Raw genomic sequence first — 55,396 nt, 5'->3', positions numbered from 1 at the left:
GCCCCGCGATCGAGACGGTCGCCTTCAAGACGGTCGCCATGAAGACGGTGGCCCTGAAGACGGCCGCCACGAAGACGTACGCCAACAACCTCGACGGCTGGATCCGCCAGTCGCTCGACATCATGAAGCGCAGGGGCATACCGGGTTCGTACAACGGGCTGCACCGCAACATCATGCGCGAGTCCTCGGGCAACCCGATGGCCATCAACGGCTGGGACATCAACGCCATCAACGGCATCCCGTCGAAGGGCCTGCTGCAGGTCATCCCGCCGACGTTCAAGGCGTACCACGTGCCCGGCACCTCGTGGAACATCTACGACCCGGTCGCCAACATCACTGCCGCCGCCAACTACGCGGCCGACAAGTACGGCTCGATGGACAACGTCAACAGCGCGTACTGAGGCCTGCGCGGACCTCTGACGAGTATGCCGAAGGGCGGCACCCCGGTGTTGGGGTGCCGCCCTTCGGCGTACGTACGCGCGGGACTACTTGCGCATGACCTCCGGCTCGTGGCGGCGCAGGAAGCGCGCCACGAAGAAGCCGCAGACGGCGGCGAGGACGAGCAGCGCGACGATGTCCATGCCGTAGGCGGACGCCGTGTGGTTCCACAGCGGGTCCGTGCTGGACGGGTCGTCCGTGTTCGGACTGATGTTGTTGAAGTCCAGCGTGGCGCCGGCGGCGGCGACCGCCCAGCGCGAGGGCATCAGGTACGAGAACTCGTTGACGCCGATCTTGCCGTTCAGGATGAACAGACAGCCGGTGAACACGACCTGGATGATCGCGAACATGACCAGCAGCGGCATGGTCTTCTCGGCCGTCTTCACCAGCGAGGAGATGACCAGGCCGAACATCATCGAGGCGAAGCCCAGCGCCATGATCGGGATGGAGAGTTCCAGCAGCACCGAATGGCCGAAGACCACGCCCTCGGTGGGCTTGGTGCGGCTGGTGAAACCGATCGCGCCGACCATGGCGCCCTGCAGCACGGTGACCACGCCGAGCACGACCACCTTGGACATCAGGTACGCCGAGCGTGACAGGCCGGTGGCGCGCTCCCGCTCGTAGATCACCCGTTCCTTGATCAGCTCACGGACGGAGTTCGCCGCGCCCGCGAAACAGGCGCCGACCGCGAGGATCAGCAGCACCGTGGTGGCCGTGCCGTTCGGCACGTGCGCGCCCGTCTTCGGGTTCACCTGCGGGTTCACCAGCAGGGTCTTGTTCGGGTCGATGAGCAGGCTCACCGCGCCGAGCACGGCCGGCAGGATCACCGTCAGCGCCAGGAAGCCCTTGTCGGACACGATCACCGACACATAGCGCCGTACCAGCGTGCTGAGCTGGGAGAACCAGCCCTGCGGCTTCGGCGGCTTCATCGCCTGCGGCGGCGTCACATTGGCCGACTGCGGAGCGACGGCGTCGATGTCCGCGGCATACATCTGGTAGTGCTGCGAGCCCTTCCAGCGGCCCGCCCAGTCGTAGTCGCGGTAGTTCTCGAAGGCGGAGAAGACGTCGGCCCAGGTCTCGTAGCCGAAGAAGTTGAGGGCCTCCTCCGGCGGACCGAAGTACGCGACCGAACCGCCCGGTGCCATCACCAGCAGCTTGTCGCAGATCGCCAGCTCGGCCACGGAGTGCGTGACGACGAGGACGGTACGGCCGTCGTCGGCGAGGCCGCGCAGCAGCTGCATGACGTCCCGGTCCATGCCCGGGTCGAGACCTGAGGTCGGCTCGTCCAGGAAGATCAGCGACGGCTTCGTCAGCAGCTCCAGGGCCACCGAGACGCGCTTGCGCTGGCCGCCGGAGAGGGAGGTGACCTTCTTCTCCTTGTGGATGTCCAGCTTCAGCTCGCGCAGCACCTCGTCTATGCGGGCCTCACGCTCGGCCGTCGTGGTGTCGGCGGGGAAGCGCAGCTTGGCCGCGTACTTGAGGGCCTTCTTGACGGTGAGTTCCTTGTGCAGGATGTCGTCCTGCGGGACCAGACCGATGCGCTGACGCAGCTCGGCGAACTGCTTGTACAGGTTCCGGTTGTCGTAGAGGACGTCACCCTGGTTGGCGGGGCGGTAGCCCGTGAGCGCCTTCAGGAGCGTCGACTTGCCGGAGCCCGAGGGGCCGATGACCGCGATGAGCGACTTCTCGGGGACGCCGAAGGAGACGTCCTTGAGGATCTGCTTGCCGCCGTCGACCGTCACCGTCAGATGGCGGGCCGAGAAGGAGACCTCACCGGTGTCGACGAACTCCTCGAGCCGGTCGCCGACCAGGCGGAACGTCGAGTGGCCGACGCCGACGATGTCGTTCGGGCCGAGCAGCGCGGAGCCGCCCTTGGCGATCGGCTGGCCGTTGACGTAGGTGCCGTTGTGCGAGCCGAGGTCGCGGATCTCGAAGCGGCCGTCGGGCGTCGCGTGGAACTCGGCGTGGTGGCGCGAGACCTGGAGGTCGGAGACGACCAGCTCGTTCTCCAGCGCACGACCGATGCGCATCACCCGGCCGAGGTCGAGCTGGTGGAAGGTGGTCGGGCTGCGGTCGCCGTAGACCGGCGGCGCCCCCGCGCCACCACCGGGTCCCTGCTGCTGCGGCACTCGCGCCGCGGGCTGCTGCGGCTGCTGGTGACTCTGTTCCGGCGTCTGCTGCTGCGGTGCCTGCTGGGCCCAGCCGGGGCTCGCGCCCTGCGCGGCGTAGGGCTGCTGCTGAGGCTGCGCGACGGCGGCCGCGGCGCCGGAGAGGTTCAGGCGCGGGCCGTCGGTCGCGTTGCCGAGGTGCACGGCCGAACCGGGGCCGATCTCCATCCGATGGATCCGCTGCCCCTGCACAAAGGTGCCGTTGGTGCTGCCGTGGTCCTCGATGACCCAACTCCGGCCGTCCCAGCTCATCGTGGCGTGACGCCAGGAGACCCTGGCGTCGTCAAGCACGACGTCTCCCTGCGGATCACGTCCGAGGGTGTATGGCCTGGACGCATCGAGCGTCCAGGTCCGTCCATTCAATTCCAGTACGAGTTCCGGCACTCCATGCCCCACTGAGTTGTCCCCCGAAGTTCCCCCATCACAGGGAGTCTAGGGATGTCGAACATCGGGGGGAACTATTTCAGGAGCAGGCCCCTGACCGAAAGTCGGGCCATGTGAAGAGCGCGTACGGGCGGGTTGCCCGTTTCCGTTGACGGGGTTGAAACCGGCCCGGAGAGTGGTAATCCCACGCGAGGGGGACATCCGCGGTGATGACACCGCGGCGCGGATCGGGGGGTCTGACGATGAGCATCGACACCGCGGGACACGGCAGGCGACTGCCCTGGGGGGATGTGCTGTTGTCCGCGATCGCCTCGGTGAGCTGGGCGTTGATCGCGATGGCGGGCACGGCCGCGCTCGGTCTGCATCTGGTCGGCGCGGACGCGGCGGGCTCGCTCGGGCCGATGACCGCGGCGGTGGTGGCCCTTGGGGCCAATGGTGCGGTCAAACCGTCCGGCGATGTGTCGGCCTTCGGTCTCAAGGGGGCGGAGGCGCACACGGCCATACAGATCACGCCACTGGGCGTGGGACTGGTGGGCGCGCTGCTGCTCTCCTTCTTCTTCCTGCGCTCCCTGCGCGGGGCGGGAGTTGTGATCGCGCCGTCCGAACTCCTCGCGCGCGCGGGCGCGGTGGTCGTGCTGTTCGTGGCGACGCTGGGCGGGCTCGCCTGGGCCGGGCACGACATCATCACGATCGACGGGAGCAAGCTCGGCCTCGACCGGGTGACGGGCGGCGGCGGCCTCGGGAACATCACCGACAAGCTCCCCGGCGGGCTCGGGGATCTCGGCGGACTGCTGCCCGGCAAGATCGGCGACCTGGTGCACGCACAGGCGGCCGTGGGCTTCACCGTCGACACGGTGCCCACGCTGCTCGGCGGCGCGGCCTGGGCGGCCGGAATCCTGGCGATCTCCCTGCTCGCCTCCCGGCGCACCCCGCTGCCGCGCGGCTGGGAGGGCGTGCACCGGATGGTGCGCCCGGCCGCGTCCGCGCTGGTCACGGTGTTCCTGGTGGCGGTCCTCGCGGGCCTCGCGGCGGCGGCGTACGCGGCGATCGGTGATCCCCATCCCAAGCTGATCGCGGGCGCCGCGCTGCTCGGCGCGCCCAACGGGGTGTGGCTCGGCATCCCGATCGGCCTCTTCGTGCCCTGGGACGGCAAGGCCACCGGCGAACTCGCCAAGCTGCTCCCCCACCCGCTGGACCGGTTGCTGAGCGTCGACTCCGATCAGCCCGTCACCCTGGGCAGGCTCGCCGAACTCGACGGACGGGTGTGGCTGTTGGGGGTCGCGACCGCGGTCATGATGCTGTTCGCGGGCGTCCTCGCCGCTTCGCGTACGCCTTTTGTACGGGGGCAGGGTGCGGCTTCGGTGGGAACACCGGCTGCTCCCGATGTACGAGGAGGGGGCGCCCTCGGTTTCGCCGGGCGCTGCGCTCTTCGGCTCGGCATCGTGACGGCGCTGGCGCTGCCGCTGCTGGCGTGGCTGACGGACGTGTCCGTGGACGCCTCGCTGTCGGTGTTCGGCATCGACGCGTTCGGTGCCGGAATCCGGTTGCACGGGCATCTGGGCATGGCGCTGCTGCTCGGCGCCGCCTGGGGTGCGGGCGCGGGGGCGGCGGGGGCGCTGCTGGCCTACGCGAGCGGGGCCGCGGGGCGGCGGGCGGCGCCGCTGGCACTGGGTGACGCGGGCCCCCCGGTCACCGCGCCCGCCCCTGACCTCCCCGGGCAGAGCGGACCGTACGCTCCGAGCGCGCCGTACCGGCCGGCGAACCCCGACACCAATCCCTATCTGCGACTGCCCGACGCACTGCGGGAACCCGCCGACGGTCGGCCGTCGGAGCGGCCGCGCCCGCCCGACGACGTGTACGGCGCGCCGACGGTCGTCCGGCCGATGGCGCCGCCACCCGGACCACAGAAGCGGCGGCCACGGGGGCGCAATGTGCCGCCTCCGCCGCAGCCGCCGCCCGACCAGGGACCCTCCGCGCCGCCGAGTCCGGGGCGGCAGAACTGATCGCCGTTGCCGGGCAACGCGCTCGACACCGCACCGACACCCAGTGTTCCCCGTCCGCTGGACGGACCTCAGGGGCGGAAGGCACTGGGTGCCGGATACGGTGGAGTCACCATGAGCGCTTTGCAGACCCCCGAGGTCCCCACTCTCCTCGTCAAGATCTTCGGCAAGGACCGGCCGGGTATCACGGCCGGACTCTTCGACACCCTCGCCGCCTACTCCGTCGAGGTGGTCGACATCGAGCAGGTCGTCACCCGTGGCCGGATCGTGCTCTGCGCGCTCGTGACCGAGCCGCCGGCCGGCCTGGAGGGCGATCTGCGGGCCACCGTCCACAGCTGGGCGGAGTCGATGAAGATGCAGGCGGAGATCATCTCCGGCCTCGGCGACAACCGGCCGCGTGGCCTCGGGCGGTCCCTCGTCACCGTGCTCGGGCATCCGCTCACCGCCGAGTCGACGGCCGCGATCGCCGCCCGGATCACCAAGACCGGCGGCAATATCGACCGTATCTTCCGGCTCGCCAAGTACCCGGTGACGGCGGTCGAGTTCGCCGTGTCCGGTACGGGGACCGAGGCGCTGCGCACCGCGCTGGTGACCGAGGCCGCGGCGCTCGGGGTGGACATCGCGGTGGTGGCGGCGGGGCTGCACCGCAGGGCACAGCGCCTGGTCGTCATGGATGTGGACTCGACGCTCATCCAGGACGAGGTGATCGAGCTCTTCGCCGCGCACGCCGGGTGCGAGGAGCAGGTCGCCGAGGTGACGGCGGCGGCGATGCGCGGGGAGCTGGACTTCGAGCAGTCGCTGCACGCGCGTGTGGCGCTGCTCAAGGGGCTGGACGAGTCGGTGGTGACCAAGGTGCGCGAGGAGGTGCGGCTGACACCGGGCGCGCGCACGCTGATCCGTACGCTGAAGCGGCTCGGTTTCCAAGTTGGTGTCGTCTCGGGTGGATTCACGCAGGTCACGGACGATCTGAAGGAGCGGCTCGGGCTCGACTTCGCGCAGGCCAACACGCTGGAGATCGTCGACGGGAAGCTGACGGGCAGGGTCACCGGCGAGATCGTGGACCGCGCGGGCAAGGCACGGCTGCTGCGCCGCTTCGCCGCCGAGGCGGGGGTGCCGCTCGCCCAGACCGTGGCGATCGGCGACGGGGCCAATGACCTCGACATGCTCAACGCGGCCGGTCTCGGCGTCGCCTTCAACGCCAAGCCCGTCGTCCGCCAGGCCGCGCACACCGCGGTGAATTTCCCCTTCCTGGACACCGTGCTCTATCTGCTGGGTGTCACCCGCGAAGAGGTCGAGGCGGCGGACATGCACCTCGGCGACCACTGAGGGCAGGACATACGTCGGCGGGGGCCCGGCACCGTGCTGGTGCCGGGCCCCCGTCCCTGTCGGGGTGGGTTACTCGGTCGGCGCCCAGTAGTCGGTCAGCGTGCACACTCCGGGCTCCAGGGATTTCCAGGAGCCCTCGACCGAGAGCACGGCGTAGGCGCCCGTGTGGAAGCCGTGGGCGGCCATCCGGGCGCGGGTGTCGCCCTCGGCCTGTCCGGCCAGAACGTCGGCGAGGCCCTGGATGCCGGGGTTGTGGCCGATCAGGACCACGTTGTGCGCGTCGTCCGGGGTCTCGTTGAGTACGGCGATCAGCTCGCCGGGCGAGGCCTCGTAGAGCCGCTCCTCATAGACGGTTTTCGGCCGGTGCGGGAGCTCGTGGACGGCGAGTTTCCAGGTTTCCCGGGTGCGGGTCGCCGTGGAGCAGAGGGCCATATCGAAAGGGATCCCGGTGTCGGCCAGCTTGCGTCCGGCGAGGACGGCGTCCTTATGGCCCCGGTCAGCGAGCGGCCGCTCGTGGTCGGACACCTGTGGCCAGTCGGCTTTCGCATGCCGGAAGAGGACAATCCTGCGGGGTTCTGCGACGCTCATGGGTCCCAGCTTCGCATGAAACACGCCATGCGGCGCTGAGAGTTGACCTGCTCCCCCAGGGGTGCTCAGGGGGTCTGGCGCAGCACCGTCTGCTGGACGCGCTCGAAGAGGTGGGTGATCGCGGGGTCGCCGCCCGCGGCGTGCGCGTCCGCCGGGTTCAGTATCAGGAGCAGCAGGGCGACGAAGGCGAGAGCAGGCAGGGCGAGGGCCCACCAGGGCAGCCGGATGTCCACGCCGCCCGGGGTCGGCGGGTGGGGCCGGGTGTGCGTACGGGCCGACATGCCGCCTCCGTGGGGCTTCGAGTGCTCCGTGGCCCGCGTCCTCGCGGCCACAACTCAAAGTTACGGATTCCTGGGCCGTCAACCCATCCGGTGATCCACCCACTTGACCCTGACACTCACCCCCTAGGGGACAGGGGGGCTAGCCCCACCATCGGCGTCCCAGGGGGTCCGCGGCGGCGGTCAGGGTGAGGCGATCGACGCGATGATGCCGATGATCACGGTGATGGCCAGCATCGCGCCGAGCACGAGCAGCAGCTTCTTCTGGCCGTTCTGGGGGTTCGGGTCGAGCGCCATACGGCCAGTCTCGCACCCTTCGTCCCTACCTCCGCCCTCGGGGGGTCTCAGGCGCGGCGGCCGGGCGCGGCCTCGTCCTCCACCGTGCGGTCCCGGCCGGCCAGGACGCCCACCGCGATCTGCGGGATCATCAGGGCGGCCATGAGCGCGATCGGCAGCCCCCAGCCGCCGCTGTGCTGGTAGAGCACGCCCACGAGGAGGGGTCCGGGGATCGAGATCAGATACCCGGTGCTCTGCGCGAACGCCGACAGCTGGGCGACACCCGCACCGGTCCTGGCCCGCATGCCGACCATGGTGAGGGCCAGTGGGAAGGCGCAGTTGGAGACACCGAGCAGGAGGGCCCAGGCCCAGGCTCCGCCCGCCGGGGCGAGGTAGAGGCCCGCGTATCCCGCGAGGCCGCAGACACCGAGCGCGACCACGATCGGCCCCTGGTGGGGCATGCGGGTGGCGAGGCGAGGGATGACGAAGGCCAGGGGCACGCCCATCACCATCGTGACGGCGAGAAGCAGCCCCGCGGTGCCCGCGGAGACACCCGCGTCGCGGAAGATCTGCGCCATCCAGCCCATCGTGATGTACGCGGCGGTGGCCTGGAGTCCGAAGAAGACGGCGAGCGCCCAGGCGGTCCGGCTGCGGGTGATGCGCAGTGCGCCGGGTTCCCGCGGGGCGGGGTGTGCCGCCCGCGCCGGCTCGCCGTCGCGGGAATCGGCGCCCCGCGCGCGTCCCAGCGCGATCCACGGCAGTACGGCGGCCGCCGCCAGGCCTGCCCACACCGCGAGGCCCGACTGCCAGCCGCCGCCCAGGGCGTCGGTCACGGGCACGGTCACCGCCGCCGCGGCCGAGGTGCCCAGGGCGAGCGCCATCGAGTAGAGGCCGGTCATGGAGCCGACCCGGTCCGGGAACCAGCGTTTGACGATCACCGGCATCAGGACGTTGCTGACGGCGATACCCATCAGTGCGAGGGCGCTGGCGGCCAGGAAGCCGACCGCGCTCCCGGTGTACGGCCGGATCGCGAGCCCCGCCGTGATGGCGACCATTCCGGCGCAGACGACCGCGCCGGGTCCGAAGCGGCGGGCGAGGCGCGGCGCCATGACGCCGAAGACGGCGAAGCAGAGCGGGGGTACGGAGGTGAGCAGTCCGGCGACGCTTCCGCTCATGCCGAGCCCGTCGCGCACGTCTTCCAGGAGTGCGCCGAAGCTGGTGATGGCGGGGCGCAGGTTGAGGGCCGTGAGGACGATGCCGACCGTCACCAGCCGCGTCGTCCACGCGCGCGTGGGCTGCGATCGGGGCTCCGTGCCCTCGGGGGAACTGCGTATGGGTGTGGACGTCGTCGTCCGGGTCTCCTCGCTCACCATGAGGCCCATCATAGAATCATGGGATGATTGGCTGTCCAATCCCGTTGCGTTAATCTCCGGATTCTCCGGCCCCGCGCGAACGATCACACCGGGCCCGTACGAAGGACCGCCATGCCGCTGAGCCACCCCCGCCGTTCGGCGCTGTCCGAGCAGGTCATCGCCGAGCTGCGGAACCAGATCACCTCGGGCGAGTGGCCGGTCGGCTCCCGCATCCCCACCGAGCCGGAGCTCGTCGACCAGCTGGGCGTCGCTCGCAACACCGTCCGTGAGGCCGTCCGCGCGCTGGCCCACAACGGTCTGCTCGACATCCGCCAGGGCTCGGGCACCTACGTCGTGGCGACCAGCGAACTCGCGGGCGTGATGCATCGGCGCTTCGCCGACGCCGATCCGCGGCACATCGCGGAGCTGCGCGCCACGCTGGAGTCGAGCGCGGCGAAGCTGGCCGCCGAGCGGCGCACCGAGCGCGATCTGAAGCAGCTCGACGCGCTGCTCGTACGGCGGGAGGAGGCCTGGGAGTCGGGCGACGCGGAGGCCTTCGTGGCCGCCGACGCGACCTTCCACCTGGCGGTGGTGGCCGCGTCCCACAACGACGTCATGACGGCGATGTACGCGGACCTGGGCGAGGTACTGCGCGACTGGCTGCGCGAGGACGTCGGCGGGAAGCTGACGCCGGAGACGTACATGGACCACGCGCGGCTCGTCGACGCGATCCGCGCGGGGGACACGGAGACGGCAGGCGCGGAAGCCGGGGGCTATCCGTTCCAGTGCCGTCCGGGACGGCTCAGGCCCTCGGCCTCCGACCGCTGACGAACACGGTCACTTCTGGTGGCTGACCCACGCCGACCGGACCTCCTCCCAGCACCGGCCGGCCAGCCGGACCGTCATCGCGGGGCCCGCGTCGACCGGGTCGGTGTCGGTGTCGATGTCCCACCAGCGGTCGCACTCGATGTGCAGGGCGACCCGGTCGGTCTCCGGGTAGGGGTTGTGGCAGTACGCGGTCACGTGCGAACCCTGGACCGTGGTGCGGCACTCAGCGCCGAAAGGCTGGGGGACGGGGAGATTTCCGTGCACTACACGCGTGTGGGGCACGGCGTCGTACGGCAGAACCATCATGAAGGCGACAGCGGCGAACACCGGGGCAAAACGGCGGGACAGGCGCACAAGGGGGACCTCCTCGGCCGTACGGCTGCGGGGCGGTGCGTAGTTCCAGCGTGCGCGTTGCGATGCCCGGGACGCCCGGCCGACTAGGCCGAACGGGCGACGCCCCGCTCCCCGCGTTGCGGGAATCGGGGCGTCGGCCAGATGGGGGAAATCAGGCGCCGATGGCGTGCAGTCCGCCGTCCACGTGGATGATCTCGCCGGTGGTCTTCGGGAACCAGTCGCTCAGCAGCGCGACAACACCGCGGCCGGCCGGCTCCGGGTCCTTGAGGTCCCACTCGAGGGGCGCCCGGGTGTCCCAGACGGAGGCGAGCTCGCCGAAGCCCGGGATGGACTTGGCGGCCATGGAGCCGATCGGGCCCGCCGAGATCAGGTTGGAGCGCACGTTCTGCTTGCCCAGGTCGCGGGCGAGGTAGCGGTTCACGGACTCCAGGGCGGCCTTGGCCGGGCCCATCCAGTCGTACTGCGGCCAGGCGTACTGCGCGTCGAAGGTGAGGCCGACGACCGAGCCGCCGTTCTGCATCAGCGGCAGGCAGGCCATGGTCAGCGACTTCAGGGAGAACGCCGAGACGTGCATGGCCGTGGCGACCGACTCGAAGGGGGTGTTGAGGAAGTTGCCGCCGAGGGCGTCCTGCGGCGCGAAGCCGATGGAGTGCACGACGCCGTCGAGGCCGCCCAGCTCCTCACCGACGACGTCGGCGAGACGCGCCAGGTGCTCGTCGTTGGTCACGTCGAGCTCGATGACCTTGGTGGGCTTGGGGAGCTTCCTGGCGATGCGCTCGGTCAGCGTGGGCCGCGGGAACGCGGTCAGGATGATCTCGGCGCCCTGCTCCTGGGCCAGCTTGGCGGTGTGGAAGGCGATGGAGGACTCCATCAGCACACCGGTGATCAGGACGCGCTTGCCCTCGAGGATTCCGCTCATGGTGATCAGTGACCCATTCCCAGTCCGCCGTCAACCGGAATGACGGCTCCAGTGATGTACGAGGCGTCGTCCGAGGCGAGGAACCGCACCGTCGCGGCGATCTCCTCGGGCTGAGCGTACCGGCCGAGCGGCACCTGGGCGACGATGCCCGCACGCTGCTCGTCGGTGAGCGCCTTGGTCATGTCGGTGTCGACGAAACCGGGCGCGACGACGTTGAAGGTGATGTTGCGCGAGCCGAGTTCGCGGGCGAGTGAACGCGCGAAGCCGACAAGGGCGGCCTTGGAGGCGGCGTAGTTCGACTGCCCCGCGGAGCCGAGCAGCCCCACGACCGACGAAATGAGGACGACCCGCCCCTTCTTGGCACGGAGCATCCCACGGTTGGCACGCTTGACGACCCGGAAGGCGCCGGTCAGGTTGGTGTCGAGGACGGAGGTGAAGTCCTCCTCGGACATCCGCATCAGAAGCTGGTCCTTGGTGACGCCCGCGTTGGCGACCAGGATCTCGACGGGGCCGTGCTCGGCCTCGATCTCCTTGTAGGCCTGCTCCACCTGCTCGGTGTCGGTGATGTCGCACTTGACGGCGAGGCAGCCCAATGCGGTGAGGGCAGCCGGCGGCTCACCCGAGCGGTATGTGATCGCGACCTTGTCGCCGGCATCGGCGAACGCGCGGGCGATGGCGAGGCCGATGCCCCGGTTGCCTCCGGTGACGAGAACCGAGCGGCTCAACGGATCACCCTTTCGATAGCTGTCTGAAACCCCTGCAAGACAGGCGCCTTCCTTGGAAACCTATCGGTCCCCCACGCCTCCCGGAGAATCCGGCACCGACAGTGGCGCGGGGGACTCACTGTCGGATCCCTACAGAAAGCCTCGATGCGCGAACGGAAAAATGTGGCCCCCGCACCCGCCCGCGCGACATGATCGGACCCGACAGGCCACGACAGCAGGGAGACCTCCGTGCCTCATTCCATCGACGAAGCCTTCACGGCACTGCCACTGCGGGCCCTGGCCGACGCCGCGCTCGCACGGGCGCGCGCGCTCGGGGCCGAGCACGCGGACTTCCGGTTCGAGCGGGTGCGCAGCGCGTCCTGGCGGCTGCGGGACGCCAAGCCCGCCGGATCGTCGGACACCACGGACCTGGGGTACGCGGTGCGGGTGGTGCACGGCGGGACCTGGGGGTTCGCGTCAGGTGTGGATCTGACGATGGACGCGGCCGCGAAGGTCGCGTCGCAGGCCGTGGCGATGGCGAAGCTCTCGGCCCAGGTGATCAGGGCGGCGGGTTCCGACGAACGCGTGGAGCTGGCGGACGAGCCGGTGCACGCCGAGAAGACGTGGATCTCGTCGTACGACATCGACCCCTTCTCCGTGCCGGACGAGGAGAAGGCCGGGCTGCTCGCGGACTGGAGCGCGCGGCTGCTCGCGGCCGACGGCGTCAACCATGTCGACGCCTCGCTGCTGACCGTCCACGAGAACAAGTTCTACGCCGACACCGCCGGGACCGTGACCACCCAGCAGCGCGTGCGGCTGCACCCGCAGCTCACCGCCGTCGCCGTCGACGAGTCCAGCGGCGAGTTCGACTCCATGCGCACCATCGCGCCGCCGGTCGGACGCGGCTGGGAGTACCTGAGGGGCACCGGCTGGGACTGGGAGTCCGAGCTCGCGCGGATCCCGGAGCTGCTCGCCGAGAAGATGCGGGCGCCGAGCGTCGAGGCGGGGCTGTACGACCTCGTCGTCGACCCCTCCAACCTGTGGCTGACGATCCACGAGTCCATCGGCCACGCGACCGAGCTGGACCGCGCGCTGGGCTACGAGGCGGCGTACGCCGGCACCTCCTTCGCCACCTTCGACCAGCTCGGCAAGCTGAGGTACGGCTCCGAGCGGATGAACGTCACCGGTGACCGCACCGCCGAGCACGGCCTCGCGACCATCGGGTACGACGACGAGGGCGTCGAGGGGCAGTCCTGGGACCTCGTGAAGGACGGCACCCTCGTCGGCTACCAGCTGGACCGGCGGATCGCGAAGCTCACCGGCTTCGACCGGTCCAACGGGTGCGCCTACGCCGACTCCCCCGGGCATGTGCCCGTACAGCGCATGGCCAACGTCTCCCTCCAGCCGGACCCCGCGGGGCACTCGACCGAGGACCTGATCGGGGGTGTGGACCGAGGCATCTACGTCGTCGGTGACCGGTCCTGGTCCATCGACATGCAGAGGTACAACTTCCAGTTCACCGGCCAGCGGTTCTTCAAGATCGAGAACGGCCGGATCACCGGGCAGCTGCGGGATGTCGCGTACCAGGCCACGACCACCGACTTCTGGGGTTCGATGGCTGCAGTGGGTGGTCCGGGGACGTACGTCCTGGGCGGTGCCTTCAACTGCGGCAAGGCCCAGCCGGGTCAGGTCGCGGCGGTCTCGCACGGCTGCCCGTCGGCTCTCTTCCAGGGGGTCAATATCCTCAACACGACTCAGGAGGCCGGTCGATGAGCGCCCGTACGAACAAGCCGCACGAGGTCGTCGAGCGCGCCCTCGAACTCTCCCGCGCCGACGGCTGCGTCGTGATCGCCGACGAGCACTCGACCGCCAACCTGCGCTGGGCCGGCAACGCGCTGACCACGAACGGGGTCACGCGCGGGCGCACCCTGACCGTCATCGCGACCGTCGACGGCCGTGAGGGCACGGCCTCCGGGGTCGTCTCGCGCTCGGCCGTGACCGCGGACGAGCTGGAACCCCTGGTGCGGGCCGCGGAGGCGGCGGCACGCGGCGCGGGGCCCGCCGAGGACGCCCAGCCGCTGGTCACCGGCGTGCCGGAGTCCCCCGACTTCACCGACGCGCCCACCGAGACCTCCTCCGCCGTCTTCGCCGACTTCGCCCCGGCGCTCGGCGAGTCCTTCGCCCGCGCCCGTGCCGGCGGACGCGAGCTGTACGGCTTCGCCAACCACGAGCTCGTCTCCAGCTATGTCGGTACGTCGACGGGGCTGCGCCTTCGCCACGACCAGCCGAACGGGACGCTGGAACTCAACGCCAAGTCGCCCGACCGGACGCGCTCGGCATGGGCGGGGCGGTCCACGCGGGACTTCAAGGACGTCGACCCGGCCGCCCTGGACGCCGAGCTGGCGACCCGGCTCGGATGGGCCGAGCGGCGCGTCGACCTGCCCGCAGGCCGCTACGAGACGCTGCTGCCGCCGACCGCCGTCGCGGATCTGCTGATCTACCAGATGTGGTCGGCGGCGGCCCGGGACGCGGCCGAGGGCCGGACCGTCTTCAGCAAGCCCGGCGGCGGCACCCGTGTCGGCGAGAAGCTCACCGAGCTGCCGCTGACCCTGCGCAGCGACCCGAACGAGCCGGGGCTCGAGTCCGCGCCCTTCGTGCTCACGCACTCCTCGGGCGACGACGCCTCCGTCTTCGACAACGGGCTGCCCCTGTCGGCGACGGACTGGGTGCGCGAGGGCACGCTGAACCGTCTCTCCACCACCCGGCACAGCGCGGGCCTCACCGGGCTGCCCGTCGCCCCGATCATCGGCAACCTGATCCTGGACGGCGGCGAGGACCGCTCCCTGGAGGAGATGGTCGCCGCCACCGAGCGCGGTCTGCTGCTGACCTGCCTCTGGTACATCCGCGAGGTCGACCCGGCGACGCTGCTGCTCACGGGGCTCACCCGGGACGGCGTCTACCTCGTCGAGAACGGCCAGGTCGTCGGCGAGGTGAACAACTTCCGGTTCAACGAGTCGCCGGTGGACCTGCTGTCGCGGGCGACGGAGGCGGGGCGCACGGAAAAGACGCTGCCCCGTGAGTGGAGCGACTGGTTCACTAGGGCTGCGATGCCCGCGCTGAGGGTGCCCGACTTCAATATGAGCTCTGTCAGCCAGGGCGTATAACCTCGTACCTGATTCACGAGACCACTCAAGGAGATACGAGAACCGTGACGGACATCGTCGACGAGCTGAAGTGGCGGGGGCTGTTCGCCCTGTCCACCGACGAAGAGGCTTTGCGCAAGGCGCTCGCGGACGGTCCCGTCACGTTCTATTGCGGCTTCGACCCGACCGCGGCCAGTCTGCACGTGGGGCACCTGGTGCAGGTCCTCACCATGCGTCGCCTCCAGCAGGCGGGCCTGCGCCCGCTGGCCCTGGTCGGTGGCGCGACGGGCCAGATCGGCGACCCGCGCCCGACCGCCGAGCGCACGCTGAACGACCCGGAGACGGTCGCGAACTGGGTGACGCGCCTGCGCTCGCAGATCGAGCCGTTCCTGTCCTTCGAGGGCGAGAACGCCGCGGTCATGGTGAACAACCTGGACTGGACGGCCGGCCTGTCGGCCATCGAGTTCCTGCGGGACATCGGCAAGCACTTCCGCGTCAACAAGATGCTGACGAAGGACTCCGTGGCCCGGCGCCTGGAGTCCGAGGAAGGCATCAGCTACACGGAGTTCAGCTACCAGCTTTTGCAGGGCATGGACTTCCTGGAGCTGTACCGACGCCACGGCTGTACGTTGCAGCAGGGCGGCAGCGACCAGTGGGGCAACCTCACGGCGGGCCTGGACCTGATCCACCGCCTGGAGCCGCACGCCGACGTGCACGCGCTGGCGACACCGCTGATGACCAAGGCGGACGGCACCAAGTTCGGCAAGACCGAGGGCGGCGCCATCTGGCTCGACCCCGAGATGACGACGCCGTACGCGTTCTACCAGTTCTGGCTGAACGTGGATGACCGTGATGTCTCGACGTACCTGCGGATCCTGTCCTTCAAGTCCCGCGAGGAACTGGAAGAGCTGGAGAAGCAGACCGAGGAGCGCCCCCAGGCCCGCGCCGCCCAGCGCGCGCTGGCCGAGGAGCTGACGACGCTGGTGCACGGCGCCGACCAGACGGCCGCGGTGATCGCCGCGTCCAAGGCCCTCTTCGGCCAGGGCGAGCTGACCGAGCTCGACGGGAGGACGCTGGCCGCGGCGCTCTCCGAGGTGCCGCACGTCCAGGTCGCCGAGCTCGGCCCGGTGGTGGACCTCTTCGCGGAGGTCGGCCTGGTGGCCAGCAAGTCGGCCGCGCGCCGCACGGTCAAGGAGGGCGGTGCCTACGTGAACAACGTCAAGGTCACCACCGAGGACGCGGTCCCCGCCAAGGAAGACCTGCTGCACGGGCGCTGGCTGGTGCTGCGCCGGGGCAAGAAGAACCTGGCGGCGGTGGAGGTCACAGAGGCCTAGACACGAGTCGCTGAGGCCTGGACACGACGAGGGGGCGGTTTCCCGTGCGGGAGACCGCCCCCTCGTCGTACCTCGTCATCGGGCTTCGCGCTTGTTCGTCAGGCTCTTTGCTTGTTGCCCCGCAGCGCCATGTAGGCCATGTCGCCGAGGAAGACGATGATGATCGCGGCCACGAGCTGGAAGGCGTGGCGGCTCCAGTCGATGCCCCGGGTCTCGGCGACACCGAGCGCCCGGGCGATCGCGTTGCCGACGATGGCTCCGAGGATGCCGAAGATGGTGGTCAGCCAGAGTGGGCTGTGCTGCTTGCCCGGAAGGATCGCCTTGGCCAGCAGCCCCAGCACGAAGCCCACGATGATCGCCCACAACCAGCCCATGTCTGCCTCCTAGTACGGCTCTACGTGAGCATTACGCCCAGTCTCGGCGTGTGCGCCATACGGCGCATGTCGGGCGCGGCCGTACGCGGTACGGCGCATCATGTCCACCCAGGCCGAACCCGCCCCGGTCTCGAAGGCGACGGAGTCGCGGCGTAACGTGGGACGTGTTCGGGCCTGCTTCCCAGACCGGGTTCGGACCGGGTACGGGCCGGGGAGAGTCCGACACAGGGCAGGTGGTGGAACGTGATGCGGAAGCAGAGCAAAAGCCAGGTCTTCCGGATCACCGGGGCCAGGCAGGGGCTCGACGAGGACGTCCGCGGCAGGCAGCGTCGCTATGTCATCTCGATGTCCGTCCGCACGGTCTCCGTGATCCTCGCCGCGACCCTCTGGAACGTGGAGCGGCACGTCGCGATCGTCGCACTGGTGCTCGGCATAGTCCTCCCCTACGTAGCCGTGGTGATCGCCAACGCCGGACGGGAGAACGCCCCCTCGCTGCCGTCGACGTTCGTCACTCTGCCCGGCCCTGCGATGATCGCGCCGCCGCGCCCGGACGCCTCCGCGGAATCCGTCCCGGAGGACGTCGTGACCGACCCCGGGGCGCGTCCGGGAGGCGGGCAGCACGAGCGGGCCGAGCCCGACTCGACCCTCACCTGACCACGGGGGATCCGCCGAAAACGGAATCCGATCGCGCACCAAGCTCAAGAAAAGCTCAGATCAATCATGTTGTTCCGGTGCCGGGCAGCGGGCTACCCGTGACATACTTCGTACGCGCTCCGCATCCCCCGTCGGAGCGACAGACCGACGCCGGGCAGCTCCCCCCGTGGCTGCTCGGCGTCGCCTTTTCGGGGCCGTTTAGGGTTGAGGCGTGACTTTCCCGCTCCCCGACATGTCCCCGGCCCCCAGCACTCCGCAGTGCTCCGCCAAGGGCTGCCGCACCGATGCCGTGTGGGTGCTCGCCTGGAACAACCCGAAGCTGCACACGCCCGAGCGGCGCAAGACGTGGCTCGCCTGCGAGGAGCATCGCGAGCACCTGTCCAAGTTCCTCGGTGTGCGGGGCTTCTTGAAGGACGTGGTGCGGCTGGAGGACTGGGAGGAGCCGGAGGGCTGAGCGGTTCTGGAAGTTCGGGTCGTCCGTGGCTTGTCGCGCCCACGCGGCGGAGCAGCATGTGTCACAGCCCCGCGCCCCTGAGGGGGCGCTCTCAGCCGCCGATCGCGGACATCGGTCTGGCCGGCTGGAGGAACGACGGGTCGTCCAGGCCCGAGCCCGCCTTCTTGCCCCACATCGCGAGGCGCCAGACGCGGGCGATCTCCTCGTCGGGGGCGTCCGAGCGGAGGGCGGTGCGCAGGTCGGTCTCCTCGGTGGCGAACAGGCAGTTGCGTATCTGGCCGTCGGCCGTGAGGCGCGTACGGTCGCAGGCCGCGCAGAACGGGCGGGTGACCGAGGCGATCACGCCGACGCGGTGCGGGCCGCCGTCCACGAGCCAGCGCTCGGCCGGGGCGGAACCCCGCTCGTCGACGCCCTCCTCGGTGAGCGCGAAGCGCGTACGCAGCGAGGCGAGGATGTCGCCCGCGGTGACCATGCCCTCGCGCTTCCAGCCGTGCTGGGCGTCCAGGGGCATCTGCTCGATGAAGCGCAGTTCGTAGTCGTGCTCCACCGCCCAGGCCAGGAGGTCGGGGGCCTCGTCGTCATTGAGGCCCGGCATCAGGACGCAGTTGACCTTGACGGGGGTCAGGTCGGCGTCGCGGGCGGCTTCGAGGCCCGCGATGACGTCCTGGTGTCGGTCACGGCGGGTGAGGGCCTTGAAGACGTCGGGGCGCAGGGTGTCCAGCGAGACGTTCACCCGGTCCAGACCCGCGGCCTTCAGGGCGGCGGCGGTGCGCTTGAGGCCGATGCCGTTGGTCGTCAGGGACGTCTGGGGGCGGGGTTCGAGCGCGGCGACCCGCTCCACGATGCCCACGATGCCGGGGCGCAGCAGGGGTTCGCCGCCGGTGAAGCGGACCTCGGTGATACCGAGGCGGGTGACCGCTATCCCGATGAGACGGACGATCTCGTCGTCCGTGAGCAGGTCGGGCTTGGCCAGCCACTGCAGGCCCTCTTCGGGCATGCAGTACGTACACCGGAGATTGCACCTGTCCGTCAGTGAGACGCGCAGGTCGGTAGCCACTCGGCCATAGGTGTCGATGAGCACGTGGGCCCCCTCCCTCGTTGCGGATCACTTCTACTCGACACGATCGAGCCTACGTGACACGGCTGACATCAACCCCGGCCGGATCCCACGAGACGCGACGCGGCCGCGTCGTAGAGATCTACGACGCGGCCGTCGGCGAGGGCGATCAGTGTGCTCCGGTGCCCGTCAGGGACCGCACCTCCAGCTCGGCGTACTTGCCGGCGTCCGGCTCCTCCTTGGACAGGAGCGTGCCGAGCCAGCCCAGCAGGAAGCCGACCGGGATCGAAATGAGGCCCGGGTTCTCCAGCGGGAACCAGTGGAAGTCGACGTCGGGGAACATCGAGGTGGGCTTGCCCGAGACCACCGGCGAGAACAGCACCAGGCCGACCGCCGTGATCAGACCGCCGTAGATCGACCACAGTGCGCCCTGGGTGGTGAACCGCTTCCAGAAGAGGCTGTAGAGGATCGTCGGAAGGTTGGCGGAGGCGGCGACCGCGAAGGCGAGCGCGACCAGCCCCGCGACGTTCAGGTCGCGGGCGAGGGCGCCCAGCAGGATGGACACGGCTCCGATGCCCACCGTCGCGTAGCGGGCGGCGGCCATCTCCTGCTTCTCCGTGGCCTGCCCCCTCTTGATGACGTTCGCGTAGATGTCGTGCGCGAAGGAGGAGGACGAGGCCAGCGTCAGGCCGGCGACGACCGCGAGGATCGTGGCGAAGGCGACGGCCGAGATCGAGGCGAGCAGGATGGCGCCCCAGTTGGAATCGACGCCTCCCAGGTGCAGTGCCAGGAGTGGCGCGGCGGTGTTGCCCGCCTTGTTGGAGGCGATGATCTCGTCGGGTTTGATCAGCGCGGCGGCGCCGAAGCCGAGGGCGAGGGTCATCAGGTAGAAGGCGCCGATGAGGCCGATCGCCCAGTTCACCGACTTCCGCGCGGTCTTCGCCGTGGGCACGGTGTAGAAGCGGATGAGGATGTGCGGCAGGCCCGCGGTGCCCAGGACCAGCGCCATGCCCAGGGAGATGAAGTCCAGCTTGGTGGTGGACGTGGCGCCGTACTTGAGGCCGGGCTCCAGGAAGGGCGCGCCCTTGCCGCTGTTGTCGGCCGCCTTGCCGAGCAGGTCGGAGATGTTGAAGTTGAACTTCAGCAGCACCAGGAAGGTGAGCAGCAGGGCGCCGATGATCAGCAGGACGGCCTTGACCATCTGGACCCAGGTGGTGCCCTTCATGCCACCGATGGTGACGTACACGATCATCAGGACGCCGACGAGGGCGACGATGCCGATCTTGCCGCCGTCGCTGGTGATGCCGAGGAGCAGCGAGACCAGGACACCCGCGCCCGCCATCTGCGCCAGCAGGTAGAAGATCGACACGACGATGGTGGAGGTGCCCGCGGCCGTACGTACCGGGCGCTGGCGCATCCGGTACGCCAGTACGTCGCCCATGGTGTAGCGGCCGGAGTTGCGCAGCGGTTCGGCGACAAGGAGGAGGGCCACCAGCCAGGCGACCAGGAAGCCGATGGAGTAGAGGAAACCGTCGTACCCGAAGAGGGCGATCGCGCCCGCGATGCCGAGGAACGAGGCCGCGGACATGTAGTCGCCGGAGACGGCCAGGCCGTTCTGGAAGGCGGTGAACTGTCGGCCGCCCGCGTAGAAGTCGGCGGCGTCCTTGGTCTGGCGGCCCGCCCAGACGGTGATGACGAGCGTCGCGGCGACGAACACCGCGAAGAGGGTGATGATCAGCGGCCGGTGCTGGCCGGCCTCACCGGCGGCGAGCACGGTCGTCTGTACGGGGCTCATGCGTCGCCCTCCAGCCGGGACTTGATCGCCTCGCCCTTGGGGTCGAGCTTCGCGGCGGCGTACCGCGAGTACCACCAGGCGATGAGGAAGGTGGTGAGGAACTGGGCGAGCCCCAGGACCAGGGCGACGTTGATGTTGCCGACCACCTGGGTGCCCATGAAGTCGCCCGCGTAGTTCGAGAGCAGGACGTACAGCAGGTACCAGGCGATGAAGGCGACGGTCAGCGGGAAGGCGAAGGAGCGGTGCGCGCGCCGCAGTTCGGCGAACTCGGCGCTCTCCTGCACCTCGACGAACTGCTCGGTCGAGGGCAGCCGGGGATCGGCCTTCGAAGGGGGCGGTGCGTCGGTAGCCACGAAGTCTCCTCGCGTTGCGGGTGCGGTTACGACGGTGGACGGGGGCGAGTCGGGGCTCGCGGACGGGGACGGCTGGGGTGCGGACATACGGTTGCGACCTCACAGTGACCTGGATCACACAACCGGGAGCGACGGCATTGCTTCCGTACGTGATCCAACAGGGGGCTCGATCGTCCTCGGGCTCCCTGCTCAAGGTCACGGCGCCACGCGTGGACCGGTTCAACTCCCCCGACTTCTTTCGGAAGTCATCTCCGGAAGTCATTGCTGGCCAGCTGGGACGGGAGATAGCTTCGGCCTGCAGTACTCGTCATGCACCTGTCGAAGCGCCACCCGCACCAGCCTCAGCACCATCACGCACCTGCCCGAGCACCACCTGTGTTCGGGCGGCTTTCGTTTCCGGATGATGTGGAGATCCCATGGCTCATCTGCGTTCCAGACGTCGCCTCGCCCTCGCGGTGCCGGTCGTCCTGTCCCTCACCGCCTCGCTCGGCTTCCTGCCGGGCGCCGCGTCGGCCGCCCCGCTGACCGCGTCCGCCACGCCCAGCGCGGACGGCCCCAACCTCGCGTACGTGGTCAACACCAGGACGGACCACCGCACGATCGAGTCGGTGGAGAAGGCGATCACCGCGGCGGGCGGCACCGTCGTCATCGCCTACGAGAAGATCGGCGTGATCGTCGTCCATTCGGCCAACCCGGACTTCGGCAAGCAGATCCGCGCCGTGCGCGGGGTGCAGTCGGCGGGCGCGACCCGCACCGCGCCGCTGACGGCCGCGGGGACGACGGACGAGGGCGCGGCGCAGATGCTGTCCGCCGCCGAGGCCGCCAAGGTCTCCAGGACTGCCGCCTCGGGCGAGGAGCCCCTGGAAGCCGACCAGTGGGACCTGCGCGCGATCGGCGCCGACAAGGCCGCGAAGATCAACCCGGGCAGCAAGAGCGTGACGGTCGCCGTGATCGACGTCGGCGTCGACGACACCCACCCGGACATCGCCCCGAACTTCTCCCCCTCGCAGTCCGCGAACTGCGTGGGCGGCAAGCCGGACACCACGTACGGCGCGTGGCGCCCCGTGGACGCCGACCACTACCACGGCACCCATGTCGCGGGGGAGATCGCCGCCGCCCGCAACGGCATCGGTGTCGCGGGCGTCGCACCCGGTGTGAAGGTCTCGGGCATCACCGTGGCCGAGCCGGACGCGAGCCAGCTCTTCTATCCGGAGAGCGTCGTCTGCGCCTTCGTCTTCGCCGCCGACCACGGCGTGGAGATAACCAACAACAGCTACTACGTGGACCCGTGGCTCTACAACTGCCTCGACGACCCCGACCAGAGGGCCATCGTCGACGCCGTCAACCGGGCCCAGCTGTACGCCCAGAAGAAGGGCACCCTCAACGTCGCCGCGGCGGGCAACTCCAACGACGACCTCGACTCGAACGCCCTCGCCGACGCCTCCAGCCCCGACGACTCGACCGCCGTGACCCGCACGGTCGACCCGCACAAGTGCTTCGACGTACCGACCCAGCTGCCGGGCGTCGTCACGGTCGCCTCGACCGGCGTCACCGGTGCCAAGTCGTACTTCTCCAGTTACGGCAAGGGCGTCATCGATGTCGCCGCGCCGGGCGGCGACAAGTACCAGATCCCGGACACGCCGTCGAAGAACGGCCGCATCCTGTCGACGATGCCGAACAACCAGTACGGCTTCCTGCAGGGCACGTCGATGGCGACGCCGCACGTCGCGGGCGTGGCCGCGCTGCTGAAGTCCAAGTACCCCTGGGCCTCGCCGGCCCAGCTCCAGGCGCTCCTCAAGGCCGAGGCGGACAACCCGGGTTGCCCGACCGCCCCCTACGACGGGAACGGCGACGGCGTCGTGGACGCCACCTGCGTGGGCGGCAAGCACGTGAACGGCTTCTACGGAGCCGGGATCGTCAACGCGCTGCGCGCGGTCAAGTAAGTCCGGTCAAGCAAGTCCGGCCGGACGTCACATGAGCTTCCGCACGGCTCGTACCGCTCGCACCGCGAATGAACTGGAGACTCCATGACCGCGCCTCGCAAGCGCTCCCGTCGCGCCATAGCCCTTCCGCTCGGGATGGCCACGGCGACGGCCCTCGCCTTCCTGCCGAACGTCAGCGCCTCGGCGGCCGACACCGACGGCTCCGCCGCGCAGACCGCCACGGCGACGACGGCGGACGCGACCGCCCTCAGCTATGTCGTCAACGTCCGCCCCGGGTACGGCACTTCCGCCTCCGTGAAGAAGGCCGTCGCCGAGGCGGGCGGCACGATCGTGACGTCGTACGACCAGATCGGCGTGATCGTCGTGCACTCCTCGAACGCCGACTTCGCCAAGACGATCCGCGGCGTACGCGGCGTGCAGTCGGCCGGCAACACGCGCAACGCCCCGCTGCCCGCGCAGTCGACCACCGACATGGGCGCGCCCCAGGTGCTCACCGCGGCACAGGAGCGGGCCGCGAGCGCCACGGCCGCCGCCGGGCAGGACCCGCTGGAGTCCCTCCAGTGGGACCTGCCCGCCATCAAGGCGGACAAGGCGCACGAGAAGACCCTCGGCAGCAGCAAGGTGACGGTCGCCGTGATCGACACCGGTGTCGACGACACGCACCCCGACATCGCGCCGAACTTCAACCGCGACGCCTCGGTCAACTGTGTGACGGGCAAGCCGGACACCACCGACGGGGCCTGGCGGCCGACCGCCGCGGAGAGCCCGCACGGCACGCATGTCGCGGGCGAGATCGCGGGCGCCAAGAACGGCGTCGGCATCACCGGAGTCGCGCCCGGCGTGAAGGTCGCCGGCATCAAGGTGGCCACGACGGCCGGCTACTTCTACACCGAGGCCGTCGTCTGCGGCTTCGTGTGGGCCGCCGAGCACCACGTCGACGTGACCAACAACAGCTATTACACCGACCCCTGGTACTTCAACTGCAAGGACGACCCGGACCAGAAGGCCCTGGTCGACGCGATCACCCGCGCCTCGCGGTACGCGGAGCACAAGGGCACCGTCAACGTCGCCGCGGCGGGCAACGAGAACTACGACCTGGCCGCCGACTCGATCACCGACCCGGTCTCCCCGAACGACGGCACACCCTCGGACCGGGTGATCGACCCCTCCAAGTGCTACGACATCCCCACCCAGTTGCCGGGTGTGGTCACCGTGGCCGCGACGGGCGCCAAGGGCATCAAGTCGTCCTTCTCCAACCACGGTCTGGGCGTCATCGACGTCGCCGCGCCCGGCGGCGACTCGACGCGCTACCAGACCCCGGCCCCGCCCGCCACCAGCGGCCTGATCCTCGGCCCGCTGCCCGGCGGCACATGGGGTTACATGGCCGGCACGTCGATGGCGTCCCCGCACGTCGCCGGTGTCGCCGCCCTCATCAAGTCGACCCACCCGCACGCCTCCGCCGCCCTGGTGAAGGCGCTGCTGTACGCGGAGGCCGACGCCACGCCGTGCACCGACCCGTACGACATCGACGGCGACGGCAAGGTCGACGCGGTGTGCGAGGGCGCGAAGAACCACAACGGGTTCTATGGCTGGGGCACCGTCAACGCGTTGAAGGCGGTCACGAAGTAGCCCTGTGAGCGGGAGAGGCCGGGCGCGCACCCCGGTCCCTCCCGCCATGTTGATTCAGTACACCCGGCATAGTGCCGTCATGACTCATACGGACTTCGCGTGGGCGGCTCTGGGCGGCGACCCCGCACTCATCTCACGGATCTCGGCCGTCGCACGGGAGGGCGTGCTGCCCTCACGGCTGCCGGTGCGGGGGATGGCCCGGGCGTGTGTCGCGGTCTGCGCCCTCGCCGGGGCCGAGCTGACCGCCGGCCGCACCGGAGGGAAGGTGCCCGAGGTGCGGTTCGACGACGGGGCTGTCGCCACCGCCTTCCGCAGTGAGCGGCACCTGCGCGTCGACGGGGGTGAGCCGGTCAACTTCGCCCCGCTGTCCCGGTTCTGGCGGACGGCGGACGGCTGGGTCCGCACCCACGCGAACTATCCGCACCACCAGAAGCGGCTGCTGGGCGCGCTGGGTGTACCGGAGGACCGGGGCTCCCTCACCGAGGTACTCGCCGAGGTGTTCACCGAGCGACCGGCCATCGAGGTGGAGGAGACGGTGTACGCGGCCGGCGGCCTCGCGATCGCCCTGCGCACGCCCGGTCAGTGGGCGGCGCACCCACAGGGGCGGGCGATCGCCGCACACCCGCTGGTGGCCCGCGAGCGACTGGACACGGCACCCGTACGAGCGCTCGCCCCGCTCGCCGGGGACCCGCTGCTGCCCGCCGCGGGCGTACGCGTGCTGGACCTCACCCGGGTCATCGCGGGCCCGGTGGCCACCCGCACACTCGCCCTCCTCGGCGCGGACGTCCTGCGGATCGACAGCCCGCGTCTGCCCGAAATCGACGACCAGCACGCCGACATGGACTTCGGGAAGCGTTCCGCCACGCTCGACCTGGCGGCGCGCGGGGATCGCTCGGCCTTCGAGGAGCTGCTCGCCGAGGCCGATGTCGTCGTCACCGGGTACCGGCCCGGCGCACTGGACCGGTTCGGGCTCTCCCCGCAGGCACTGGCCGAGCGGCGGCCCGGTCTGGTGGTGGCGCAGTTGTCGGCGTGGGGCGACTACGGGCCGTGGTCCGGGCGGCGGGGCTTCGACAGCCTGGTGCAGGTCGCCACCGGGATCGCGGAGATCGAGGGGTCCGCCGAGCGGCCGGGCGCGCTGCCCGCGCAGGCCCTCGACCACGGCACGGGGTATCTGCTGGCCGCCGCGGTGCTCCGGTCGCTCATCGAACAGACCCGGGAGGGCGGGACGCGGCTCGTCCGGCTGGCGCTCGCACGGACGGCCGCGTGGCTGGTGGACGGGCCGGCGCACCGGGACGAGGAGCCCGCCGGCGCCTCGTACGAACCGGGCCCCTGGCTCGCCGAGACCGACAGCGACCTGGGCCGGCTCAGGTACGCAAAGTCGCCCGTATCCTTCGTCGGCGGACCGGCCGACTGGGCACGACCGCCGGGGCGTTGGGGGACGGACCCGGCCCGGTGGGCCTGAGCCCCCGGGTCACTTCGGGAGACGGCCGCGCCCGTCGGGCGTGAGCGAGGGGTCGGCCGGAAACGTATCTATGGGTGGAATGCCTAACCACCGCTTGTTTCCCTGCACTTGCCCGGTTCTGTGCCGACTGGTGAAGATCCTGGGGTGACCTTGATACGACCGACTGCCGAGACAGCGGGCGCGCGTGGTCCGGTGCGGCGCCCCGCCGCCGGACGCGCCGCCGCCCTGCTCGTCCTGGTGGCCGTGGCCGCCCTGATCCCGCTGCTCGGCCCACGCCCCGCGCTGGACGGCACCGGCGAGGCGGCCGCCCCCGGCGTCGGCGGCATCGCCCTGCTGCGCGCGGTCTTGTTCGTGGCGCTGTGCGTCCCCGCGGGCGAACTGTTCGCGGCCCGGCTGGCCCGCCGGGTGCCGGGCGCGCCACTGGAGTACGCACCCCGCAGCTGGGCGCCCTGCGCCGCGGCAGCCGGGTTCGTCGCCGCGCTGGGGCTCGCCTCGGTGGTGGCCACCGGCAATCTGCTGCCGCACCACCTCTCCGACATGGACGTCGGCGGGCTCTACCAGACCCGGGACGGAAAGCTCGCGCTCCTGGAGGTCAACGCGTTCCTGGCCGCCGGGCTCTGCGCCCTCTCACGAAGACCGGCCGCCCAGGCGTGGCCGCTGGCCGCGGTGGCCCTCGCGGAGGCAATGCGCGCCCACCCGGCACCGGAGCACGGCCCGCTCGTCGGCTCAGGTCTGACGCTCGTTCACGTGACCTGCGCGGCCCTGTGGACGGGCGGCCTGCTGCATGTGCTGCGGATGCTGCGCACCTGGCGCGCCTCTTCGAAGGCGGAGGCTGCGGAGACGACGGAGACGGCCGAGACGACGGTTTCGGCGGACGCGGCCGGCGCGGCGCTTCTGGGCCTCTACGCGCGCGTGGCCGCCGTCCTGTTCGCGGCGCTCACCGCGACGGGCGTGTGGAGCGCGCTGCGCCGGATGCCGCCCGGCACGGTCCTGGACCAGCTGACGGCGACGTCCTACGGGCGCACCCTGCTCGCCAAGCTGGTGCTGGTGGCCGCCGTCGCCGTCCTGGCGCTGCTCGCGCGGCTGCGGCTGCGCCGGGCCGCCGACCGGCTCAGTGCCTGTGTGCCCGCTCGCGCGGAGGTGGTGGCACTGGGCCTGGTCGTGGCGGTGTCGGGGCTGCTGACGGCGCTGCCGCTGCCGATCAGGTGGTCATGAGCCGTTGGTGACGAGCACCTTGAGGGCGGTGCGCTCGTCCATCGCCTTGTAGCCCTCGGGCACGCCTTCCAGACCGACGGTCATGTCGAAGACGGGCGACGGGTCGATGGTGCCGTCCAGGATGTCGGGCAGCAGCTCCGGGATGTACGCCCGCACCGGCGCCACACCGCCGCGCAGCGCGATGTTCCGGTCGAACATCACGCCCAGGTCGAGGCCCGTACCACTGCCGTGCGGCACGCCGACGAAGCCGATGGCGCCGCCGTCGCGGGTGATGTTCACGGCCGTCCGCATGGACTGCTCGGTGCCGACCGCCTCCACGACGGCGTGCGCGCCCTGGCCGCGGGTCAGCTCACGGACGGCCTCGACGGCCGCCTCGCCGCGTTCGGCGACGACATCCGTGGCGCCGAAGGCGCGCGCGATGTCCGTACGTGCCTGGTGGCGTCCGAGCGCGATGATGCGCTCGGCGCCGAGCCGCTTGGCGGCCAGCACGGCGCACAGCCCGACGGCGCCGTCCCCGACGACCGCGACGGTGGCGCCCTTGCGGGCTCCCGCGCCGAGGGCCGCGTGGTGCCCGGTGCCCATGACGTCGGAGAGCGTCAGCAGGGCCGACAGCAGGTGGTCGTCGGAGGCCGCCTCCTTGGGCAGCTGTACGAGGGTGCCGTCGGCGAAGGGGACGCGCACGGCCTCGCCCTGACCGCCGTCGTAGCCGACCGCGCCCCAGAAGCCGCCGTGCTCGCAGGAGGTGGTGAGGCCCTCGCGGCAGTAGTCGCAGACGCCGTCCGACCACATGAAGGGGGCGACGACCAGGTCGCCGCGGCGGACGCCGGTCACCTCGGAGCCGGTCTCCTCGACGATGCCGAGGAACTCGTGCCCGATCCGCTGCCCCGCCTGCCGTGCCGCCTCACCCCGGTAGGCCCACAGGTCGCTGCCGCAGATGCAGGATCGCAGCACCCGCACGACCGCGTCGGTGGGCAGTTGCACCAGGGGCTCGGGGACGTCCTCCACGCGCATGTCGTAGGGGGCGTGGATGGTGGTGGCGCGCATGACGAGGATCCTTCTCGGCCGATCGGCTGGGTGAGATGCGCTCAGGGGGTGGTTGAGCGCATCTCACCGTACGCCGCCCTCGCCGCGGTATGCGCGCCGAGGGTGCCCTGCACTCCGCTGACCAGCAGGAACTGGGCGGCGGCATAGGTCAGCATGATCCAGAAGTCCGGCCTCGGGAGCTGCGGCCAGTCGGCGACGCCGGTGGCGATGAGGGTGTCGGACAGCAGGAAGAGCGCCCCGCCCGCGCCCGCGACGGGCCCGAGCCGGGTGCTTGTGGCCGCCATCGCGGTCAGCAGCAGGCTGTAGCCGGCGACGGGGACACGGAGGCCGGCGGGCAGATCGGGCCACAGGAGGGTGACGGTGACGACGAGGGCGAGGACGTACGCGCCAAGGAGCCAGGCGGACGGCCCACGCACGTGTGGAGGGCGATGCGGCGAATCCGGTCTTCTGAAGAGCAGGAGGTAGCAGACGTGACCGGCCGCGAAGGAGGCCATCCCCACGAGGAAGGCCGGGCCGGCGTCGGACAGCAGCAGTACGTCGCCGCCCCAGCCGCAGAGCAGGGCGGCCACCAGGAGCCTCGGTCCGCCGCGTACGACCGCGTGGGCGGCGAGCAGGGGCATCAGAAGCGGCTTGGCGACCAGGTGCCCCGGGGTGAACCCGACGGCCAGCGAAACGAGGTCCACGGCAGCGGCCACGCCGAAGGAGACGAGCAGCACGCGCGCGTGCCGTGGGCTCACGCGACGGGCTCCGTGACCGGCTTGCTCCCTGCGGACTTCGGCGTCGGCTGCCAGCCGGGCCCGCAGAAGACCCGCCCCGCCCGCTCGCGCCAGCCGGTCGCCGCCTTCAGGTCCCTGGCGATGGCGGCGTACTCGTGGGTGGCGACGCGCAGGGGGTTGTACGTGGCGATGTTCTTGGTGAGCCCGTAGACGGGGCGCTCGGTCTCGGGGACGAAGGACCCGAAGAGCCGGTCCCAGACGATGAGGATCCCGCCGAAGTTGCGGTCCAGGTAGCCGCCCTGGGAGGCGTGGTGGACCCGGTGGTGGGAGGGCGTGTTGAACACGAACTCGAACCAACGGGGCATCTTGTCTATCCGCTCCGTGTGGATCCAGAACTGGTAGACGAGGTTCGCCGACGAACAGAACGCCAGCGCGGCGGGGTGCACACCGAGGGCGATCAGCGGCACGTAGAAGGGCCAGACCGTCCAGGTCGTCCAGGGCTGGCGCAGCGCGGTGGTGAGGTTGAAGTTCCGGCTGGAGTGGTGGACCACGTGGCAGGCCCACAGGACGCGGATGACGTGGTGGCCGCGGTGCGACCAGTAGTAGAAGAAGTCCTGCCCCAGCAGCATCAGCGGAACGGTCCACCACAGGACGGGCACCCGGAGCGGGGTCAGTTCATAGATCGCCGTATAGATCGCGACGATCGGGATCTTCCACAGAAAGTCGAAGACGAGACTCCCGAGCCCCATGCCGACGCTCGTCGCGGCGTCCTTCGCCTCGTACCCCGCGGCATCGTCGTCCGGATGGATCCGGACGCTCACCATCTCGATCACGGTGAGCAGCACAAAGGCGGGTATCGACCACAGCACGACATCGGGCAGGTTCGGCATGGGTGCACCGTAGAACCGCAGCTCGGCCACCGCTAGACGTTGTTACCCACAAGTATTACCGGGGGTACGCGCTTGCTTATTGGTGATCTCCGCCAAGGACGCCGACAGGTCCGGACCGATGCTCGTCGGATGTCCGCTCGGCGCTCGTCACACCCCCGCCGCCCCCAACAACACCCCCGCCGCATACGTGACCCCCATCGCCAGCGCACCCCCGCCCACGTTCCGCAGTACCGCGCGGGCCGGGTTCGCCGAGCCCAGGCGGGCGCTCAGCCAGCCGGTGAGGACCAGGGCGGCCAGTACCGAGACCACGGTGACGCCCAGGCGCCAGGCCGCCGGTGGCAGGACGATGGCGAGGAGGGGAAGGAGGGCGCCCACGGTGAAGGAGAGGAAGCTCGCCCAGGCCGCGTGCCAGGGGTTGGTGAGGTCGTCGGGGTCGATGCCGAGTTCCACGCGTGCGTGGGCCTTCAGGGCGTCGCGTTCCGTGAGCTGCTCCGCCGCCTCGCGGGCCACCTCGCGGGTCAGGCCTCGCTGCTCCAGGAGTGCGGTCAGCTCCTCGAGTTCGGCAGCCGGCTGTTCGCGCAGTTCGCGTCGCTCCAGCGCCAGGGCGGCCTTCTCGGAGTCCAGTTGGGTGGAGACCGAGACGTACTCGCCCGCCGCCATCGACATGGACCCGGCCAGCAGCCCGGCCAGGCCCGCCGTGAGCAGCGCGGAGCGGTCGTCCGTGGCGCCGGCCACGCCGACGACGAGGCCCGCGGTGGAAACGATGCCGTCGTTGGCGCCCAGCACCGCGGCCCGCAGCCAGTTCAGGCGGGAGCCGAGGGTGCCTTCGTGGGCCTCGTCGTGCGTGGGTACCGTCACACGGGGAGGATGCCACCTGGCGCGTCACCAGACCCGTACTGACGCTCCCCGCGCGAACACCGGGCTTGTCGCGTCCGCCGGGGGCCGCGTCAGCGGTTCGGCCAGTTCCGCCACGGTCGGTCCCACCTTCGCCGCGAGGGGATCCAGGGCGTCGAGGTCGAAGCCGTAGACCCGGGCGGCGTTCCCGCCGACCATCGCGGCGACCTCCTCGCGCGGCACGCCCGCGTACGCGCAGCGCAGGCCCTCCCGCGAGTAGGGGTAGGTGCCCTCGTCGTGCGGGTAGTCGCTGCCCCACATGATCTTGTCGACGCCGATCCGCGCCCGCAGCGGCACCTCGTGCGGGCGCATGAAGCTCGCGCCGACGAAGCAGTTGTCCCGCCAGACGTCCGAGGGGCCCTTGCCCATCGACTCGGCGAGTCCCGCGCCGAACTTCGACTCCGCCGTCGACCGCTTCGTCCTCTTCGCCGCCGCCGACAGCCTCCCGTGGTAGTAGTCCAGCATGTCGAGCACCCCGGGGATCCAGCCCGAGCCCTGCTCGGTCAGCACCAGTTTCAGGCCGGGGTGGCGGCGGAAGGCGCCGCCGAAGATGAGGTGCCAGAGCGCGCGGTGGGAGAACCAGGTCGTCTCGACCATGAAGACCGCGCGGGCCGCCGGTTCCTCGCCCAGTGGCGGGGACGCCGAGCCCGCGTGGTGGTTCACGGGGACGCCGAGCTCCTCGCAGACCGCCCAGATCGGGTCGTACGTCGACGAGTACAGCTCGGGCAGTCCCGAGCCCGGTGGGGTGCCGGGGAGCAGCAGGCCGCCCCTGAGGCCCGCCCGGGAGGCCCACCTGATCTCCTTCACCGCTTCCGCCACGTCGTTCAGGAGGATCTGGAAGACACCCGCGCGGCGGCCCGGCGCGGCCGCGCAGAAGTCCGCGAGCCAGCGGTTGTGGGCGCGCAGGCCCGCCCAGCGCCGTTCGAACTCCTCGGCGGTGGGGGCCGGCGCCATCAGGGCGGCCGACGGGAAGAAGGGCGGGATGGTGTTGGGGAACACCACCTCCGCGACGATGCCGTCCTCCTCCAGCTCCGCCAGGCGCCGTGCGGAGTTCCAGTTCTTGTCGGCGGTGTCGGCGAGCAGGTCCTCGTACGGATTGACGTAGCCGGCCGCCCACGCGTCGAACGCCTCGTGGTGTTCCTTCGCCAAGTAGGGCCGGTAGTCCAGGAGGTCCGCTCCGGCGTGGCAGTCCGCCGAGATCACGGTGTATCGGTCGGTCACGGAGTCGTTCGTGGGGCCGCTCACGGCGTCGCCCCCAGGACCGGGAAGTCATGGTCGGTCAGCCAGTGGCGGCCCACCTCGCGCGAGCGTGCCCAGGACGCCGCCACGGCCGCCTGGTCGTCGCTCTGGCCGAGGTCGGCCGGGGTCGGGCCGATGCGCCGGGCGAGCGGGGCCAGGTGCTCGACGTCGAAGCCGAAGACCTCGGCGGCCCCGAGGCCGAGCATGCGGCGGGTCTCCGCGACCGGGATGTCGTGGAAGGTGCGCCGCAGCCACGCGCGTGTGTCGGGCCAGGTTCCCTCGGGATGCGGGAAGTCGCTGCCCCAGAGGATGTTGTCGACGCCGATCTCGTAGCGCTGGGCGAGTTCGCGGCGCTTGGTGTTCGTCGCGCAGATGAAGAGCTGCCGGTCGAGGTACTCGTGCGGAGGCCGCTTGAGCTCGGCGAAGGGCGACAGCTTCTTGCCGCCGTGCGCGCCCAGGTAGAGGCGGTCCATGAACCACAGGAGGTTCGGCAGCCACCAGCAACCCGACTCGGCCACCCCGAACTTCAGCCCCGGGTGGCGTTCGAAGACGCCCGACCAGAGCAGGAACCACAGGGGGCGGGCGGGCCACCAGGTGACTTCGGAGACGTAGATCCCCAGGTGGTCGCCGTACTCATGGCGCGGCGCCGCGCCCGAGTGCGTGACCACCGGCATCCCGCACTCGGCGGCGGCCGCCCACACGGGGTCGTAACGGCGGTCGTGGTACGGCTCCTTGTCGACCCACATGGCGGGGATCATCAGGGCGCCGAGTCCCGACTCCTTGGCGCGGTACACCTCGGCGACGACCGCGTCGGGGGACGCCGTGATCGGCAACAGGGCGACCCCGCAGTGCCGTTCGGGGTTCTCCCCGACGAACTCCGCCAGCCAGCGGTTGTGGGCCTGCGCACCCGCCATCCCGAGCTGCGGGTCGTGGTCGCCGGAGAGGCCGAGGCCCACACCGAAGGGGGCCGCCGTCCGGCTGTCCACGGCATCGGCGTCCGGGAAGACCACCTCCCCGGCCACCCCGTCACCGTCCAGCTCCTTGAGGCGCTGCGCGGTGTCCCAGCCGCCGCGCAGACCCTCCTCGTTGTCCTGGAACCAGCGGTCCGCGAACGCCTCGTTGCGGATGCCGAGCCGGGTCATCTCCTCGCGGCGCCGGCCCTGGCCCGCGAGGAACTCGTCGAAGTCCCGGTGGAAACGGGAGTCCAGGTAGGGCCGGTACTCCTCGGTGGGGAGCCCGGCATGGCAGTCGGAGGAGATGATCAGATAGGGGTCCCGGTCGGTCATCGCCCGCCTCCTCAGTCCAGGATGAAGTGCTCTAGGTACGACGGGTCGGCCCGGTCGAGCATCGACTGCGACCTCGCCCGGATCTGCCGGTCGCTGTGCTCGCTGGCGGGCAGCAGCCAGAAGCGGTCCTCCCTGATGCCGTCCGCCACCAGGTCGGCGACCTCCTCCACCGGCGTGAACCGCACCTCCTGCCCCGCCTCCTTCATCGCGGCCTCCCACTGGTCGAGGCTGCGGTACGGGGTCTTTCTGGGGCGCTGTTTCGCGTAGCGCTCGGGCCGGTTGCGGTGCGACTCCCACAGGCCGGTACGGAGCATGTGGGGTCCGGGGAAGAGCACCGACGCCCCCACGCGCGCGTGCTCCGCCTTGAGATGCGCGTACAGGGACTCCGTCATCGTCACGACGGCCGCCTTGGTGACGGCGTACACGGAGGCGGTGGGCAGCGGGGCGATCCCGCCGTCGCCGGACGAGGTGTTGACGACGTGGCCCGGCTCTCCCCCGGCGATCATGCGCGGCACGAAGGCCTGGACGCCGTGGAAGACACCCCAGACGTTGACGGCGAAGGCCCACTTCCAGTCGTTCGGATCGTGCTCCCACATGCGGCCCTCGGCGCCGGAGCCGACCCCGGCGTTGTTGCACAGGACATGCACGGCGCCGTACTTCTCGTACGTCTCGGCGGCGAGCGCGTCGAGCTGTTCGCGCTCCGAGACGTCCACCACGCGCGCGTGCACCTCGGCTCCGTCCTCCCGCAGCCCGGAGGCGGCCTTCTCCAGGGCGCCCTCCTCGACGTCCGCGAGGACCACCTTCAGACCGTCCGCCGCGAACCGGCGCGCCATCGCGAGCCCGATGCCGCTCGCCGCGCCGGTGACCACGGCGACCTGCCCCGCTCCGAGCTCCATCAGGCGCTCCCTTCCGGCGGCCCGTCGAGGATCTGCCGCGGATCGTCGTAGCGCTGATGGATGTACGGCAACAGGGCCTGGGCGCTGACCCGTTCGGCGACCCTGCCCTTCTGGTCGGTGGTCTTCTCGCCGAGGGTGATCTCGACCAGCTCCCGTACGGGGAGGTCGGCGACCGGGTCGTACATCGACTCGCGCAGCACGACGTCCCCGGTGACACGCTCCAGCCTGCGCACCTTCTCGTTGCGCACGCAGTGCACGAGCACGGGGTCGATGTCGAAGCCCGAACCGTCCACCGCGGGAAGGAACTTGAAGTAGAAGTCGGTCTTCTGGGCGGGCTCGGGCAGCGGCAGGTCACCGCTCACCGCGCCGCGCACCTCGACGAAGGCGATGCCGTGCCGGGCGAGTGCGGCCCGAACGACGAGGCCGTCGCGTTCCACGGTCACCTCGCCGAGCTTCTTGGGCTCCCCGAAGACCTCGCGGCCGCCGACGAGCGCCCGCTCGTGGGTCATCGGCATGACCAGCGGATACCAGCCCTCGACGCCGTCGTGCGCCGCGGCGACGGCGAACGAACCCGCGCCGAGCGGATAGCCCGGCAGGTCGACCCTGCTGATGTTCACCCGGACCAGGGGCCGCCCGGTGGGTTTGAGCGGGGGTGGCAGGACCGCCGCGACCGCGTCCGGATCGCTCTCCCAGACGGCCACCACACCGGTGGACCAGATGTCGGGGAGCTTGACGCTCGCGGTGCGCGCGGCGGCGATCTCCGCCTCGGTCCGTGCGCCGTACCTCACTCGTGCCATGTCCGTACCGCCCTTCGTAGGCGCTACCTGCTGGGGCGCGGAGCACGCTTGCAGGACACCGTCGAAAGGTCCATAGCCATGCGTCAGCCATGCGCCCGGGGGCGTGCGTCGGGCCGGACCAACCGGTGACCCGCGCCACACGAAGCACCCCCGCCACCCGCCGACCGCGTCAACTCCGGGGACCGGACCGTCCGTCGGTTTCCGGGAAGGTGGGGGCCGGACTGTCAGTCAGGGCCCGTATCCTCAGTGACCATGCTCGAAGACCTGACGACCGCAGCGTCCCCAGCCCCCTGGCCGGCCGCGTATCCGCAGGGGTACGCGGTCGTCGACGTGGAGACCACCGGCCTTGCCCGCGACGACCGGATAATCTCGGCCGCCGTCTACCGGCTGGACGCGCGCGGCGAGGTCGAGGACCACTGGTACACGATGGTCAACCCGGAGCGGGACCCGGGCCCGGTCTGGATCCACGGTCTGACGACCGAGGTGCTCGAAGGCGCGCCGCTCTTCCAGGACATCGCCGCGGAGTTCGCCGACCGGCTCGCCGACCGGGTGCTCGTGGCGCACAACGCGGTCTTCGACTGGTCGATGATCGCGCGGGAGTACGCGCGCGCGGAGCGTGAGGCGCCGGTGCGTCAGCGGCTGTGCACCATCGCGCTCTCCAAGGAGCTGGGCCTGCCGCTGCCCAACCACAAGCTGGAGTCGCTGGCCGCGCACTTCGGCGTCGTACAGCAGCGGGCGCACCACGCGCTGGACGACGCGCGCGTACTGGCCGAGGCGTTCCGGCCGAGCCTGCGGGCCGCCGCGCGGGACGGGATCCGGCTGCCGCTCCTGGAGTGCCGGCCGCTCAAGGAGTGGTCCGAGAGCCCCGCGGCGCCGCACATCGGACGGCAGTCCGGTTCCGGCGGTTACTCCTCCGGCGGCTACTCGTCCGGTGGCTACCCGTCCGGGAGTTGGCGGCCTTCACGCAAACGCCCCGCATGCCCCTATCCCAACCCAGGACGCTATGAAGCGGACAAACCGCTCAAGCAGGGTATGCGGGTCGCGTTCTCCGGGGACACGTCCGTCGACCGCGAGCTGCTGGAGGACCGTGCCGTCGAGGCCGGCCTGCATGTCGCGACGAGCCTGTCCCGGCTGACCAGCCTGCTCGTCACCAACGATCCGGACTCCAGCACGTCCAAGGTGGTCAAGGCCAAACAGTTCGGGACACCGGTGATCGACGAGGCGGCGTTCGGCCAGCTGCTGCGGGACGTGGCCCCGGCCTCGGAGAAGTGACCCCGGAGGGCCGCGGAGGGGCCGGGGTCGCTGACGGACGTACGGGTGATTGCCGGGCGACTCGCCCGGCGCCCGCTCGCCCGCGCCGCGTCGGCACCTCACCCTGTGGCGCATGGCGAGATGCGAAGTGTGCGGCAACGACTACGGCATGACCTTCGAGGTGCACGCGCAGGGCGCGGTGCACGTCTTCGACTGTTTCTCCTGCGCGATCCACCGGATGGCCCCCATCTGCGAGCACTGTCGCGTGCAGATCATCGGCCAGGGCGTCGAGGTCGAGGGCCACTGGTTCTGCGGCGCGCACTGCGCCCGCGCGGAGGGCAAGGTGGGCATCATCGACAAGGTCTGAGAGCCGAGCGGAACGGTCCGGGAGCACACGTTCCCGTCGTGTCGACGCGCACCCCCCTGAATACGCCCCACGACCGAGTTGTACGGTCGTGGGGTGTACCGCTTCCTGTTGTCCCGGCAGTGGGTGATTCTCACCCTCGTGGCCCTCCTGCTCATCCCCACGATGATCAAGCTGGGCTTCTGGCAGCTGCACCGCCATGAGCACAAGGTCGCGCTGAACAAGGTCATCTCGCAGTCGCTGACGGCCACGCCGGTGCCCGCCGAGTCGGTCACCGCGCCGGGGCAGCCCGTCGAGCACGCGGACCTGTACCGCCGGGTGACCGCGAAGGGCACCTTCGACACCGCGCACGAGGTCGTCGTGCGGCGCCGCACCAACGCCGACGGCGAGGTCGGCTACCACGTCCTGACCCCCTTCGACCTGGACGACGGCGGCGTACTGATCGTCAACCGGGGCTGGATCGACTCGAACGGCTCACAGACCGCGTTCCCGAAGATCCCGGCGCCCGCGAAGGGCGAGATCACCGTCACCGGGCGGCTGATGCCCGACGAGACGACCGGCGACAGCGGCATCAAGAACATCCAGGGCCTGCCCGACCGCCAGGTCATGCTGATCAACAGCGAGCAGCAGGCCAAGAGACTCGGCAAGCAGGTCCTCGGCGGGTACATCGAGCAGACCGCGCCCACGCCCAGGGGCGACTCCCCCGAACTGATCCCCGACCCCGAGCACAACGACATCGGTCCGCACATGGCGTACGCGATCCAGTGGTGGCTCTTCTCCGCGGGTGTGCCGGTGGGCTGGGTGATCCTGGTCCGCCGGGAGCGCCGCGACCGGGCCGAGGCCGCCGCCTCCGCGACCGCGCCGGAAGCGGCCACGGTGGCCGCCTGACCCCTGGGCCGCCGCGCGGCGCGCCCGTACTTCCTCGGCCGGTGTCACCCGGTCGGCCCCCGACCCGATTGGCCTCGGCCTTCGCCGGGAACTCGCCCCACGTGCACCCACGTATCGAGGACTACGCGCTCATCGGGGACGAACAGACCGCCGCGCTGGTGGGCCGGGACGGGTCCGTCGACTGGCTCTGTCTGCCACGGTTCGACTCGGCCGCCTGCTTCGCCGCGATGCTCGGCGACGAGAACCACGGTCGCTGGCGGATCTCACCCACGGGAGCGGGCCCCTGCACCCGGCGGGCGTACCGGCGGGACACGCTGGTGCTCGACTCCGAATGGGAGACGGACGAGGGCGCGGTCCGCGTGACCGACTTCATGCCACAACGCGAACACGCCCCCGATCTCGTCCGCGTCGTCGAAGGACTCAGCGGCCGGGTGACGATGCACAGCACACTGCAACTGCGCTTCGACTACGGCTCCGTCGTGCCGTGGGTGCGCAGGGCGGACGGCCAGCGGGTGGCGGTCGCGGGCCCGGACTCGGTGTGGCTGCGCAGCGAACCCGCGGTACGCACCTGGGGCAAGGACTTCCGTACGCACTCGGAGTTCACCGTGGAGGCGGGCGAGAAGGTCGCCTTCGTCCTGACCTGGCATCCCTCGCACCGGTCACGCCCGCCGCTCATCGACCCGTACCAGGCGCTGAACTCCAGCGTCGAGGACTGGCAGGCGTGGGCGGCGCGCTGCCGTTACGACGGTCCGCACCGGGACGCCGTCGTGCGCTCCCTGATCACCCTGAAGGCCCTCACCTTCGCCCCGACCGGCGGCATCGTCGCCGCCCCCACCACCTCGCTCCCGGAGGAACTCGGCGGCGTCCGCAACTGGGACTACCGCTACTGCTGGCTGCGCGACTCGACCCTCACCCTGGGCGCGCTCCTGTCGGCCGGGTACCACGAGGAGGCCGAGGCCTGGCGCGACTGGCTGCTGCGCGCGGTCGCGGGCGACCCCGCGGACCTGCAGATCATGTACGGCCTCTCCGGTGAGCGCCGGCTGCCCGAGTTCGAGTTGTCGTGGCTGCCCGGCTTCGCGGGCTCGTACCCGGTCCGGATCGGCAACGAGGCCGTCAAGCAGCTCCAACTGGACGTGTACGGCGAGGTCATCGACTCGCTCTCGCTGGCCCGGCGCTCGGGCCTGCCGTCCAAGCCGCACATGTGGCGCCTGCAGTGCGCCCTGATGGAGTTCCTGCGGACGGCCTGGCGGCAGCCGGACGAGGGGATCTGGGAGGTGCGCGGCCCACGCCGGCACTTCGTGTACTCGAAGGTGATGGCGTGGGTGGCGGCCGACCGCGCCGTCCGGGCGCTGGAGCGCGAACCGGAGCTCGGCGGCGACCTGGAGGGCTGGCGCACGATGCGCGAAGAGGTGCACAAGGAGGTGTGCGAGCACGGCTTCGACAGCGAACGCAACACCTTCACGCAGTCCTACGGGTCACGCGAACTGGACGCGTCACTGCTGCTCATCCCGCGCGTCGGTTTCCTGCCGCCCGACGATCCCCGGGTCGTCGGCACCATCGACGCGGTGCGCGCCGATCTCGAACGCGAGGGCTTCCTGCTGCGCCGCTACAGCGACGAGGGCGTCGACGTCGACGGGCTGCCGGGCGGCGAGGGCGCCTTCCTCGTCTGCTCGTTCTGGCTCACGGACGCGCTGCACATGACGGGCCGTACGAGGGAGGCCCGCGAGCTGTTCGAACGACTGCTCGGCCTGGCCAACGACGTGGGGCTGCTGTCCGAGGAGTACGACCCCGTCGCGCGCCGCCAGCTCGGCAACTTCCCGCAGGCGTTCAGCCACCTCGGCCTGGTGGGGTCCGCCTTCAACCTGTTCGGTGATGCGCATCCGGGAGGAGACGGCAAGACCGGATAGGGGAGGATGGGGGCCATGGATCTTGGACTGAAGGACCGTGTGTACGTCGTCACGGGAGCCACCCGTGGCCTGGGCAACGCCAGCGCGCGCGAGCTCACCGCCGACGGCGCGAAGGTGATCGTCACGGGGCGCGACGACAAGACCGCCGCCGACGCGGCGTCCGCGCTCGGCCCGAACGCGGTGGGGGTGGCCGCCGACAACTCCGACCCGGGGACCCCGGACCGGCTGATCGCGGCGGCCCGCGCGCACTTCGGCGGTTTCGACGGCATCCTGATCAGCGTCGGCGGCCCGCCGCCCGGGTTCGTCGCGGACAACACGGACGAGCAGTGGACGACCGCCTTCGAGTCCGTCTTCCTGGGCGCGGTCCGGCTGGCCCGCGCCGCCGCCGCGGAGCTCGGCGAGGGCGGCGTCATCGGCTTCGTGCTCTCCGGCTCGGTCAACGAGCCGATCCCGGGCCTGACCATCTCCAACGGTCTGCGCCCCGGTCTCGCGGGCTTCGCCAAGTCCCTCGCCGACGAGCTGGGCCCGCGCGGCATCCGTGTCCTGGGCCTGCTCCCGGCCCGCATCGACACGGACCGCGTGCGCGAGCTCGACGGCCTCTCCGCCGACCCGGAGGCCACCCGTGCGGCCAACGAGTCGCTGATTCCGCTGCGCCGCTACGGCGCCCCGGAGGAGTTCGGCCGCACGGCGGCGTTCCTGCTCTCGCCCGCCGCGTCGTATCTGACGGGCATCATGGTGCCGGTGGACGGCGGTATGCGGAGCGGGTTCTGAGACCGCTCGGGCGCCTGAGGGACTAACTCACCCTTTCGGCCCGGTGCTTGACCCCGCGGAGGCGTACCTCCGCGGGGAGCGCGGCGAGGCCCGCGGAGTCCCGGGCGTGCGCCAGGGCCTCCGTCGTCAGCAGATGCAGCGCGTGCCCCGGGTCGACATGCGGCTCCAGCAGGAGCTGGACCCGGGTCCCGGGAGCGTCGCGTCGCCCGGTCAGCTGGACCTGGGCTCGTTCGACACCGTCCAACCGCCCCGCCTCGTCGCCCAGTACGCCCTCCAGGGCCCGCCCGCGCAGCAGCGCCCCCTCGCCGTCGCCGGTGTCGACGAGCACCTCCGCGAGCCGGCGCCGCCGCAGTACGGCCGACAGCCACCACAGGCTGAGCAGGACGACGACCGCGAGAGTGGCGATGACGGTCGGCCACCACCAGCCCTGGTCCCGCCACCGGGTCCGCTCGGCGGCGCTCAGCAGCACGTCGTGCCGCCCGTCGTGGATCCACCAGGAGGGCGGCCGGGCGCCCAGTCCGACGGCGAACACGGAGCCGCCGAGGACCAGCAGCGCGAGCCCGACGATTCCCAGCAGGACACGGTTGACGATCCTGAGCACCGCCCTCACCCCTTCCGGCCCGGGCGCGCGACATGCACCGACAGGGCGGGCGGCCGGACGAGCCCGAGTCCCCGGATGCCGTCGGCGAGGGTCGCGTCCAGGTCGGCCCGTACGTCGTCGAGTGCGCGGAAGTGCGAGACCGCGCGCACATCGACCTTCCTGCGCCCCATCCGTACCCGGACCGACCGCACGCCGGAGATCTCCATGGCCCGGTCGCGCAGCGCCGTCGCGGCGGCCTCCCGGTGCAGCCCGGCCCGTACGTCGGGATGAGTGCGCCGCATCGGCAGGACGTCGCGCAGCCCCGGCGTCACCGCGAGGACGATCAGCCAGAGTCCGAGGGCCGCGGCGAGGCAGGCGCCGACGAGCACCCAGGTGTCGTCGAGGGGCCGTTGGGCGAGCTGCCGGGCGAGGGACCTGCGCCAGTGCGAGGCGGGCCGGTGGGCACGTACGGCCGCGACGTCGTACAGCAGGACGCCCGCACCCACGAGGACCAGCAGCGCGACGATCCCCGCGGGGACGCGGCGCACCGACCAGAACCGGCCCTGCCCGCCGTTCGCGTCGTCGACGGCGGGCGGCGGGTCGTAGTCGGCCGCGGAGGCGGACTGGCCGAGTTCGCCCTCGGCCGGTGGGCCCGCGTCCGTCTTCTCCAGGACGGGCATGCGTCGGGTGGTGTTCTCGGAGCCCTGGGGCTCGCTCATCGCGTCCTCCCCTGTACCGCGGCGGCCGCCGGTACCAGGTGCAGCCGCTCGACCTGGACCGTCACCTCCGGCACTTCCATCCCCGTCAACGCGTCTACCCGCTCGGCGACATGTCGACGCACCGCGTTGCAGCGGCCGCCGATGTCGCAGGGATAGCCGAGTTCGAGGTGGATGCGGACGCGGACGCTGGCGATCGGGGTCTCCCCTGCTCGAGCGGAGCCGAGAGCTTGGGGAAGCACGACGACCGTCGCGTGCGGGGGTACGGCGTCCGGGGGCAGCGTGTCCAGTGCCTCGCGGGCGGCCTGCGCGGCGATCTTCGCCACGACCCGGTCGGCGATCCGGGTCGCGCCGCGCTCGGCCGCCTCGACGGCCGTCGGGGGCCGTCGGGTGTCACCGAGCGGGCCGGTCACGGGCGTCACCGCCGCCGGTCGTCGCGAGGACGGAAGAAGTCACCGAGGTCCAGGTCCCCTTCGAGGAACCGTCCGACGACGAACCCGACGGCACCCAGGGCGGCCACGAGCAGAAAGGCCCCGAAGCCCCCGAAGTACCCGGCGAAGCCCAGCGCCATTCCGGCGATCATGCCGATCACGGCCAAGCTCATGGTGCGCTCCTCAGCGGTTCGACGGCCGGGATGTCGTGGGCCGCCCCGTGGCCGGGCCGGTCACTGGAGCCGCGCCTCCGGCTCTTCATCTTCTTCCTCGGGAAGCTTCACATCACTCACCGCGATGTTGACCTCGACGACCTCGAGTCCCGTCATGCGCTCCACGGCCGCGATGACGTTCTCGCGGACGGCGCGGGCGACGTCCCCGATCGACACGCCGTACTCGACGACGATCTCCAGGTCGAGCGCGGTCTGGAGCTCCCCGACCTCGGCCTTGACGCCTCGCGAGACGGACTTGGACCCCCCTGGCACTCGGTCGCGCACGGCCCCGAAGGTCCGGCTCAGCCCACTGCCCATCGCATGGACACCGAGCACGTCCCGGGCGGCGAGTCCGGCGATCTTCTCCACGACACCGTCGGCGATCGTGGTCCGCCCCCGCATGGCGGGATCACCGCCGCCGCGCTTGGTGACCCCGGGCTTGCGGCTCTGCGGGGCTTCCTTCTCGCTCCCGGGGCTGTCCGTCCGGTTCTGCTCCGTCATGTCGGTCATCGCCGTACGTCCCTTTCGGTCGTCCTCTTTGCCCACAGTAGGTCCGGACGCGGGCTCGCGCGCCAGGGATGCGGCAGGCTGGAGCAATGACCGCGGATCGATGGACGCAGGCAGTACGGCGGCAGCTCGGGCTCGGGCGCCTGCTCCCGCTCGGGCATCCGCGCGACGGCGCCTGGATCGCCGAGGAGGCGGCCGACGCGTTCCTGCGGCGCGGGGCGGCCGGCGTGCCCGGTGTCCGCCTCGGCACGCTCCGGATCGCCCTCGCGGACCCGGACCTGGTCCACGACCCCGTCGTACCGCCGCCGCCCAGCGCACTGCCGCCCGGTCCACTGCGTATCGTCGCGGAGTTCACGGCCGAGGCGACCCCGACGGCCCCCGGGGTCGAGCCGCTTCCCACGACCGCGGCCCGCCTGCGCGTGACGCTGGCCGAGGCGGCCGAACCCCTCGGCCTGACGGTCACGGAGATCGACCTGAAGGTGACGGGGCTGGGGGATGTCTCCGCGCCGCCGACCGCCGTACGCCACACCGCCCCGCGTCCGGCCGCCGTACCCACGACCCCCGACGAGGCCCGGGCGGCCACCGCCGCCCTGTCCGTGCCGGGGGTACTTCACCTGACGGACGTTCTGGGCCATCCGGTGCACATCGAGAACGCCCCCGGCAAGGACCCCGCCCTCGCCCGCCGCCACGTCCGCGTCGAACTGGCGGTCGCCGCGACGGAGCGAACGGCGGACGTGGCAAGAGCCGTCAGAACAGCGGTCGCGGACGCCCTGCCGGACGCCCCGTCAGTGACGGCACTGGTGACGTCCGTCGAGTAGCGAGGACGACCTCACTCCCCCAGACCGGCAAGGTCCCGCAGTCGCCGGGCCTGAGCCGCCCGCTCGGCGACCCGCTGCTCCTCGTACGTCCGCTCCTGCGCCCCCCGCAGCAACGCCTTGGTCTCGACCACCGCGTCCCGAGGCGCGGCCAACACCGCACCGGCGAGGTCCCGCACGGCATCCTCGAGCTGGTCGACAGGCACCGCGAGATTGGCGAGCCCCGTGCGCTCGGCCTCCTCGGCCGACACGAAGCGACCCGTGGCGCAGATCTCCAGCGCACGGGCGTATCCGACCAGGCTCACCAGCGGATGCGTTCCCGTCAGATCGGGAACGAGCCCGAGGCTGGTCTCGCGCATGGCGAACTGCACGTCGTCCGCGACGACGCGCAGGTCACAGGCGAGCGCCAGCTGGAAACCCGCACCGATGGCGTGCCCCTGCACGGCGGCGATGGACACGACGTCGCTGCGCCGCCACCAGGTGAACGCCTCCTGGTACTCGGCGATGGTCGCGTCGAGCTCGGCGTCGGCCCCGCGCGCGAGGTCGATGAACGACGGCTCGCCGTCGAACCCCTCGGGCGTGAACGCCTGCCGGTCGAGCCCGGCCGAGAACGACTGGCCCTCGGCACGCAGCACGACCACACGGACAGTGCCCGGCAGCGACCGGCCGGCCTCCGTCAACGCCCGCCACAGAGCGGGACTTTGGGCGTTGCGCTTGGCCGGATTGGTCAGCGTCACCGTGGCGATCGCGTCGTCGACGGTGAGCCGTACGCCGTCCTTGTCGAGTACGGGGTCAAGATCCTTGTCGAGCGAAGCCATGGGCTGCCTCCGATGGGTGCGGTCGGATCAGACGCGGACCTCGTGAAGGACACGAGGAACACACCTAAGTGACTGCACAGTAACCACCCGGTCGATCACCCGACCGACCGGGTGGCCACCACCGAAGCCGATGGGGACGCCCGGCCTCAGGCCGAGGCGGCCTTCTTGCCCCGCGTCGCTCCGCCACGCCCTCGCAGCGTGACGCCCGACTCGCTGAGCATCCGGTGCACGAAACCATACGAACGGCCGGTTTCTTCGGCCAGCGCTCGAATGCTCGCACCGGAGTCGTACTTCTTCTTCAGGTCTGCCGCGAGCTTGTCGCGCGCGGCGCCGGTTACCCGGCTGCCCTTCTTCAGAGTCTCGGCCACCCGTGCCTCCTCATGGGAAGTGCGCTCTGGACTTCTCATGATCACCCCTCAAGGGCTTCATGGCCACCCATTCGGCAAGGTCCGTGAGACACGGTTTTGACGACAGGAGCCCGTCCTCACAAATGGAATCACAGGGTCCGCACTGCTCTGTCCGTACGACCGAACGGGTTCTTCCGCGAAGTGCCAGGTCAGCGACGCAAAACGGCCGAGCCCTTGGGAACAAAGGACTCGGCCGCGAAATGGATGTAGGACACACCTCGGTACGAGGAGATCTCACACAGATGATGGATCACGGATCGGCCGAATGATCCATACGCAGTGGATCAGTCATTCGATCACGTCGTGCTGACGGCGGCCCCGGGGCGGCCCTGGAGGCCGTACGAGGGCTCAGGCGAGGGCGACGAGGTCCGCGTAGTCGGAGCCCCACAGGTCCTCGACGCCGTCCGGCAGCAGAATGATCCGCTCGGGCTGGAGCGCCTCGACGGCGCCCTCGTCGTGGGTGACGAGGACGACGGCGCCCTTGTAGGTGCGCAGCGCGCCGAGGATCTCCTCGCGGCTGGCCGGGTCGAGGTTGTTCGTCGGCTCGTCGAGGAGGAGGACGTTCGCGGAGGAGACCACGAGGGTCGCCAGCGCGAGACGGGTCTTCTCGCCGCCGGAGAGGACCCCGGCCGGCTTGTCGACGTCGTCGCCGGAGAACAGGAACGAGCCGAGCGTCTTGCGGACCTCGACCAGGTCGAGGTCGGGGGCGGCGGAGCGCATGTTCTCCAGGACCGTGCGCTCGGGGTCGAGGGTCTCGTGCTCCTGCGCGTAGTACCCGAGCTTGAGGCCGTGGCCCTCTATGACCTCGCCGGTGTCGGGCTGCTCGGCGCCGCCGAGCAGCTTCAGCAGGGTCGTCTTGCCGGCGCCGTTGAGGCCCAGGATGACCACGCGCGAGCCCTTGTCGATGGCCAGGTCGACGTCGGTGAAGATCTCCAGGGAGCCGTACGACTTCGACAGGCCCTCGGCCATCAGCGGGGTCTTGCCGCAGGGCGCGGGCTCAGGGAAGCGCAGCTTGGCGACCTTGTCGGAGACGCGGACCGCCTCGAGGCCGGCGAGCAGCTTGTCGGCGCGCTTGGCCATGTTCTGCGCGGCCACCGTCTTGGTGGCCTTGGCGCGCATCTTGTCCGCCTGCGAGTTCAGTGCGGCGGCCTTCTTCTCGGCGTTCTGCCGTTCGCGCTTGCGGCGCTTCTCGTCGGCCTCGCGCTGCTGCTGGTAGAGCTTCCAGCCCATGTTGTAGACGTCGATCTGGGCGCGGTTGGCGTCCAGGTAGAAGACCTTGTTGACGACCGTCTCGACGAGGTCGACGTCGTGGGAGATCACGATGAAGCCGCCGCGGTAGGTCTTCAGGTAGTCGCGCAGCCAGACGATCGAGTCGGCGTCGAGGTGGTTGGTCGGCTCGTCGAGCAGGAGCGTGTCGGCGTCCGAGAACAGGATGCGGGCCAGCTCGACACGGCGGCGCTGACCGCCGGAGAGCGTGTGCAGGGGCTGGCCGAGCACGCGGTCGGGCAGGTTGAGCGCGGCGGCGATGGTGGCGGCCTCGGCCTCGGCGGAGTACCCGCCCTTGGTGAGGAACTCGGTCTCCTGGCGCTCGTACTGCCGCATGGCCTTCTCGCGGGTGGCGCCCGAGCCGTTGGCGATGCGCTGTTCGTTCTCCCGCATCTTGCGGATCAGGGTGTCCAGGCCGCGGGCGGAGAGGATGCGGTCGGTGGCGAGGACGTCGAGGTCGCCGGTGCGGGGGTCCTGGGGCAGATAGCCGACCTCGCCGGAGCGGGCGACGGTGCCGGAGGCGGGGATGCCCTCGCCGGCCAGGACCTTGGTCAGGGTCGTCTTGCCCGCGCCGTTGCGGCCGACCAGGCCGATGCGGTCGCCCTTGGTGATGCGGAAGGTGGCGGACTCGATGAGGATGCGGGCGCCGGCGCGCAGCTCGATACCGGAGGCGGAGATCACGGACAGACTCCAGGGCAGGGTCGTTGGCGGGGTGGACGGCTGAGGACGTTCCCGCCGTCTAATGCGCGAGGAGAATGGCCATGGGCCAAGTCTAACGGGGCCGTGCAACCACTTTCCCTGGGTGAGCGTGTTCGGCACTGTGACGCTCGCCCTGCCCCGCGTTGCCCAGGGGCGTGCGGTGCGGGGTGATTCTGCCCAGGTCGTCGACGGCGACAAGCTCGGTGGTCCAGCTGTCGCCGGTGGCGCAGGGCTGTGCGATCAGGAGCGCCTCGCCGTGACGCAGCGCACGTTCGGGGGCGAAGGAACAGCCGTACCGGGCGGGCAGGGTCCAGCGCAGGTCGCCGTCGGCGATGCGGTAGGCGGCGACGCGCCGCGGAGTGATGACGGCGAGCGTGCGGGCGCCCAGGGACCGCAGCACTCCGCTCGCCCCGTGGTCCGCGAGCCACCCCGCGGCCCCGGGAAGGGCCCGGTGCCAGCGCACGGCGCTGCCGTCGCCGCGCGCGGTGTCGGTGACCAGTCCGTCGTCCCACAGCGCGATCGCGTGCCCGCGCGCGGGGAGCACGGCCACCGGACGGCGGCCCTCGCGCGCGTAGGTCCAGCGGGGGCGGCCGGTCGCCCCGTCGTAGGCCTCGACGGCGGCCTTCGTGGTGCGCAGCGGGGGCTGTCGTGCCCCGTGCCCGTGCACCACGCGCGTGTGGGCGGTGAGGCGGTCTCCGTAGGGCGCGGGGCGCGCCTCGTGGGCCGCGGTGAGCAGCAGGGCGACAGCGACGGGGAGCAGGGCGCGGGCGGCGCGACGGCGGGCGGCGGGGGGAAGGAGCCGGGGGGCCGGGGGGTCCGTGGTCGCCGGGGCGGACCGTTCCGCCTCCGCCGCCTCGACCAGCACAGCGATCATCTCGCCCCCATCTGCACCACTCGCCGCGCCTGGGACCTGTCCGGCCGTTCAGGCGCACGGATCAGGCGCATGGATCAGGCGCATGGATCAGGCGGAGAGCCTAGGTGCGGGCGGTGGGAACGCCCGTCGGGACACGGCGGGCGGCGGGAGCGTGTCGCCCGTTCGGCCTTCCGCCCGGCGCCGGACCCGCGAGGGCGTACGAGGATGGCGCCACGGAGCGACGTACGCCGAGGTGCGAAGCCGTACGCAGAGGGTGGTGTGCCCATGCAGTTCGACGACGACGCCGACCTGGACACCTCCGACGTGCAGGATGTGCGCGGCAGCCGGATCCCTGGTGGCAGGGCGACCGTCGGGGGTGGCATCGCGGGTCTGATCGCCCTGATCCTCGGGCTGTTCTTCGGCGTCGGGCCCGATCAGCTCGGGCTGTCCTCCGGCAACGACCAGCCCGCGGTGACCACTTCCTCGCTCGACCAGATCAAGCAGACCTGCCGGAAGGGGCGGGACGCGAACGCCAGGGAGGACTGCCGGATGGTGGCGGTGGTCAACAGCGTTCAGGACTTCTGGGCGCAGGAGTTCGCGCGACGCGGCGGTACGTACACGCGCTCGCCGACCGTTTTCTTCAGCGGTCGGGTGAACACCGCGTGCGGCACCGCGACCTCGGCGGTCGGGCCCTTCTACTGTCCCGGTGACCGCAAGGTCTATCTGGACCTGGGCTTCTTCGACGACCTGCGGACCAAGTTCGGCTCCAGCGGCGGGCCGTTCGCGCAGGCGTACGTGGTGGCGCACGAGTACGGGCATCACGTGCAGGACCTGATGGGGACGCTGGGCAGGGCCCAGAGCGGTGTCACGGGCGCGAACAGCAACTCGGTGAAGGTGGAGTTGCAGGCGGACTGCTACGCCGGGGTGTGGGCGCACCACGCGACGACGACGAAGGACCCGTCGACGGGCAGGCCGTTGATCAAGAACCTCACTCCGGCCGACATCCGGGACGGGCTGGACGCGGCGGCCGCCGTCGGCGACGACCGGATCCAGCGGGAGTTCCAGGGCCGGGTGACCCCGGAGACGTGGACGCACGGCTCGTCCGCGCAGCGGCAGCAGTGGTTCTACCAGGGCTATCGCACCGGCGACATGGCGCAGTGCAACACCTTCCGCTGAGAGCGCGGACGGGGCGAAGGGAGGACCGCGGACGCGGCGCGTGCCGGGCGGCTTCCGCTCTCCGGGGCGTTGTCAGTGGCCGGTGCGAGACTGGGCAGCGGGTGACATTCCGGCCCAGCAGGACGAGTTCCGGTGGGAGTGATCGGCATGGCAGGTACGGACGGCGGGCGCCCGAGCATCTACCCGACACTGCTGTACGCGGACGCGAACGCGGCGATCAGGCAGCTCACGGAGGCCTTCGGCTTCTCGGAGGTCTCCGTGTACGAGAGTGAGGACGGCACGGTGATGCACGCCGAGCTGGTCCAGGGCAACGGCGCGGTGATGCTCGGCTCCAAGGGCCGCGGTGGCGTCTTCGACGGCGCGATGAAGGACGCGGGCCCCGCGGGGGTGTACGTGGTCGTGGACGACGTCGACGCACACCACCAGCGCGCGGTGGACCACGGCGCGGAGATCGTCATGCCCCCGACCGACCAGGACTACGGCTCGCGGGACTACCTGGCCCGGGACGCCGAGGGCAACATCTGGAGCTTCGGCACGTACGCCCCGGAGATACGGGACTGATCTGGGAGCGCGGGCCGATCCGAAGGACAGGTCCTAGCTGCCTCCGGTGTGGACCTGGAAGGCGGCGCGGCGTACGGCCTTGGCGAGGGCCGGGTCCGGGTGGGCGGCGGCGAGGGCGACCAGGACCTGGACGGTGCGGGGATGGCCGACGGCGCGCACCTCGTCGAGCAGCGCGGGCACGGTGGGCTGCACCGCGGACTCCAGATGGCGCACGAGGAGCGGCGCCTCACCGTGGTCGGCGACGGCGGCGGCGGTGTCGACCCAGAGCCAGGTGGACTCCTGGCGGGTGAGGACCTCGTGGGCGTCCTCCGGGTCGTGGCCGTCGTGCTCGGCCAGCCACAGCAGGGCGTAGGGGCGCAGCCAGGACTCGTCGGCCACGGCGCGTACGTCGGGCTCGGCGGGGGCGCCGACCACGCGCAGCGCCTCGAAGGCGAGGCCGCGGGTGAGGGCGTCCTCGCCGCGGGCGGCTTCGAGGAGTTCGGTGACGGCGCTGCCGACGGGGCGGGCGGCGAGCCAGGCGCGGTACTCGGCGCGGGCCGCGTTCGGGCGCAGCTGGGCGCAGCCGCGGAGCATGTCCGAGGCGGGCTGTTCAATGTTCCCGGCGGGGCTCTGCGCGGCGACGCAGATCTGCTCCAGCTTGACCCAGACCGCCCAGCTGCCGAGCGGGGTGAGCGTGGCCTGCCCGGCGGCGCAGGTGAGCGCGCCGACGGAGGCGAGCGCGTGCAGGGCCCAGTCGAGGAGGGGCGCGAGGGGGGCGTCCGCGATCTCGGCGGCCTCCGGGGCGGGCTCCGGCTGGGGGCCGTAGGGGATTTCGCAGCGCTCGGTGCGCAGTTCGGTGACGCGCTGTTCGAGGAGGTCGAGGAGCTGCTCCATGGGGACGGGCCCGGCGGAGAGCTGGAGGAAGGAGAGCACCTGGGGCATCGCGGAGACGACCTCGGCGACGGCGGACGCCTCGCGGTCGGCCGGCTCGGGGTGGGCGAGCGACCAGGCGTCGAAGAGGGCGACCCAGCCGCGCAGGACGGCGCTGTCGTCGCGGTTCCAGGCGCGCAGTCGCCAGCCGGGGCGGGCGATGTCGCCGTGCACCTCGACGAGGCCGGCGAGGCGTGCGGTGTCCCAGTCCGCGCGGACCTGAGCCGGGGTCAGGCCCAACTCCTCGGCGGCCCGTTCGGCGGTCGCGTCGGCGAGGGTGCCCTTGCCGTCGGGGGTCGCACCGTCGCTCCCCGGGCCGAGCGAGGCGTCGGCCCAGCGGGCGACACGGGCCGCGGCGGCGAGGCCGGTGCGGGCCATACGGGCCAGTTCCGCGGGCGGCGGGGTGCCCTCGGGGGGCCGGGGTGCGGGTCGGCGCGAGCTGCGCTGGGTCACCGCTCGGGGGGCGGAAGCCAGGGGGCGCGAGCGGACGAGTCGGAGCCTGGAGTCGCGCGGGTTACGGGACGTCACGGGTGCAGTCTTCCGGTTGACGGTCCGAAAACCCAAACGGAATGTCACAGCAGGCGACAGGGGTGGCCAATGGACAGGGTTCCGAGGGGGCTCGACACGTGTGAGCGAGGCCTTGCACGAGTTGACCGGGGCCCAACCGGAAGGCTTGGGGGGCGGCTCCGCCGCGAGGGCGTGCGGGGAGCGGTTGTGCGGTCTCTGCGGGGACTCCACCCGGGGGCGTTGGGCGGCGGGGTGGCTACATCAGGGGGGTCAGGAAGCGGCGCAGGGCCTCTTCGTAGTTCGGGGCGGCGTTCCACATGGCGCCGTGGGAGGCGTTCGGGACGGTGTGCAGGGTGACCAGGTCCGGACGGCTCTCGGCGAGGCGGCGTGAGGGGCCCCAGGGGGCGATGGTGTCGTCCGGACCGTGCACGATCAGGGTCGGGACCTTGAGCTGGCCGGGGTCGGCGGCCTCCCGGATCCGGTCGCCGTGCAGACCGGTGCGGCCCTGCGCGGCACGGACCGCGAGGGGCAGCAGGACGCTGGGCGTGTGGCGGGCCGAGGCGAGGGCGCGCAGCGTGGCTCCCCAGTCGAGGACGGGTGAGTCCAGGATCAGCCCGGAGATCCGCTCGCGCAGGGCGGAGTGCGCGGCGGTGCGCAGGGCCATGGTGGCGCCGATGGACCAGCCGTACAGGACGACCTGGTCGGCGCCGTAGCGCACGGCGTAGCGCACGGCGGCGTCCAGGTCGCGCCACTCGGTCTCGCCGAGGTGGCTGAGGCCGTCCGGGGAGCGGGGTGCGCCGAGGTCGCCGCGGTAGGCGAGGTCGAGCACGGGGAGCCGGTTGCGGTGCAGGAACTCCATCACGTTCATGGGGTGCTCGCGGGTGGTGCCGAGCCCGTGCACCGTGATCACCCAGGTGGTGCGGGTGCCGGGCACGAACCAGGCGGGCAGCGGGCCGAGCTCGCCGGGGACGTCCACGTCGGCGTGGTCGAGACCGAGGGCGCTGCCGGGGTTGCCGATGTACAGGTTGGGGGTGAGCCACGCCTTGTCACCGGTCTCCAGGGTGCCGTGGGTGACGCGTTCGAGGCGGCGTACGACCGTGTCGGCGGTGTGGGGTGTGGAGTCCAGGACGGGACCGACGACCGCGTGGGAGCCGTCGCCCGTGAGGCCGTACCTTCCCGGGCGCAGGGAGGCCAGGTCGCGGGTGAGCGTGATCCGGCCCGCGGCCGTGGAGTGCACGGTGAGCCGGGGCTCGGTGGGCAGTGGCCTGCCGGGCGGCGCCTTCAGTGCGGCGTCGCTGGCGAACCGGCCCGCCGCCACGGAGGCTGCGCCCGCGGCCAGGGCTACGGAGACGGCCGCGGCCGTCACTTTGACAGTACGCACGGGTTCAGTCTCCCGGCGCGGCCCCAGGTCGGCCAGCGGGAGCGGGCGGTGGGCTCCCGCCCTGGGGTGCGCGGGCTCGTTCTCCGGCACCGGGCGCGCACCGGCACCACCGGGTCGCCGCACCGCGCCGGATCAGCGGGGACCGGCCCCGCCGCCCTGCCCGTAGCGACCCAGCCGCTCCCCCGCCTCGGCCACCTGTTCCGGCGAGAGCAGCGTCGGGGACAGGCCGGGCACGGACGACGCCAGGAGCCAGACGCGGGACATCCATTCCAGTTGGGCGGTGCGGTCGAACGCCTGGGACAGCGAGGCTCCGTAGGCGATGGTGCCGTGGTTCTGGAGGAGGCAGGCCGTGCGGCCGGTGAGGGCCTGGAGCATGTTCTCGGCCAACTCCGGGGTGCCGTAGGTCGCATAGGGGGCAACTCGGACCGGTCCGCCGAGGGCGCCCGCCATGTAGTGGATCAGGGGGAGCTCGGGGACGAGGGCCGAGACGGCCGTCGCGTGCGCGGCGTGGGTGTGGACGACGGCCCGCGCGTCGGTGGCGCGGTGGATCGCGAGGTGCATCGGCAGTTCGCTCGTCGCAGCGAGCGAACCGAGGACCTGCCGGCCCTCGAGGTCCACACCGACGGCGTCTTCGGGCCTCAGCCGGTCGTAGGGCACTCCCGTCGGTGTGACCAGGACCGTGTCGCCGACCCGGACGGAGACGTTGCCCGACGTACCGACGACCAGACCGTCGGCCACCGTCCGGCGGGCCGTCGCGACGAGCTCGTCCCACGCGGCCGCCACCTCCCGCTCGCGCGCGCCCGGCGCGCTCTCCCCCACGTCCCGCACTTCCCGTGCGTCCCGCCGCTGCTCAGCCATGCGGCGATCCTGCCAGGCAGGGACGTCAACCCGCTGTCGACGAGGGCACTTTAGGGCGGAAGACAAGCGTCCGTAAGGCTGCATAGCGGAACATATCGCCCTCCAGGGGTGATTGGCTGGCGATCGACGGGCTTTCAACGATCTTCCAATAGCCTCGGGAGGATTTGTCACGCACGTCGCCATTTCGGGGGGAAACATGGCTCGTGATCACAAACCACTCCTTCGTCGTGCCCGTGTCCTCGCGGCGGCGGCCGCCGTGGCGGCGCTGGCCGCCGCGGGGACCGTCCTCGTCGGGGCCCCGGTCGCCGCGGCGGCCAAACCCAAGGGCCACGACGTCTCCTCGCACCAGAAGAACGTCGACTGGCAGAGCGCGAAGGCGAAGGGCGCCCGGTTCGTCTATGTGAAGGCGACCGAGTCCCACACGTACCGCAATCCGTACTTCGCCCGGCAGTACGACGGGGCGCGCGACGCGGGGATCCTGCGCGGCGCCTACCACTTCGCGGTGCCGGACAAGTCGTCCGGCGCCACCCAGGCCGCGTACTTCGTGCGCAACGGCGGTGCCTGGCGCGCGGACGGCTGGACGCTGCCGCCCGCGCTCGACATGGAGTACAACCCGTACGACAAGAAGCACAAGTGCTACGGCCTGAGCAAGGCCAGGATCGTGAGCTGGATCCAGGCGTTCAGCGACGAACTCGAACGGGAGACCGGCCGCCGTCCGGTCATCTACACGACCACGCACTGGTGGAACACCTGCACCGGCGGCAGCGGCGCCTTCGCCGCGAACCACGCCCTCTGGCTCGCCCGCTACGACTCCGCCGACGCAGGCGCGTTGCCGGCCGGCTGGTCGACGTGGACGTTCTGGCAGTACGACAACAGCGGCACGCTCCCGGGTGACCAGAATCTCTTCAACGGATCCATGACCCGGCTCAAGCAGTTGGCCACCGGCTAGAAGCCCTCGAACACCCCGCGCCGGAACCTGAAATTCCGGCCCCGTTCGAACATCTGGTAACTCACCGGGCCGCCCCTCCCGCACACTGGTCATCACAAGCGGAGGGGCGGTCCACCGTTTGAGACACCCCAGCGCCCGCCCCAGTTCACCTTCCGTTCACTCAGGTTGCCTACGGTCCACCTGCCACTGACGTCAAACAGAAGCCTGGGTAAATGGAACACATCACGCTCCTCCTCGGAATCGTGATCGTCACCGCTCTCGTGTTCGATTTCACGAACGGTTTCCACGACACTGCCAACGCGATGGCGACCACCATCTCGACCGGCGCTCTGAAGCCCAAGACGGCGGTGGCCATGTCCGCCGTGCTGAACCTCGTCGGCGCGTTCCTCTCCGTGGAGGTCGCCAAGACGATCTCCGGCGGGATCATCAACGAAGAGGGCATACGCGTCCAAGTGATCTTCGCGGCGCTCGTCGGCGCCATCCTCTGGAATCTGCTGACCTGGCTTCTGGGTCTGCCCTCCAGTTCCTCCCACGCACTGTTCGGCGGCCTGATCGGCGCCGCGGTCATGTCGGCCGGCTGGTCGTCGGTGAACGGCTCGACCGTCGTCACCAAGGTGCTGATCCCCGCGGTCGCCGCGCCCATCGTGGCCGGACTCGCCGCGATGCTGGCCACCCGGCTCACGTACCGGATCGGCAACCGAGCCGACGAGAAGGCGACCGCCAAGGGCTACCGCGCCGGCCAGATCGCCTCCGCCGGCCTGGTGTCCCTGGCGCACGGCACGAACGACGCCCAGAAGACGATGGGCATCATCACCCTCGCGCTGGTCACCGGCGGCGTCATCGCCCCGGGCTCGAACCCCCCGCTGTGGGTCATCGTCTCGGCCGGTACGGCCATCGCGCTCGGCACCTACCTGGGCGGCTGGCGCATCATCCGCACCATGGGCAAGGGCCTCACGGACCTCGCGCCGCCGCAGGGCTTCGCCGCCCAGACCAGCGCCGCGACGGCCATCCTGGCCTCCTCGCACATCGGCTTCTCCCTCTCCACCACCCAGGTCTGCTCCGGCGCCGTGATGGGCTCGGGCATCGGCCGCAAGGGCGGCGTGGTCCGCTGGTCGACCGCGACCCGGATGTTCGTCGCCTGGGGCCTGACCCTGCCGGCCGCCGGTCTGGCCGGTGCCTCCGCCGAGTTCCTGACCAAGCAGGGCACGTGGGGCATCGTCCTCACCGGCGCGCTGCTCGTCGCCGGCGCCGGCACCATCTGGAAGCTCTCCCGCCGCCAGCCGGTCACCGTCGACAACGTCAACGACGTCGACGCCGAGCCCGCGGGCGTCGTCACCGCCGCGATCGCCGCCGTCACCCCGCCGCCCGCGGGCCCCGTCACCGGCGACCTGTCCGGCGACCTGAAGACCACCATCCCGTCCCCGGACGCGGAGCCCACCCGCCCGGCAACGGTGTAAGGACAGAACAGCATGCACATCGACTGGGCAGCCCTCGGCTCCGTCTTCGGAGTCAGCCTCGTGACCACCGTCGGCCTCGTCGGCCTCTTCACCCTCGGCATCGTCGGCCTCTCCAAGCGCGAGTCCGCGTCCGCCCAGGGCGGCTCCGCGGCCCTCGCGGTCACCGGCGCGTACGTCTGTTTCGCGGCGTGCGCCGCGGCGGTGGCGTACGGCATCTTCCTGATCGTCGGCAAGTAACCCAAAACGGGCACCACTTCGAGTGGGGTGGGGGGGCGGTAACAGGCACCCACCCCCACAGGATAGGGGGCGACGCCCAAACAAAC

At 71.2% G+C, this 55,396-nt stretch carries 56 protein-coding genes (1 of these 56 only partly in view); 24 read left to right on the top strand and 32 right to left on the bottom strand.

Features of this window, described 5'->3' with window-relative positions; genetic code table 11:
- Window positions 1-401: the 3' portion of a transglycosylase SLT domain-containing protein gene (locus ACFVWD_RS30785; RefSeq protein WP_389600787.1), read on the top strand. Its footprint begins 367 nt before the window's first position; the window shows 401 of its 768 coding nt (coding positions 368-768); its start codon lies off the left edge, out of view; it ends in the stop codon at window positions 399-401.
- 84 nt (window positions 402-485) lie between these two features.
- Here the strand turns inward: ACFVWD_RS30785 and ACFVWD_RS30780 are convergent, their stop codons facing one another.
- The gene (locus tag ACFVWD_RS30780) at window positions 486-2,990 is read right to left on the bottom strand and encodes an FHA domain-containing protein (RefSeq protein WP_389600786.1); all 2,505 of its coding nucleotides are present in this window, start codon (window positions 2,988-2,990) and stop codon (window positions 486-488) included.
- A gap of 242 nt (window positions 2,991-3,232) precedes the next feature.
- On the opposite strand from ACFVWD_RS30780, the gene ACFVWD_RS30775 reads away from it, so the two are divergent.
- Both ACFVWD_RS30775 and serB read left to right on the top strand, forming a co-directional pair.
- On the top strand, window positions 3,233-4,993 hold the full coding sequence (locus ACFVWD_RS30775; RefSeq protein ID WP_389600785.1) for a streptophobe family protein: 1,761 nt from the start codon (window positions 3,233-3,235) through the stop codon (window positions 4,991-4,993).
- A 111-nt stretch (window positions 4,994-5,104) separates the two neighbouring features.
- Window positions 5,105-6,316 carry a phosphoserine phosphatase SerB gene (gene serB, locus ACFVWD_RS30770; protein ID WP_389600783.1) on the top strand — a complete coding sequence of 404 codons (1,212 nt, stop codon included), beginning with the start codon at window positions 5,105-5,107 and terminating at the stop codon, window positions 6,314-6,316.
- 69 nt (window positions 6,317-6,385) lie between these two features.
- Here the strand turns inward: serB and ACFVWD_RS30765 are convergent, their stop codons facing one another.
- The 4 genes from ACFVWD_RS30765 to ACFVWD_RS30750 form a co-directional block, all read right to left on the bottom strand.
- Window positions 6,386-6,904: a SixA phosphatase family protein gene (locus tag ACFVWD_RS30765; protein WP_389600781.1), complete on the bottom strand. Its 519-nt coding sequence runs from the start codon at window positions 6,902-6,904 to the stop codon at window positions 6,386-6,388.
- A gap of 65 nt (window positions 6,905-6,969) precedes the next feature.
- Window positions 6,970-7,185 carry a hypothetical protein gene (locus ACFVWD_RS30760; RefSeq protein WP_389600779.1) on the bottom strand — a complete coding sequence of 72 codons (216 nt, stop codon included), beginning with the start codon at window positions 7,183-7,185 and terminating at the stop codon, window positions 6,970-6,972.
- A 180-nt stretch (window positions 7,186-7,365) separates the two neighbouring features.
- Window positions 7,366-7,479 (bottom strand): SGM_5486 family transporter-associated protein, encoded by a 114-nt coding sequence (locus ACFVWD_RS30755; RefSeq protein ID WP_097284109.1) that lies wholly within the window; start codon window positions 7,477-7,479, stop codon window positions 7,366-7,368.
- Between the two features lie 47 nt (window positions 7,480-7,526).
- A complete protein-coding gene (locus ACFVWD_RS30750) occupies window positions 7,527-8,843 on the bottom strand; it encodes a CynX/NimT family MFS transporter (RefSeq protein WP_389600778.1) in 1,317 nt (438 codons plus the stop codon).
- Between the two features lie 99 nt (window positions 8,844-8,942).
- Between ACFVWD_RS30750 and ACFVWD_RS30745 the strand changes: the two genes are divergently transcribed.
- On the top strand, window positions 8,943-9,638 hold the full coding sequence (locus ACFVWD_RS30745) for a FadR/GntR family transcriptional regulator (RefSeq protein WP_384906145.1): 696 nt from the start codon (window positions 8,943-8,945) through the stop codon (window positions 9,636-9,638).
- A gap of 9 nt (window positions 9,639-9,647) precedes the next feature.
- Here ACFVWD_RS30745 and ACFVWD_RS30740 read toward each other — a convergent pair whose 3' ends face one another.
- The 3 genes from ACFVWD_RS30740 to fabG form a co-directional block, all read right to left on the bottom strand.
- Window positions 9,648-9,992, bottom strand: a complete 345-nt coding sequence (locus tag ACFVWD_RS30740; protein ID WP_389600776.1) for a hypothetical protein — start codon at window positions 9,990-9,992, stop codon at window positions 9,648-9,650.
- Between the two features lie 151 nt (window positions 9,993-10,143).
- Entirely contained in the window at window positions 10,144-10,911 is a 768-nt protein-coding gene (gene fabI / locus ACFVWD_RS30735) for an enoyl-ACP reductase FabI (RefSeq protein WP_168490335.1), read from the bottom strand.
- Window positions 10,912-10,916: 5 nt separating this feature from the next.
- Window positions 10,917-11,636 (bottom strand): 3-oxoacyl-[acyl-carrier-protein] reductase, encoded by a 720-nt coding sequence (gene fabG, locus ACFVWD_RS30730; protein ID WP_075026117.1) that lies wholly within the window; start codon window positions 11,634-11,636, stop codon window positions 10,917-10,919.
- Window positions 11,637-11,864: 228 nt separating this feature from the next.
- Between fabG and ACFVWD_RS30725 the strand changes: the two genes are divergently transcribed.
- The 3 genes from ACFVWD_RS30725 to tyrS are packed head-to-tail and all read left to right on the top strand — an operon-like array spanning window position 11,865 to window position 16,092.
- Complete coding sequence (locus tag ACFVWD_RS30725) at window positions 11,865-13,388, top strand: TldD/PmbA family protein (RefSeq protein WP_168490337.1); 1,524 nt, start codon at window positions 11,865-11,867, stop codon at window positions 13,386-13,388.
- Complete coding sequence (locus ACFVWD_RS30720; RefSeq protein WP_389600774.1) at window positions 13,385-14,779, top strand: metallopeptidase TldD-related protein; 1,395 nt, start codon at window positions 13,385-13,387, stop codon at window positions 14,777-14,779. The genes ACFVWD_RS30725 and ACFVWD_RS30720 overlap by 4 nt, the downstream gene beginning before the upstream one ends.
- A 44-nt stretch (window positions 14,780-14,823) precedes the next feature.
- The gene (gene tyrS / locus ACFVWD_RS30715; RefSeq protein ID WP_389600772.1) at window positions 14,824-16,092 is read left to right on the top strand and encodes a tyrosine--tRNA ligase; all 1,269 of its coding nucleotides are present in this window, start codon (window positions 14,824-14,826) and stop codon (window positions 16,090-16,092) included.
- A 98-nt stretch (window positions 16,093-16,190) separates the two neighbouring features.
- Here tyrS and ACFVWD_RS30710 read toward each other — a convergent pair whose 3' ends face one another.
- Window positions 16,191-16,466, bottom strand: a complete 276-nt coding sequence (locus ACFVWD_RS30710; protein ID WP_382116043.1) for a GlsB/YeaQ/YmgE family stress response membrane protein — start codon at window positions 16,464-16,466, stop codon at window positions 16,191-16,193.
- Between the two features lie 246 nt (window positions 16,467-16,712).
- On the opposite strand from ACFVWD_RS30710, the gene ACFVWD_RS30705 reads away from it, so the two are divergent.
- Both ACFVWD_RS30705 and ACFVWD_RS30700 read left to right on the top strand, forming a co-directional pair.
- The gene (locus ACFVWD_RS30705) at window positions 16,713-17,120 is read left to right on the top strand and encodes a DUF3099 domain-containing protein (RefSeq protein ID WP_389600770.1); all 408 of its coding nucleotides are present in this window, start codon (window positions 16,713-16,715) and stop codon (window positions 17,118-17,120) included.
- 232 nt (window positions 17,121-17,352) lie between these two features.
- Window positions 17,353-17,574, top strand: a complete 222-nt coding sequence (locus tag ACFVWD_RS30700) for a hypothetical protein (RefSeq protein WP_389600804.1) — start codon at window positions 17,353-17,355, stop codon at window positions 17,572-17,574.
- A 91-nt stretch (window positions 17,575-17,665) separates the two neighbouring features.
- Here ACFVWD_RS30700 and moaA read toward each other — a convergent pair whose 3' ends face one another.
- The 3 genes from moaA to ACFVWD_RS30685 form a co-directional block, all read right to left on the bottom strand.
- On the bottom strand, window positions 17,666-18,655 hold the full coding sequence (gene moaA / locus ACFVWD_RS30695; protein ID WP_385375447.1) for a GTP 3',8-cyclase MoaA: 990 nt from the start codon (window positions 18,653-18,655) through the stop codon (window positions 17,666-17,668).
- Window positions 18,656-18,800: 145 nt separating this feature from the next.
- Entirely contained in the window at window positions 18,801-20,426 is a 1,626-nt protein-coding gene (locus ACFVWD_RS30690; RefSeq protein ID WP_389600769.1) for a cation acetate symporter, read from the bottom strand.
- Window positions 20,423-20,779, bottom strand: coding sequence for a DUF485 domain-containing protein (locus tag ACFVWD_RS30685; protein WP_067364553.1), 357 nt, complete (start codon window positions 20,777-20,779; stop codon window positions 20,423-20,425). Before ACFVWD_RS30685 ends, ACFVWD_RS30690 begins: the two co-directional genes overlap by 4 nt.
- A gap of 416 nt (window positions 20,780-21,195) precedes the next feature.
- Here ACFVWD_RS30685 and ACFVWD_RS30680 point away from each other — a divergent pair, with 416 nt between their 5' ends.
- The 4 genes from ACFVWD_RS30680 (at window position 21,196) to ACFVWD_RS30665 (ending at window position 27,028) form a co-directional block, all read left to right on the top strand.
- Entirely contained in the window at window positions 21,196-22,722 is a 1,527-nt protein-coding gene (locus tag ACFVWD_RS30680) for a S8 family serine peptidase (RefSeq protein ID WP_389600767.1), read from the top strand.
- A gap of 84 nt (window positions 22,723-22,806) precedes the next feature.
- Window positions 22,807-24,351 carry a S8 family serine peptidase gene (locus ACFVWD_RS30675; RefSeq protein WP_389600765.1) on the top strand — a complete coding sequence of 515 codons (1,545 nt, stop codon included), beginning with the start codon at window positions 22,807-22,809 and terminating at the stop codon, window positions 24,349-24,351.
- Between the two features lie 79 nt (window positions 24,352-24,430).
- Complete coding sequence (locus tag ACFVWD_RS30670; protein WP_389600763.1) at window positions 24,431-25,813, top strand: CoA transferase; 1,383 nt, start codon at window positions 24,431-24,433, stop codon at window positions 25,811-25,813.
- A 144-nt stretch (window positions 25,814-25,957) separates the two neighbouring features.
- Complete coding sequence (locus ACFVWD_RS30665) at window positions 25,958-27,028, top strand: CopD family protein (protein WP_389600761.1); 1,071 nt, start codon at window positions 25,958-25,960, stop codon at window positions 27,026-27,028.
- Here the strand turns inward: ACFVWD_RS30665 and ACFVWD_RS30660 are convergent.
- The 8 genes from ACFVWD_RS30660 to ACFVWD_RS30625 all read right to left on the bottom strand — a co-directional run bounded on the left by ACFVWD_RS30660 (window position 27,023) and on the right by ACFVWD_RS30625 (window position 34,790).
- Window positions 27,023-28,072 (bottom strand): zinc-dependent alcohol dehydrogenase family protein, encoded by a 1,050-nt coding sequence (locus tag ACFVWD_RS30660; protein ID WP_075026128.1) that lies wholly within the window; start codon window positions 28,070-28,072, stop codon window positions 27,023-27,025. The genes ACFVWD_RS30665 and ACFVWD_RS30660 overlap by 6 nt on opposite strands.
- Window positions 28,073-28,113: 41 nt before the next feature.
- A complete protein-coding gene (locus ACFVWD_RS30655; RefSeq protein WP_389600760.1) occupies window positions 28,114-28,809 on the bottom strand; it encodes a lysoplasmalogenase in 696 nt (231 codons plus the stop codon).
- Complete coding sequence (locus tag ACFVWD_RS30650; RefSeq protein WP_389600758.1) at window positions 28,806-29,678, bottom strand: sterol desaturase family protein; 873 nt, start codon at window positions 29,676-29,678, stop codon at window positions 28,806-28,808. The genes ACFVWD_RS30655 and ACFVWD_RS30650 overlap by 4 nt, the downstream gene beginning before the upstream one ends.
- A 147-nt stretch (window positions 29,679-29,825) precedes the next feature.
- Window positions 29,826-30,536 (bottom strand): VIT family protein, encoded by a 711-nt coding sequence (locus ACFVWD_RS30645; protein ID WP_389600756.1) that lies wholly within the window; start codon window positions 30,534-30,536, stop codon window positions 29,826-29,828.
- Window positions 30,537-30,560: 24 nt separating this feature from the next.
- Window positions 30,561-31,793 carry an amidohydrolase family protein gene (locus ACFVWD_RS30640; protein ID WP_389600755.1) on the bottom strand — a complete coding sequence of 411 codons (1,233 nt, stop codon included), beginning with the start codon at window positions 31,791-31,793 and terminating at the stop codon, window positions 30,561-30,563.
- Window positions 31,794-31,813: 20 nt separating this feature from the next.
- Window positions 31,814-33,097 carry an amidohydrolase family protein gene (locus ACFVWD_RS30635; RefSeq protein ID WP_389600753.1) on the bottom strand — a complete coding sequence of 428 codons (1,284 nt, stop codon included), beginning with the start codon at window positions 33,095-33,097 and terminating at the stop codon, window positions 31,814-31,816.
- 11 nt (window positions 33,098-33,108) lie between these two features.
- Window positions 33,109-33,993: an SDR family NAD(P)-dependent oxidoreductase gene (locus tag ACFVWD_RS30630; RefSeq protein ID WP_389600751.1), complete on the bottom strand. Its 885-nt coding sequence runs from the start codon at window positions 33,991-33,993 to the stop codon at window positions 33,109-33,111.
- On the bottom strand, window positions 33,993-34,790 hold the full coding sequence (locus tag ACFVWD_RS30625) for an acetoacetate decarboxylase family protein (RefSeq protein ID WP_389600749.1): 798 nt from the start codon (window positions 34,788-34,790) through the stop codon (window positions 33,993-33,995). The genes ACFVWD_RS30630 and ACFVWD_RS30625 overlap by 1 nt, the downstream gene beginning before the upstream one ends.
- A gap of 252 nt (window positions 34,791-35,042) precedes the next feature.
- Here ACFVWD_RS30625 and ACFVWD_RS30620 point away from each other — a divergent pair, with 252 nt between their 5' ends.
- From ACFVWD_RS30620 to ACFVWD_RS30600, 5 genes are all read left to right on the top strand, one after another.
- Entirely contained in the window at window positions 35,043-36,062 is a 1,020-nt protein-coding gene (locus ACFVWD_RS30620; RefSeq protein ID WP_389600747.1) for a DEDDh family exonuclease, read from the top strand.
- Between the two features lie 112 nt (window positions 36,063-36,174).
- Entirely contained in the window at window positions 36,175-36,408 is a 234-nt protein-coding gene (locus tag ACFVWD_RS30615; protein ID WP_054232337.1) for a hypothetical protein, read from the top strand.
- A 93-nt stretch (window positions 36,409-36,501) separates the two neighbouring features.
- Window positions 36,502-37,293, top strand: coding sequence for an SURF1 family protein (locus ACFVWD_RS30610; protein WP_389600745.1), 792 nt, complete (start codon window positions 36,502-36,504; stop codon window positions 37,291-37,293).
- Window positions 37,294-37,394: 101 nt separating this feature from the next.
- On the top strand, window positions 37,395-39,200 hold the full coding sequence (locus ACFVWD_RS30605) for a glycoside hydrolase family 15 protein (protein WP_389600744.1): 1,806 nt from the start codon (window positions 37,395-37,397) through the stop codon (window positions 39,198-39,200).
- Between the two features lie 15 nt (window positions 39,201-39,215).
- A complete protein-coding gene (locus ACFVWD_RS30600; protein WP_389600743.1) occupies window positions 39,216-39,971 on the top strand; it encodes an SDR family oxidoreductase in 756 nt (251 codons plus the stop codon).
- Between the two features lie 22 nt (window positions 39,972-39,993).
- On the opposite strand, the gene amaP is transcribed toward ACFVWD_RS30600, so the two are convergent.
- The 5 genes from amaP to ACFVWD_RS30575 are packed head-to-tail and all read right to left on the bottom strand — an operon-like array spanning window position 39,994 to window position 42,420.
- The gene (gene amaP, locus ACFVWD_RS30595) at window positions 39,994-40,572 is read right to left on the bottom strand and encodes an alkaline shock response membrane anchor protein AmaP (protein WP_389600741.1); all 579 of its coding nucleotides are present in this window, start codon (window positions 40,570-40,572) and stop codon (window positions 39,994-39,996) included.
- Between the two features lie 5 nt (window positions 40,573-40,577).
- On the bottom strand, window positions 40,578-41,270 hold the full coding sequence (locus ACFVWD_RS30590; RefSeq protein ID WP_389600739.1) for a DUF6286 domain-containing protein: 693 nt from the start codon (window positions 41,268-41,270) through the stop codon (window positions 40,578-40,580).
- Window positions 41,267-41,680: a hypothetical protein gene (locus ACFVWD_RS30585; protein WP_389600737.1), complete on the bottom strand. Its 414-nt coding sequence runs from the start codon at window positions 41,678-41,680 to the stop codon at window positions 41,267-41,269. The genes ACFVWD_RS30590 and ACFVWD_RS30585 overlap by 4 nt, the downstream gene beginning before the upstream one ends.
- A 5-nt stretch (window positions 41,681-41,685) precedes the next feature.
- Window positions 41,686-41,871, bottom strand: a complete 186-nt coding sequence (locus ACFVWD_RS30580; RefSeq protein ID WP_054232254.1) for a hypothetical protein — start codon at window positions 41,869-41,871, stop codon at window positions 41,686-41,688.
- Between the two features lie 60 nt (window positions 41,872-41,931).
- A complete protein-coding gene (locus ACFVWD_RS30575; RefSeq protein ID WP_101405911.1) occupies window positions 41,932-42,420 on the bottom strand; it encodes an Asp23/Gls24 family envelope stress response protein in 489 nt (162 codons plus the stop codon).
- A gap of 86 nt (window positions 42,421-42,506) precedes the next feature.
- Between ACFVWD_RS30575 and ACFVWD_RS30570 the strand changes: the two genes are divergently transcribed.
- Window positions 42,507-43,235 carry a nucleopolyhedrovirus P10 family protein gene (locus ACFVWD_RS30570; protein ID WP_389600736.1) on the top strand — a complete coding sequence of 243 codons (729 nt, stop codon included), beginning with the start codon at window positions 42,507-42,509 and terminating at the stop codon, window positions 43,233-43,235.
- 11 nt (window positions 43,236-43,246) lie between these two features.
- Here the strand turns inward: ACFVWD_RS30570 and ACFVWD_RS30565 are convergent, their stop codons facing one another.
- The 4 genes from ACFVWD_RS30565 to ACFVWD_RS30550 all read right to left on the bottom strand — a co-directional run bounded on the left by ACFVWD_RS30565 (window position 43,247) and on the right by ACFVWD_RS30550 (window position 47,296).
- On the bottom strand, window positions 43,247-44,050 hold the full coding sequence (locus ACFVWD_RS30565; RefSeq protein ID WP_099923398.1) for an enoyl-CoA hydratase/isomerase family protein: 804 nt from the start codon (window positions 44,048-44,050) through the stop codon (window positions 43,247-43,249).
- 146 nt (window positions 44,051-44,196) lie between these two features.
- On the bottom strand, window positions 44,197-44,418 hold the full coding sequence (locus ACFVWD_RS30560; RefSeq protein ID WP_006123601.1) for a helix-turn-helix domain-containing protein: 222 nt from the start codon (window positions 44,416-44,418) through the stop codon (window positions 44,197-44,199).
- Window positions 44,419-44,805: 387 nt separating this feature from the next.
- Entirely contained in the window at window positions 44,806-46,404 is a 1,599-nt protein-coding gene (locus ACFVWD_RS30555; RefSeq protein WP_067364496.1) for an ABC-F family ATP-binding cassette domain-containing protein, read from the bottom strand.
- 91 nt (window positions 46,405-46,495) lie between these two features.
- Complete coding sequence (locus ACFVWD_RS30550; RefSeq protein ID WP_389600734.1) at window positions 46,496-47,296, bottom strand: hypothetical protein; 801 nt, start codon at window positions 47,294-47,296, stop codon at window positions 46,496-46,498.
- A gap of 264 nt (window positions 47,297-47,560) precedes the next feature.
- Here ACFVWD_RS30550 and ACFVWD_RS30545 point away from each other — a divergent pair, with 264 nt between their 5' ends.
- Window positions 47,561-48,451, top strand: a complete 891-nt coding sequence (locus tag ACFVWD_RS30545) for a neutral zinc metallopeptidase (protein ID WP_190170364.1) — start codon at window positions 47,561-47,563, stop codon at window positions 48,449-48,451.
- Window positions 48,452-48,598: 147 nt separating this feature from the next.
- On the top strand, window positions 48,599-49,012 hold the full coding sequence (locus tag ACFVWD_RS30540; protein ID WP_101408227.1) for a VOC family protein: 414 nt from the start codon (window positions 48,599-48,601) through the stop codon (window positions 49,010-49,012).
- Between the two features lie 33 nt (window positions 49,013-49,045).
- Here ACFVWD_RS30540 and ACFVWD_RS30535 read toward each other — a convergent pair whose 3' ends face one another.
- The 3 genes from ACFVWD_RS30535 to ACFVWD_RS30525 all read right to left on the bottom strand — a co-directional run bounded on the left by ACFVWD_RS30535 (window position 49,046) and on the right by ACFVWD_RS30525 (window position 52,667).
- Window positions 49,046-50,449: a hypothetical protein gene (locus tag ACFVWD_RS30535; RefSeq protein WP_389600733.1), complete on the bottom strand. Its 1,404-nt coding sequence runs from the start codon at window positions 50,447-50,449 to the stop codon at window positions 49,046-49,048.
- Between the two features lie 235 nt (window positions 50,450-50,684).
- Window positions 50,685-51,809, bottom strand: coding sequence for an alpha/beta hydrolase family protein (locus tag ACFVWD_RS30530; protein WP_389600731.1), 1,125 nt, complete (start codon window positions 51,807-51,809; stop codon window positions 50,685-50,687).
- Window positions 51,810-51,941: 132 nt separating this feature from the next.
- The gene (locus ACFVWD_RS30525; RefSeq protein WP_389600729.1) at window positions 51,942-52,667 is read right to left on the bottom strand and encodes a class II aldolase/adducin family protein; all 726 of its coding nucleotides are present in this window, start codon (window positions 52,665-52,667) and stop codon (window positions 51,942-51,944) included.
- A gap of 196 nt (window positions 52,668-52,863) precedes the next feature.
- Here ACFVWD_RS30525 and ACFVWD_RS30520 point away from each other — a divergent pair, with 196 nt between their 5' ends.
- The 3 genes from ACFVWD_RS30520 (at window position 52,864) to ACFVWD_RS30510 (ending at window position 55,310) form a co-directional block, all read left to right on the top strand.
- On the top strand, window positions 52,864-53,616 hold the full coding sequence (locus ACFVWD_RS30520; RefSeq protein ID WP_389600727.1) for a lysozyme: 753 nt from the start codon (window positions 52,864-52,866) through the stop codon (window positions 53,614-53,616).
- A gap of 212 nt (window positions 53,617-53,828) precedes the next feature.
- Window positions 53,829-55,073, top strand: coding sequence for an inorganic phosphate transporter (locus ACFVWD_RS30515; RefSeq protein WP_101405904.1), 1,245 nt, complete (start codon window positions 53,829-53,831; stop codon window positions 55,071-55,073).
- 12 nt (window positions 55,074-55,085) lie between these two features.
- Window positions 55,086-55,310, top strand: coding sequence for a hypothetical protein (locus ACFVWD_RS30510; protein ID WP_351695798.1), 225 nt, complete (start codon window positions 55,086-55,088; stop codon window positions 55,308-55,310).
- The last annotated feature ends 86 nt before the right edge of the window (window positions 55,311-55,396 follow it).

The sequence above is a fragment of the Streptomyces sp. NPDC058086 genome (assembly GCF_042885015.1).
In the GTDB taxonomy this organism is placed as follows: domain Bacteria; phylum Actinomycetota; class Actinomycetes; order Streptomycetales; family Streptomycetaceae; genus Streptomyces.
This window is presented reverse-complemented; position numbering and strand designations above follow the sequence as displayed.

Coding starts and splice junctions, on each gene's coding strand:
- ACFVWD_RS30775 (WP_389600785.1), top strand. CDS start 3,233: ATGAGCATCGACACCGCGGGACACGGCAGGCGACTGCCCTGGGGGGAT.
- serB (WP_389600783.1), top strand. CDS start 5,105: ATGAGCGCTTTGCAGACCCCCGAGGTCCCCACTCTCCTCGTCAAGATC.
- ACFVWD_RS30765 (WP_389600781.1), bottom strand. CDS start 6,904: ATGAGCGTCGCAGAACCCCGCAGGATTGTCCTCTTCCGGCATGCGAAA.
- ACFVWD_RS30760 (WP_389600779.1), bottom strand. CDS start 7,185: ATGTCGGCCCGTACGCACACCCGGCCCCACCCGCCGACCCCGGGCGGC.
- ACFVWD_RS30755 (WP_097284109.1), bottom strand. CDS start 7,479: ATGGCGCTCGACCCGAACCCCCAGAACGGCCAGAAGAAGCTGCTGCTC.
- ACFVWD_RS30750 (WP_389600778.1), bottom strand. CDS start 8,843: ATGATGGGCCTCATGGTGAGCGAGGAGACCCGGACGACGACGTCCACA.
- ACFVWD_RS30745 (WP_384906145.1), top strand. CDS start 8,943: ATGCCGCTGAGCCACCCCCGCCGTTCGGCGCTGTCCGAGCAGGTCATC.
- fabI (WP_168490335.1), bottom strand. CDS start 10,911: ATGAGCGGAATCCTCGAGGGCAAGCGCGTCCTGATCACCGGTGTGCTG.
- ACFVWD_RS30720 (WP_389600774.1), top strand. CDS start 13,385: ATGAGCGCCCGTACGAACAAGCCGCACGAGGTCGTCGAGCGCGCCCTC.
- ACFVWD_RS30710 (WP_382116043.1), bottom strand. CDS start 16,466: ATGGGCTGGTTGTGGGCGATCATCGTGGGCTTCGTGCTGGGGCTGCTG.
- ACFVWD_RS30705 (WP_389600770.1), top strand. CDS start 16,713: ATGCGGAAGCAGAGCAAAAGCCAGGTCTTCCGGATCACCGGGGCCAGG.
- ACFVWD_RS30700 (WP_389600804.1), top strand. CDS start 17,353: ATGTCCCCGGCCCCCAGCACTCCGCAGTGCTCCGCCAAGGGCTGCCGC.
- ACFVWD_RS30690 (WP_389600769.1), bottom strand. CDS start 20,426: ATGAGCCCCGTACAGACGACCGTGCTCGCCGCCGGTGAGGCCGGCCAG.
- ACFVWD_RS30680 (WP_389600767.1), top strand. CDS start 21,196: ATGGCTCATCTGCGTTCCAGACGTCGCCTCGCCCTCGCGGTGCCGGTC.
- ACFVWD_RS30675 (WP_389600765.1), top strand. CDS start 22,807: ATGACCGCGCCTCGCAAGCGCTCCCGTCGCGCCATAGCCCTTCCGCTC.
- ACFVWD_RS30670 (WP_389600763.1), top strand. CDS start 24,431: ATGACTCATACGGACTTCGCGTGGGCGGCTCTGGGCGGCGACCCCGCA.
- ACFVWD_RS30660 (WP_075026128.1), bottom strand. CDS start 28,072: ATGCGCGCCACCACCATCCACGCCCCCTACGACATGCGCGTGGAGGAC.
- ACFVWD_RS30650 (WP_389600758.1), bottom strand. CDS start 29,678: ATGCCGAACCTGCCCGATGTCGTGCTGTGGTCGATACCCGCCTTTGTG.
- ACFVWD_RS30635 (WP_389600753.1), bottom strand. CDS start 33,097: ATGACCGACCGGGACCCCTATCTGATCATCTCCTCCGACTGCCATGCC.
- ACFVWD_RS30630 (WP_389600751.1), bottom strand. CDS start 33,993: ATGGAGCTCGGAGCGGGGCAGGTCGCCGTGGTCACCGGCGCGGCGAGC.
- ACFVWD_RS30625 (WP_389600749.1), bottom strand. CDS start 34,790: ATGGCACGAGTGAGGTACGGCGCACGGACCGAGGCGGAGATCGCCGCC.
- ACFVWD_RS30620 (WP_389600747.1), top strand. CDS start 35,043: ATGCTCGAAGACCTGACGACCGCAGCGTCCCCAGCCCCCTGGCCGGCC.
- ACFVWD_RS30615 (WP_054232337.1), top strand. CDS start 36,175: ATGGCGAGATGCGAAGTGTGCGGCAACGACTACGGCATGACCTTCGAG.
- ACFVWD_RS30600 (WP_389600743.1), top strand. CDS start 39,216: ATGGATCTTGGACTGAAGGACCGTGTGTACGTCGTCACGGGAGCCACC.
- ACFVWD_RS30590 (WP_389600739.1), bottom strand. CDS start 41,270: ATGAGCGAGCCCCAGGGCTCCGAGAACACCACCCGACGCATGCCCGTC.
- ACFVWD_RS30580 (WP_054232254.1), bottom strand. CDS start 41,871: ATGAGCTTGGCCGTGATCGGCATGATCGCCGGAATGGCGCTGGGCTTC.
- ACFVWD_RS30575 (WP_101405911.1), bottom strand. CDS start 42,420: ATGACCGACATGACGGAGCAGAACCGGACGGACAGCCCCGGGAGCGAG.
- ACFVWD_RS30570 (WP_389600736.1), top strand. CDS start 42,507: ATGACCGCGGATCGATGGACGCAGGCAGTACGGCGGCAGCTCGGGCTC.
- ACFVWD_RS30565 (WP_099923398.1), bottom strand. CDS start 44,050: ATGGCTTCGCTCGACAAGGATCTTGACCCCGTACTCGACAAGGACGGC.
- ACFVWD_RS30550 (WP_389600734.1), bottom strand. CDS start 47,296: ATGATCGCTGTGCTGGTCGAGGCGGCGGAGGCGGAACGGTCCGCCCCG.
- ACFVWD_RS30545 (WP_190170364.1), top strand. CDS start 47,561: ATGCAGTTCGACGACGACGCCGACCTGGACACCTCCGACGTGCAGGAT.
- ACFVWD_RS30540 (WP_101408227.1), top strand. CDS start 48,599: ATGGCAGGTACGGACGGCGGGCGCCCGAGCATCTACCCGACACTGCTG.
- ACFVWD_RS30525 (WP_389600729.1), bottom strand. CDS start 52,667: ATGGCTGAGCAGCGGCGGGACGCACGGGAAGTGCGGGACGTGGGGGAG.
- ACFVWD_RS30520 (WP_389600727.1), top strand. CDS start 52,864: ATGGCTCGTGATCACAAACCACTCCTTCGTCGTGCCCGTGTCCTCGCG.
- ACFVWD_RS30515 (WP_101405904.1), top strand. CDS start 53,829: ATGGAACACATCACGCTCCTCCTCGGAATCGTGATCGTCACCGCTCTC.
- ACFVWD_RS30510 (WP_351695798.1), top strand. CDS start 55,086: ATGCACATCGACTGGGCAGCCCTCGGCTCCGTCTTCGGAGTCAGCCTC.